We start from the raw sequence: 55,685 nt of genomic DNA on the forward strand, positions 1-55,685 counted from the left end.
TGGTCCTCGCCACCGTCGCCCGACGACGTCGGCCTGGATTCGGTGGCCTCCGTGCCGGAGATGACCGATGTCGGCGGTACCACACTGTCGACCGACGCCGACGGGCGTTGGCTCGCCGAACAGTCGTGGTTCGCCCCCGCGATCTCCCACGGCACGGGTGGCGGAGTGTCCAACTTGTTCGAGCGACCGCCATGGCAGTCGGAGCTACGCGTGGCCGCTCCACCCGGGCGGCGGCTCACCCCGGACATCGCCGCGGTCGCCGACCCGTACACCGGTGTCCGCATCGTCTTCCGACGCCAGCACGTGATGGGCGGCGGCACCTCCCTCGCCGCGCCGATCTGGGCCGGGATGACCGCGCTGATAAACGACTACCTGCGCCGCAACGGAGGCGGCCCTATCGGTGAACTGAACCCGCTGCTGTACGAGATCGCCCAGGGTGCACGGCTTCCTGCTTTTCGCGACGTCACCCTGGGCGGCAATGCCGTCGACGACGCCGGCCCCGGCTACGACCTCGTGACGGGGCTGGGAACGCCGGATCTCGACCACCTGGCACGCGACATCCTGGCGCTGCAGAAGTGCGGTGTCGGATGCGGGTGAGCATGGCATGCCCGGTGTGCGGCACCGAGGTTCCCGCCGGGGTGTTCTGCGGAACCTGTGGCGCACACCTGAATCCGCAGCCCGGGGATGGCCCGCAGTGGCTGCGCCCGCGCGCGTTCTGCGCCGCGCCCGACGAGCACGTGTTGCGGCCGGCGATTGCCAGTTCGTTGTTTCCCCACCTGAGCCAATTCTCGCGCACACCATTCAATCTGGGACTGATCCTCATCGTCGCGACGATGGCGGTCGCCGTCCAGTTGGCCCTGCCCGGCGCGCTGGTGACCGTCTCGGCTCTCGGCCTGCCGCTGCTGTTCGCGATCTACCGACACCAGTCCGGGATCTACCGCGACATTCCGCGCAGTTCGCTTGCGATCACGGGCGTCTTGGGCATTGCGATGGGCGTCGGCTGGGTCTTTCTGACCGGCGATCTGGTGATCCGGGAAACGGGCGCACCATTCGATGCCGGCATCGCCGGGCACCGAGTGCTGCGCGACGGCCTCGGGGTCGCCGAGGGCGGCGCTCTGCTGATGATGATTCCCGCCGTTGTGGTGCGGTTGTTCCGGCCGGGAGTACGAGAATCCTTGAACGGCTTCGTAATAGGCGTTCTCTCGGCTCTGAGCTTCACCGCGGCAGCCACCTTCACCCGGCTTGCACCGCAATTCGCTGCGGCCACCGTCGCCAAGAACCGGCCGGTGGAGTGGCTACTGGTGGAAGCCGGTATCCGTGGGTTGGCCATACCGCTCACCGCGGCCTGCGCCGGCGGATTGATCGGTGCCGCACTGTGGTTCAAGCGCCCGGCCGGTGCGGTCAAGCTACGGCGGTCGCTGGTGGTTGCAGCCTTGACGATCTTCGGGGCGATCGTATTGGGGGTCTACGCGATCGTCGGCATCACCGATGTGGCGGGCCTGGCGCAGGAGAAGATGCTCGCCCTGCACATCGCGATGGCGTTGGTCGCACTGCTCGCGCTGCGAGTCGGTCTGCAGCTCACCCTGCTGCACGAGCAGCCCGATCCGGTCCGCGGCGGATCGCTGCTGTGTCTGCACTGCCGGAACGTGGTGCCCGAGATGGCATTCTGTCCGCCCTGCGGCGCGGCCAACCACGCATCGTCGGCCAAGTCCCGGGCCGAACGGCGCGCGGTCATCCCGCAGACAGCAGCGCAGGAGGATGCGTCGGCCGAAGTCTGGCCGGGTTACTCGACGGAAGCACAGACATACACGTCAGCGCCGTTGTCCCGCACGTCGAGTGCCCGCGTTCTGAGCTGGTGGCTGGTGGTGATCGTGGTGATCACCACGCCGTTGATCGCTCTGTCTGCGAGCATCTCCGAGCCGGCCGTTGTCTATAACTGCCCCCCGGACTGCGGTCGGCCGCCGACCGGAACGCCGGTCGCGGCGCTGCCCCGGTTCACTTCTCCCGACGGGCGGTTCTCGGTGTCCTACCCCGCACCCGGCTCGGCCTACGATCTCTCCTTCGCCGACGACGGCGTGACGGCACGCTTCACCGGCGGGGACGGCGGCACGATGAAGCTGTGGGGCGTACCCGCCGACGGGAAGTCGGCCAGAGAGGTCGCCGAGACATTCCTGGCAGCGCGCTATCCGGACGCCCGCACCGCCTACGAGATTCCGAACGCGATGGTCGGCTACCAGTTCGGCTACGGCGAGGTCGCCGACATCTGGCCGCAGGACGGCGACGCCAGTTACCGGCATCTGCGGCTGGTCATCCTCGTCGCGGTCAAGCACGACCTGGCGCTGATCGCCGGCGCCATCGGTCCCTACCGCGAGTTCGGCCCGACGTTCGGCCCGGGCCGGCCGGCCAGCGCCAACCTGGAATTGGCGATGGACTTGGACAAGTACGTCAACAGCTTCTCCTGGCAAGGCGATCCGGTGCGGTGACGACCGGCGCCCAGGACGTCGGAGGGATCCCAGTCAACGGCCGAACGCTCCGGTGAGTAGCAGCACCGCGCCGATGACCACCAGCGCGACCGCGCTGATCTCGGCTTGGCGGCGCTGTATCCAAGCCCGCAACCGCTCCAGCGATCGGTCGAATCGCTTGGCCGCCATGGCGTGGGCCAACACCGGCAGCAGTGTTCCCGAACCCGCCACCGCCACGAAGTACCCCACCGAGACAGTCTGACCGGGCAGGCCGAGCGAGGCCGCATCGATCGCCAAACCCGCTGCGGCACAAGCGACGATGATCTTCGGATTGAGAACTCCGAACGCCAGTCCAATCGCCGCGGTGCGGGCCGGGGACCACCTGCCGATGGCGTCGAGCCAGTGCGACGATCGCACCGCTTTGTTTCGCCGCAACCACAGCCACCCTCCGGTCACGATCAGCGCGGCGCCGCCGACCAGCCGCAGTCGCAACTGCCACACCGACGACGTCTCGGCCGAGCCGCCCAGGAGCCTGGGAACATTCAGGAACAGCACCGTCAGCACCGTCAGCCCGGTCACCCATCCGGCCGCGAACGCCAGTCCCGCGGCGCGGGGCCGTGCCGAATACAGCACCAGCAGCAAGGCGGGCAGTATCGAGATCGGTGAGAGCGCCACCACCAAAGCCAGCGGAATCAGCTCGGCGGACACCGCAGCCCAGTTACCCGACACCCATCACCTCCGGTCAGCAGCGCAAGTTACGCAATCCGGGCCGCCGGCGACAGCCTTGCGCGCAGCGTAATTCGAGAGCGGTCAGTCCTCGTCGGCGGCGTCGGATCGTGGCCTCGGGTCGCCGAACAACGGGCGCCGTAGTGGCTGATGCCCGTGAACACCCTCGGCGTATGCGGTTTCGGCGTGCTGGGTGAAGTCCACCCCAGCTGTCTCGTCTTCGGGGCTGAGCCGGAAGCCGATCGTCCGATCGATGAGCTTGGCGAGGGCGAACGACATGATGAACGCGTACGCCGCCACCACGACCATCGCGACCGCTTGCTTGCCCAGTTGAGCCAGACCGCCGCCATAGAAGAGCCCTTGTGGCCCGCCGGTCATCACCGCAGTGGCCAGGAAGCCGATCAACAGCACCCCGACCACGCCGCCGACGAAGTGCACACCGACCACGTCGAGCGAGTCGTCGTAACCGAACCGGAATTTCAGGCCGATCGCGAACGAGCACACGACACCCGCCGCCACCCCGACGATCGCGGCACCGAGGGTGTTCACGGTGCCGCACGAGGGCGTGATCGCGACCAGCCCAGCAACGACGCCGGAGGCCGCACCGAACGTCGTGGGGCGGCCGTCGCGGATTTGCTCGACCGACAGCCAGCCGAGCATGCCCAGGCAGCCGGCCACCAATGTGTTGAGGAAGATGGCCGCCGCCGTCCCGTTCGCAGCGAGCGCGGATCCGGCGTTGAAGCCGAACCAGCCGAACCACAGCAGTCCGACGCCCAGCAGAACGAAGGGCAGGTTGTGCGGACGCATCGCGTCGACCTTGAACCCGATGCGCGGACCCAACACCAGAGCCAGGGCCAGCGCGGAGGACCCGGAGACGATCTCGACGACCAGGCCGCCCGCGTAGTCGAGCACCCCGAGCTTGAACAGCCAGCCGCCGGGAGCCCAAACCCAGTGCGCGACAACGGCGTACACCACGATGGACCAGACCGGCACGAAGATCATCCAGGCCGCGAACTTGGCCCGGTCGGCGATCGCACCGCTGATGAGTGCGGCGGTGATGATCGCGAAGCTGAGCTGGAATGTGGAGAAGAGCAGTTCGGGAACCTGGCCGTGGACGGTGCCGGGGCCGATTCCGGCCATCCCGACGTGCGACAGGTCGCCGATCACTCCGCCGAGGCTGGTTCCGGAGAACGCCAGCGTGTAGCCGAACAGCAACCAGGCCACGGTGACGAGCGGGATGGCGATGAAGCTCATCATGATCATGTTGAGCACACCGGTGGTGCGGACCATGCCACCGTAAAAGATGGCCAGTCCCGGGGTCATCAACAGGACGAGCGCTGTGCTGGCCAGCAGCCACGCGGTGGCGGCAGGATCGATCGCTTGCAAAGTCCGGCTCCTTCGACGGTCCCGACGAGAATGTCGGCGCGAAGTTTCGGCAGTGCGGCGATCGTGTTTCAGGGATGTTTCACGCCCCCACGCCCGCGTCACCACCCCATCGAGCCGGGGATTCCCTTGAACGGACCGACCACTCGGCTGGTGATCCAGCCGCCGTAGAAGCCGCCGGGTTGGGGCACGACCGTCTCACCGTCGACCGAGCACCGGTCGACCATGCCTGCCATCACCGCGACGGCTCCGGCAATCTCGGCGAACGGAGGCGTCGGCCGGGGATAGGTCCACGCCGCCCTGGACGCCACCGTGTCGCCGGCCACCAGGTCGTAATAGCGCGCCTGACCTTTCCATTCACACATCGACGCACCCGGCGCAGCGCGCAGCACACCGTCCTCGAACGCCTCGCGCGGCAGGTAGTAGGTCGGCGGATGACTGGTCTCGAGCACTCGCCAACTGCGGGTGGTGGACGCGATCACACGTCCGCCGAGTTCGACGGTGATCGTGCCCGCGAACGGCTCCAGGCGCGGCGGACGCGGGTAATCCCACACTGATTCCTGGCCCGGGCCTGCCCGTTCCGGTGTCGGCCACTCGTTCATGTCTCGACGATACGAAGATGGACGGCGTGATGGGCGACTGGTGGCTGATTCCGGTCTCGCTCGCCACCGCCCTCGTCGTGGCGTGGCTGGTCCTGGCGGTCACCCTGTGGGTGACCAAACCCGACCAGGTCGGCATCACCGATCTACTTCGGCTGCTTCCCGACACGATCCGGTTGCTCAAACGCCTGGCCGCCGACCGGCAGCTGCCGCGCCGCATCCGCGTCGGTCTCGCCGGCGTGCTGATATTTCTGGCCTCGCCCATCGACCTGATTCCCGACTTCATTCCGGTGCTCGGTTATGCCGACGACGTGATCATCACCGCCCTCGTGCTGCGCTGGGTCACCCGCACCGCGGGACCGGAGGCCCTGGCCAAACACTGGCCGGGGACGCCCGACGGCCTGGTCGCGCTGCGTCGGCTGTGCCGGTTGCCCGAGCCGGTTTGACCAACCCTTGATGACGACCACGACCTCCTTGGGTACGCTCTGCTGAGCGACTGCTTAGCGCTGTCGTGATCCGGCTCGCCGACGACGCATTGGAGCGAACGCCATGGCCGCACCCGCCACCCGTTACGCGGGAACCCGTGTCCCGCGGGTCGAGGACACTCGCCTGCTCACCGGACACGGCACCTATGTCGACGACGTCGTCCGGCCGGGAATGCTGCACGCCTGCTTCGTGCGCAGCCCGTTCGCGCACGCCGGGATCACCAGCATCGACGCTTCGGCGGCCCTCGCCATGCCCGGTGTCCACGCGGTCCTCACCGCGGCCGATCTGAACGACGAGGTCCACGAGGCGTGGCACGCGGTGGCGGGCAAGGACGTCGCGGACACCCCCCGCCCGCCGCTCGCCGAGGGTGAGGTGAAGTTCGTCGGAGACCCCATCGCGATCGTGATCGCCGAGAACCGCTACCTCGCCGAGGACGCCCTCGAACTGATCGACGTCGAGTACGACCCGCTGCCCGCGGTCGCCGATTTCACCAAGGCCGTCGGGCACGAAGCGGTGGTGCATCAGGCCTACCCCGACAACGTGGCGGGCGGCCTTGCCGGTGCGCCGCCGGACGAGGAGGCGTTCGCCGCTGCGGCCTACGTCGCCGACGAGCGGATCTATCAGCAGACCCACGTACCGGTGCCCATCGAGACCCGCGGCCTGGTCGTCGAATGGGTCGCCGCCACACAGGAACTCACGCTGTGGGCTTCCACCCAGACCCCGCACGAGTTGCGTGCCTTCGCCGCGCGACTGCTCGGCATCCCGGCGCAGGGTGTGCGGGTGATCGCGCGGGACACCGGCGGCGGCTTCGGCCAGAAGGTCGTCCCGATGCGCGAGGACATGTGCATCCTGCTGGCCGCGCGCAAGGTGTCCGCACCGCTGAAGTGGATCGAGGACCGGCGCGAGAACCTGATGTCCGCCGGGCAGGCCCGCCACGTCGACGGCCGCGCGCGGATGGCGTTCGACGCCGACGGCGCGATCACGGCCGTCGACATCGATTTCATTCAGGACATCGGCGCCTACCCCACCCCGTACCCGGTCCTGACGACCGCGGCGATCGGAATGTTCTTCCCCGGGCCCTACCGGGTGCCCAAGTCGAGCTTCAATTACCAGACGGTGTTCACCAATACCAGCGGCCTGGCCGCCTACCGCGGGCCCTGGCAGTACGAAACCCTCACGCGGGAAATACTTCTCGACATCGCAGCCCGCAAGATGGGTATCGATCCGGTTGAGCTGCGCCGCAAGAATCTGCTCCGCCGGGATGAGATGCCGTTCTTCAACCCGAACGGTATGCCGTATGACCATGTCGCGCCGATGGAGACCTTCGAGCAGGCCGTCAAGATCCTCGACCACGAAGGCTTCCGCAAGGAGCAGGCCGAGGCGCTGGCACAGGGGCGCTACCTCGGGCTCGGATTCTCCGCCTACATCGAGCCGACGGGCGCTGCGACGGGACACCTGGCCACCGAGGGCTGCACCATCCGGATGGAGCCGACCGGCAAGATCAACGTCTACGTCAACGGCGGCTCCAGCGGCAACAGCATCGAGACCACCGTCGTGCAGTTGACCGCCGATGCGCTCGGCGCCGACATCGCCGACGTGTCGACGATTCAGGGTGATACCGCGGTGACGCCGTACGGTGCGGGCACCCAGGGCAGCCGCAGTGGACCGATGACCGCGGGTGCGGTCAACGACGCCGGCACGATCCTGCGCGGCCAGCTGGTGGCGATGGCGGCCCACGTGCTCGGTGTCGAGGAGTCCGACATCGAGCTCGCGAACTCTCGGGCCACCTCGCGCGAAGACAGTTCCAAGAGCGTGACTTTCGCCGATCTGGCCTACCGGTCCTACTACGAGCCCCAACAGCTCGCGCCGGGGATGGCGGCCACATTGGAGGCCACCGCGCGATTCACGTCGCAGACGATGATCCACTGGGCCAACGCCACTCACGCCTGCACGTGCGAGGTGGACGTCACCACCGGGCGGGTCACCCTCACCCGCTACATCGTCAGCGAGGACGTCGGTCCGATGATCAACCCCAATATCGTCGAGGGGCAGATCGCCGGCGGCACCGTGCAGGGCATCGGCGGCGCACTGTTGGAGAATCTGGCGTACGACGACGAGGGAAACCCGTTGTCCACCACGTTCGTCGACTACCTGCTGCCCACCGCGACCGAGGTACCGCCGATCGAGTACGGGCACGTCGAGGTGCCCAGCCCCGGCGTGGGCGGCTACAAGGGATGCGGCGAGGGCGGTGCCATCGGCTCGACCCCCGCGGTGATCAACGCGATCAACGACGCCTTGGCGCCGCTGGGGGTGACGATTACGAGGCTGCCTGCCACGCCGTCACAGATCGTGGCGCTGATCGAGGCGGCCGCGACGGACTAGGTTGCGGCCGCGCCGCTTTCCGCGGCCTGGTGCACCGCGTTGACGATGCCCTGATAACCGGTGCAGCGGCAGAAGTTGCCCGACAGGCCCTCACGGATCTCCTCGTCGGTGGGATGAGGGTTGTCGCGCAGCAGCGCGGTGATCGACATGACGAATCCCGGTGTGCAGAAACCACATTGCAGACCGTGACAATCTCGTAGGGCGGCCTGTACCGGCGACAGCTCACCGTCGGCCGAGGCAACCCCTTCGACGGTGGAGACCTCGGAGTCCTCGGCCTGCACCGCGAACACCAGGCACGACCGCACCGCGGCCCCGTCGAGCAACACCGTGCAGGCGCCGCACGAGCCGTGCTCGCATCCCAGGTGTGTTCCGGTCAGTCCGCAACGCTCGCGCAGGAAGTCGGCCAGGGTCAGCCGCGGCTCGACGGTCGCCTCATACGGAGTTCCGTTGACGGACAACCGGATCGGACGTTCATGCATCGAATGCCTCCTTGACCGCAGCACGCCAGGCTTGTGCGGCCATGGCCGCCCCGACCTTTCGCCGGTAGGCGGCCGAACCCTGCAGGTCGGCCGGAATGTCGTCGAGTCCACTCATCGCGAGCTCACCGATCTCTTCGGCGGTGATGTCGCCGACCGGGCGGCCTGCGATCGCCGCCTCGGCGGCCGACGCTCGCCTCGGTGTGGCGGACAGTCCCAGCAGTCCGATGGCGCTGCGCCGAACCTTGTCGTCGTCGTCGAGTTCGACGGCGGCCACGGCACCGGCGATCGCGAAATCGCCATGCCGTCGGGCGAATTCCTCCACCGCGAAGCCGCACCGGCCGGACCAGACCGGGAAGCGCAGGCCCACCAGAACCTCGTCGGCCTCCATAGCGGTCTCCCACACCCCGGCGAAGAATTCACCTGCCGGGATCTCGCGTCGCCCGGATGCCGACACCACCTCGATCGTGGCGTCGAGCGCCAGGGCGACAGCGCCGTATTCGGCGGCCGGGTCGGCATGGGCGATCGACCCACCGATGGTCCCCCGGCTGCGAATCTGGAAGTGGCCGATCAGCGGCGTGACCCTGGTCAACAGCGGCACGCTTGTGCGCACCCGCTCGTCGGCGCCGACCGCCGCGTGGGTGGTGCCACCGCCGATCCACAGCGAGTCGCCGTCAGTTCTGATGCCCTTCATCTCGTCGAGGCGCGAGATGTCGATCAGGTTGTCGAAGAACGCCAGCCGCATCGACAGCATCGGAACCAGGCTCTGTCCACCACCGAGGAGCTTGGCGTCATCGCCGAATTCGCTCAGCAGCTGCGCCGCCGCGGCGACGCTGTCGGGCCGGTGATAGTCGAAGGGCGCCGGCTTCATCGGCGGCCGCCGCAGCTGGTCATGCTAAGCATGTGCTCAGCATAGCGGGCAGCGCAAGGCCTGCGGCGGAGAGAACAGTCCGGGTCGCCTGGGGCCGCCCGGCCTAGCTGGGGCCTCGCCAGCAATTGCCCGCATACTGTCGATCATGGATCCGTCGCCGCCCTCACGAGCGGCCGCCGCGGGCAACAACCGCCGCGGCCGTCATCGAGAGAGGTCCGACACCGGCCGACGGACACTGCGCATCCTCACCCGAACCGTGATCGGACTGGTCTCGGTGGTCGTGGTGACGCTCACCGGTCTGGCGTACTCGCAAGCACACGGACTGCTCAGCGGGATCACGGTGTCGCAGGCGCTGGGCTCCGACGAGCCGCGGTCCAGCGGTGGCGCGATGAACATCTTGCTGATCGGGCTGGACTCCCGAAAAGACCAGGATGGCAACGAACTGCCCGACGAGGTGCTCGACAAACTTCACGCAGGCGATTCCGACTCGGGCGGCTACAACACCAACACCCTGATCCTGGTGCACATCAGCGCCGACGACCACGTCGTCGCGTTCTCCATCCCGCGCGACGACTACGTCGCCGTCAGCGGGATCAAGGGCTACAGCCACATCAAGATCAAAGAGGCCTATGGGCTGACGAAGTTCCAGACCGAGCAGAAGCTGGTCGACGAGGGTATCGGCGACCGCGCCGAGCTGGAACGGGCCGGCCGGGAAGCCGGCCGCAAGGCGACCATCCGCGCGGTGCGCAACCTCACCGGCCAACCCATCGACTACTTCGCCGAGGTCAACCTTGCGAGCTTCTACCACCTCGCCGACAGCCTCGGCGGCGTGGATGTCTGCCTCAACCACGCCGTACACGACGACTACTCCGGCGCCAACTTCCCGGCAGGCCCGCAGCGACTCAACGCCGAGCAGGCGCTGGCGTTCGTGCGGCAGCGACACGGGCTGGAAAACGGAGATCTCGACCGCACCCATCGCCAGCAGGCCTTCCTCCTGTCGGTCTCGCGCGAGCTGCAGCAGTCGGGCTCGTTCACCGATCTGGACAAGTTCAAGCGCCTGATGGACGTCGCGCGCCAGGACATCGTGTTGTCGCAGGGGTGGGGTGAGGACCAGTTCCGCAGAATGGCTGCGCTGGCCGGGGGCGACGTCGAGTTCCGGACTCTGCCGGTGGTGCGCTACGACACCATCAACGGCCAGGACGTCAACATCGTCGACCCGGCGAAGATCCGCGCCGAGATCGCCCGAGCCATCGGCGGCGACTCCGCGTCGGTGACCACTACCGCTGTGTCAGAACCACTTCCCCCGCCGAATCCGCACACCGTCGTCAGCGTCGTCAACGCGAGCGACACCTCGGGGTTGGCTTCCCAGGCGGCAAGCCTGCTGGGCAAGCACGATTTCACGATCAGCGAGGTCCGGGACCGCGAGTCAGGCGAGCCGATCGACACGGTGATCACCTACGGCGCCGGGGCGCAGACCGACGCCCAGTCGGTGGCCACGCTGCTCGGTGTTGACAACGCCCCGCAATCCACCGGCTCGGTGGCCGCCGACCACATCCGGGTGGTTCTCGGTCAGGGCTACGACCTTCCGCTGGAGCAGCCGCAGTCCGAGGACACCGTTGCAACGTCGACGACGCACAGCTGGTCGGAGATGACGATCACACCCACTCCTGACCAGGGCGCTCCGATCGACGGCGGCAAGGTGCCGTGCGTCAACTAGGTTGAGCTCTATGCGCATCGGAGTCATCGGGCTGGGAAACATGGGCGCGGGCATGGCCGCGAATCTGATCAAGGCAGGTCACGACGTGACCGTCTACAACCGCTCCCGGGCGAAGGTGGACGAATTGGCTGCGGTGGGGGCCCGACCCGCCGACAGCGTGTCCGACGCCTGCGGCGGCGAGGTCGTGCTGACGATGCTGGCCAACGACGACGCGGTGACAACGGTGACGTTCGGCGACGGCGGCATCATCGGCTCGGCCGGACCGGAGACCGTCCACATCTCGTCCAGCACGATCAGCGTCGCCCTGTCGAAACGCCTCACCGAAGCGCACGGCGCCGCCGGCCAGAGGTTCGTCTCGGCACCTGTGTTCGGCCGTCCGGAGGCTGCCGCGGCGGCGGCGCTGTTCGTCGTCACCGCGGGCCCATCAGACACCGTGACCGCGGTGACGCCCGTCTTCGATGCGATCGGCCAGCGCACGTTCGTGGTGTCGGAGGATCCGTCGGCCGCCAACCTGGTGAAGCTCAGTGGCAATTTCCTGATCGGCTCGGTGATCGAGTCCCTCGGGGAGGCAATGGCACTGGTGGACCGCGGCGGGGTCGACAAGCATCAGTACCTGGACATCCTGACGTCGACGTTGTTCTCGGCGCCGGTGTACAAGACCTACGGCGGACTCATCGCCAGCGAGCAGTTCGAGCCGGCCGGATTCGCTGCACCGTTGGGGCACAAGGACATCGGACTGGTTCTGGCCGCCGCCGAGGAGCTACGGGTGCCGTTGCCGATCGCCAGCCTGCTGCGCGACCGGTTCCTGCGTCTGCTTGCCGCCGGTGGCGACCACCTGGATTGGTCGGCGGTCGGCAGCCTCGCGGCGCGGGACGCGGCGGCCTCAGACCACTCCGCGTAGTCCGTCGGCGCCGAAGGCCGGCTCGAGCATCGCCGAGTAGTCCGGCCCGCGCCGCAGGTTCTGCCCGCCGTCGACGCCGATGATCTGTCCGGTGATCCACTGGGCTGCATCGCTGAGCAGGAACAGTGTCGCGTTCGCGACGTCGGAGACCTCACCGGGGCGCGGCAGCGGCGTGCACTCGGCGTAATCCCCGCTGATCTCGGGTGAGTCGAGAACCATCTGCACCAGTTCGGTCCGGATCAGCCCGGGCCGGATGCCGTTGACGCGCACCCAGGACGCCCCGAGTTCGTCGGCGGCCAGCTGGATCAGATGGTCCAAACCCGACTTCGTGACGCCGTACGGCCCGAACCATCGATGGGTGTTACTGGAGGCGATCGACGAGATACCGACGAAGGATCCGCCGCCGCCGCGCACCATCTCCCGGGCCGAGTGCTTGAGCACGTACATCGAACCGTTGATGTTCAGGTCGACCGTGGCGCGCCACGCTTCGGAGTCCATCTGGGTGATGGGGCCGATGGTCTGCGACCCGCCGGCGCAGTGCACCGCGCCGTGCAGCCGGCCGTTCCACGCCCTGGCAGCGTCCACGACCGCGGCGATCTGGTCCTCGTTGGTGACGTCGGCGGGCTGGTATCTGACGTTGCCGTTCGGCGCGGCGGCGTTGATCTCGTCCGCGGTTGCGGCCAGCCGATCGGCTCCGCGGCCAACGATCATGACGTTGGCGCCGGCTTTGGCCAGGTCCTCCGCCACACCTTTGCCGATACCGCTGCCACCACCGGTGACCAGGTACGTCCGATCCTCGAACGAGAGCTGCACGCCGACTCCTCACGCGAAACTGAAACAGGTTCTACGTATAGAACCACGGCGGCACGTCGCGGCATAGAGGCCGTCCCACCACCGCTTCCAGCGAACTTCCCGACGCGCCATGTCCGACGTTGCGCGGGACCGGGCAAGCCGGAGGAAATCAACCTGCGATACGCCCCGGAGCACTAATTCGGACGCACTCCACGGCCTTCCGACATTCCGACGCTCGCATTTTCTCCGCCCGCAGTTATGCGCCTTGATCAGTGCCTCAACCGCGTCAGAATTCACCGCGTCCGAATATTAACCCCGGTGTAACAACCTCGGTTCCGCTATCGATAAAACCGCCGAACAACTGCGGGACCCTTACGGCAGTCATACACTGCCTCCCACGGTCACTCAGCAAACCGAACAGAAGGCACAATCATGGCTAACTTGAAGATCGCGACACGGCGCCTGGCCCTCGCGGGCGGCTTCGCGCTCGCGGTGACGGCAGCGCCCGCGCTGTCCGTCGTCGCCGTTCCGTCCATCGCACCGCTGGCCGCGTGTCCCGCCGGCCAGGCCGTCAATCCGGCGACCGGTGGATGCGAGGTCGCGCCCAACGCCGGTCCGCAGGGCGGCCTGCCCGAGGTCCAGGGCATCCCTTGCACAGGCGCAAACACCGGTCAGTGCATAGGATTGCAGCAAGAGCAGCAGGCTCCTGCGGTGCAACCCCGCTCGACCGTCAGTCCGTAAAAACGGAGGGCCGACTTCGGAACTCCGTCAACTTCTCAAGAAAGCGTGAAGTATGGCGATTTCCTCCTCAGTCGGCCGCCGCATCCTCCTCGCCGGCGGGTTCAGCATCACCATCGCGGCTGCGCCCGCGGTTGCGTTCTTCGCCGCGCCGTCGGGAGCGCCGGCGGGCCCGGTGATGGCATGCCCTGCCGGCGAGTCCGAGGATCTCTACACCGATCAGTGCATTCCGGAACTGGTGCCCAACCAGCCGGGCGGCAATTACCCCACGACGTCCAGCGGCGGCGGTAACGTCACGTACTCGACGCCGGGCGATTCCAGCAGCCTCCCCGAGGTTCAGGGGATTCCGTGCACCGGCGCCAACACCGGCCAGTGCATCGGGCTGCAGGAGAACCAGGTTCCGGCTGTGTCTCCGCACTCGAGCATTTCGTCTAGCCCCTAGTCCGGGAGCAGATCAGAGAGGGCAACGATGCCGATCCACTTGACCTGGGTGACAAAGCTGCTCACCGCGGGCATGTTCACGCTCGCGGTGGCCACAGCTCCGCTGGCGCAGGCAGAAGGCGAAGGTGGGATTCCCGAGCCGCAGCCGGTGCCGGTGCCCCAGCCGGTGGATACCCAGCCGGGCGGGTCGGCGGGTTGCCAGTCGGGTGAATCGCTGGACCCGTCGACCGGGAACTGCACACCCACCATGACCCCGGTCGCCACCACCAACGGTGATGACGCGTTCGACGATCTACAGCCGCGGACCACACAGGACGTGACGTCGACCTCCGAAACCGGCATCGGCGCCGACCTCGTCCCCAACATCAACGGCACGCCGTGCACCGGCTATTGGGAGTCGGCGGCCTGCTACGAGACCAGCCAGGACGAAGTCGCCGTCCAGCCCAGGTCGACCATTTCCTCGAGCCCGTAGCGGCTCAAATCCCCTTCGCTAAGGTTGAGCAATGCCTGCAAAAACAAATCCCACGGATATCGACGATGTCGAGCCGCTGGCCGACAGCACGGCGCGCCAGGCCCGTCGCGTCGTCGCGGCCTACGCGAATGACGCCGACGAGTGCCGGGTCTTCCTGTCGATGCTCGGCATTGGGCCCTCAAAGCTCGAGGCGTAACCGGTGTCCGGGGGCAAGGACGCCGCCCGCTCCGGAGATTCTGATTTCGTGGTGGTCGCCAACCGGCTGCCGATCGACATGGAGCGGCTGCCCGACGGCAGCGTGACGTGGAAGCGCAGCCCGGGCGGCCTGGTCACCGCACTGGAGCCGCTGCTGCGTCGTCAGCGCGGCGCGTGGATCGGTTGGCCGGGAATTGTCGACGGGCCCGAGGAGCCGATCGTCGAGGACGACATGCAGCTCGTCCCGGTTCGGCTGTCCGCCGAAGACGTCGCCGAGTACTACGAGGGTTTCTCCAACGCCACCCTGTGGCCGCTGTATCACGATGTGATCGTCAAGCCGATCTACCACCGCGAGTGGTGGGATCGCTATGTCGAGGTCAACCGGCGCTTCGCCGAAGCGACGTCGCGGGCCGCCGCCGAAGGCGCCACGGTGTGGGTTCAGGACTACCAGCTTCAACTGGTGCCCAAGATGCTGCGCACGCTGCGTCCCGATTTGACCATCGGGTTCTTCCTGCACATTCCGTTCCCGCCGGTGGAACTGTTCATGCAGATGCCGTGGCGCACCGAGATCATCGAAGGTCTGCTCGGCGCCGATCTCGTCGGTTTCCATCTGCCCGGTGGCGCCCAGAACTTCCTGTTCCTGTCGCGAAGGCTGGTCGGCGCCAACACCTCTCGCGCCTCGGTTGGTGTGCGGTCCCGATTCGGCGAAGTGCAGTTGGGCTTCCGCACGGTGAAGGTCGGCGCCTTCCCCATCTCGATCGATTCCGCCGAGTTGGACAGCAAGGCCCGTAACCGCGACGTTCGCAAGCGGGCGAAGGAACTGCGGGCCGAACTCGGCAACCCGCGCAAGATCCTGCTCGGCGTGGATCGGCTGGACTACACCAAGGGCATCGACGTTCGGCTCAGGGCGTTTTCGGAGTTGCTTGCCGAGGGACGCGCCAAGCGCGACGACACCGTCCTGGTGCAGCTCGCCACCCCCAGCCGCGAGCGGGTCGAGAGTTATCGGGTGCTGCGCAACGAGATCGAACAGCAGGTCGGCCACATCAACGGCGAATACGGTGAAGTCGGCCATCCGGTCGTGCACTACATCCACCGGCCGGTACCGCGTGAGGAATTGATCGCGTTCTTCGTGGCGTCCGACGTCATGCTGGTGACGCCGCTTCGCGACGGCATGAACCTGGTCGCCAAGGAGTACGTCGCCTGCCGCAGTGATCTCGGGGGTGCCCTGGTCTTGAGTGAATTCACCGGTGCCGCAGCGGAACTCCGCCAGGCTTACCTGACCAACCCGCACGATCTCGAGGGCGTCAAGGACACCATCGAAGCCGCGCTCAACCAGACTGCCGAGGAGGGCCGGCGGCGGATGCGGGCGCTACGGCGCCAGGTCCTGGCCCATGACGTCGACCGGTGGGCGCGGTCCTTCCTCGACGCGCTGGCCGGTAAGCCGGTCACTGGTGAGGCGGAGTAGTCCGCTCAGGCCCGTTCAGTCGCGCAGCAGGCCCATCACGCCGAAAGTGCGCTCGGGGTCGCGGTCAGCAAAGTAGGCCCCCATGGCCGCGCCCAGCGTCCCCGGATCCCAGGCCGCGCCGTCAGCGTCGAACTGATGCTCCGTGGTCGGGGCGGCCACCAACGCGACCGACGGCCCGTAGACCACGAACACCTGTCCGTTGACCTTGTCCGAGGCCGGCGAGGCCAGGAAGCGCACCAGCGTCACCACGTGTTCGGGCGACAAAGGATCGACCTCGCCGTCGGCGAGATCGGGCGCATCGCCGAACACGTCGGCGGTCATCGCGGTGCGCGCACGCGGGGCGATCGCGTTGGCCCGCACACCGTAGCGCCCGAGAGCGCGGGACGCAGTCAGAGTCAGTGCCGTGATGCCTGCCTTGGCCGCACCGTAATTGGCCTGGCCGATCGGTCCCGACAGCCCGGCTTCCGACGTGGTGTTGATGATCCGGCCGTAGACCGAGCCACCGTTTTCCTTGGCCTGATTGCGCCAGTACGTCGCCGCGTTGCGGGTCAGCAAGAAGTGTCCGCGAAGGTGCACCGCGATGACCGCGTCCCAGTCCTCGTCGGTCATGTTGAACAACATGCGGTCCCGGGTGATACCGGCGTTGTTCACGACGATGCTCAGCCCACCGAGCGAGTCGGCGCAGGACACCAGCTCATCGGCCGTCGAACGCTGGCTGATGTCGCCGGCCACCGCGACGCCTTTGGAGCCGGCAGTACTGATCTCATCGAGAACGTCGGACTCATCAAGGGCCTTGGCCATGTCATTGACGACGACCGTGGCGCCGGAGCGGGCCAGCCCGATGGCCTCGGCACGGCCGAGCCCCGAAGCAGCGCCCGTCACCACGGCGACGCGTCCGGTGAGATCGATGGCGTCGCCGGTCACTTCTGCAGTCACTTACTAATACCTCTAGTCTTTGCGGGTCAGTGCGGCGCGAGGGCATTCGGCGATGGACTGCTCGGCCAGCGCCTCCTGGTCTGCGGGGATCGGATCCTTGGTGACGATCACGTAGTCCTCGTCGTCCAGTTCGAACAGGTCCGGCGCGATTCCCACACAGACAGCGTTACCTTCACAACGATCACGGTCGACTTCGACTCGCATGACAACCTCCTTGGCTGACAGACCCCGACGGCCGGGCGTTCGCAGCACCACGATACGACCAGATCGATCCGTATCCCGGCCGAACGGGCGCTGGACCACAAGACTAGAACGTGTTACAACCAGGAGTGTCGGCGGGTCGTCGACAGCTTGCAACTTTCAGCGGAGGATCGAGTCGATGCGGATCAGTTACACCCCCGAACAAGAGGAGCTGCGCCGCGAGTTGCGCTCGTACTTCGGCAAGCTGATGACGCCGGAGCGCCTGGAAGCACTCACGTCGACCTCGGGCGGCGAGATCGGCACCGGCAACATCTACCGCGAGACCGTGTCCCAGATGGGTAAGGACGGCTGGCTCACGCTGAACTGGCCGGAGGAGTACGGCGGCCAGAACCGCGACCCGATGGATTCGCTGATCTTCACCGACGAGGCGGCCATCGCCGGCGCGCCGGTGCCCTTCCTGACGATCAACAGCGTCGCGCCGACGATCATGGCGTTCGGCACCGAGGAGCAGAAGAAGTTCTACCTGCCCAAGATCGCCTCGGGTGACCTGCACTTCGCGATCGGCTACTCCGAGCCGGGCGCAGGCACCGACCTGGCGGCGTTGCGCACGACCGCCGTGCAGGACGGCGACGACTACGTGGTCAACGGTCAGAAGATGTGGACCAGCCTGATCCAGTACGCCGACTACGTCTGGCTCGCGGTGCGCACCAACCCCGAGGCGAAGAAGCACCGCGGCATCTCGGTGCTGATCGTGCCGACCACCGCCGACGGTTTCTCCTGGACTCCGGTGCACACGATGGCCGGCGTCGGCACCAGTGCCACCTACTACCAGGATGTTCGCGTGCCCGTGAGCAGCCGGGTTGGCGAGGAGAACGGCGGCTGGAAGCTGGTCACCAATCAGCTCAATCACGAACGGGTCGCACTGGTCTCGGCCCAGCCAATCTTCCTGGCGCTCAACCAGGTTCGGGAGTGGGCGCAGAACACCAAGGACGCCCACGGCAACCGCCTCATCGACTCCGAATGGGTGCAGCTCAACCTCGCGCGCGTGCTGGCCAAGGGCGAGTACCTCAAGCTGATCAACTGGGAGCTGGCATCCGCCAAGAGCGGGACGCTGAGCCCCGCCGATGCCTCCGCGGCCAAGGTCTTCGGCACCGAACTGGCCACCGAGGCCTACCGGTTGCTGATGGAGATCCTCGGCCCCTCAGCCACTCTGCGCCAGGATTCGCCCGGCGCCCTCCTTCGCGGCCGGATCGAGCGGATGCACCGCGCGGCCCTGATCCTCACCTTCGGTGGCGGCACCAACGAGATCCAGCGCGACATCATCGGCATGGTCGCCCTGGGCCTGCCCCGAGTCAACCGCTGACACGACCCGAGACGACTTAGGACCAACATGGACTTCACCAGAACAGAAGCAGCACAGGATCTTTCGGGTCTCGTCGGCACCATCGTCGACGCCGTCTGCACCCCGCAGCATCAGCGGGAGCTGGATAGCCTCGAACAGCGCTTCGACACCGAACTGTGGCGCAAGCTGATCGACGCGGACATCCTGTCCACTGCCGCACCGGAATCGGTGGGCGGCGCCGGGTTCGGCGTCCTGGAGCAGACGGCGATCCTGGCGGCGCTGGGCCGACAGTTGGCCGCGGTGCCCTACCTGGAGTCGGTCGTCCTCGGCGCGGGAGTACTGGGCCGCGTCGGCACGCCCGAGCTGCAAGAGCAGTGGGGCGCCCCGGCGGTGGCCGGCGACAAGATCCTGACCGTGGCCCTCGACGGGGAATTCGGTCAGGGCCCGGTGCAGGCCGCCGCTTCCGGTGGCGGGTTCCGCCTGACCGGCACCCGTACCCAGGTCCCGTTCGGTCCGGTCGCGGACGCGTTCCTCGTTCCCGCCGAAACCGATTCCGGCACAAAGGTATTCCTGGTGGCCAGGGACGACGCCGGAGTATCGGTGACGCCGCTGCTGACCACCGGACTCAACAGCGCCGGCGAGCTCGACCTCGCGGGCGTCGAGATCGGCGCCGACCGGATCGTCGGTGACGCCGAGGTACTGGCGTGGTTGTCCACGCACAAGACGTTGGGCTACACCGCCTTCCAGCTCGGCGTGCTCGAGCGCGCGCTCGAGTTGACGGCCGAGTACGCCCGCACCCGCGAGCAGTTCGACCGGCCGATCGGCAGCTTCCAGGCGGTCTCCGCCCGACTTGCCGACGACTACATCGACATCAAGGGCCTTGGCCTGGCACTGGTGCAGGCGTCCTGGCGATTGTCGGAGGACCTGCCCGCCGACCCTGAAGTGGCCACCGCCGCGTTCTGGGCAGCCGAGGCGGGGCACCGAGTCGCCCACACCACCGTGCACGTCCACGGCGGTGTCGGGATCGACGTCGACCATCAGGTGCATCGGTACTTCCTCACCGCCAAGCAGATCGAGTTCGCGCTGGGCGGTGCGACCGCGCAACTGCGGCAGATCGGCCGTGAGCTGGCCGACACACCGGCTTGACCGGATCGCTGAGCCAGCCGACCGTCACCGACCTGCTGGCGCGGCTGGCTGACGTCGACGATCGCGGCATCCACGCCGACGATGGCTCGTATTCGACCTGGCGCCAACATATTCAGGACGCCGCCGACCTGGCGGCGGCGCTGACCGCACGGCTCGATCCGGACAATCCCCCGCACGTCGGCGTGCTGCTGGGTAACACGCCGTTCTTCTCGTCGCTGCTGGTGGCGGCGGCGATGGCCGGGCTGGTTCCGGTCGGGCTGAATCCCACGCGCCGCGGCGAGGCGCTGGCGCGGGACATCGAGACCGCCGACTGTCAGCTGGTTCTCGCCGACGGTGATCTCGATGGTTACGGCGCCGGGTTCGCGCCCGAGGGTATGGCCGTCATCGACGTGGGTTCACCCGCGTGGGCGGACGAGCTCGCACGATTCCGTGGCTCCCCCATCACATTCGCGCCCAGCACCCTCGACGATCTGTTCATGCTGATCTTCACCTCGGGCACCAGCGGCGACCCGAAGGCGGTGCGGTGCACCCACGAGAAGGTGGCCGTCCCGGGTGTGATGCTGGCCGAGCGGTTCGGGCTGGGGGCCGCCGACACCTGCTACCTGTCGATGCCGCTGTTCCACTCCAACGCGGTGATGGCAGGTTGGGCCGTGGCGGTGGCGGCGGGTGCATCGATTGCGTTGCGCCGTAAGTTCTCCGCCTCCCAGTTCATCCCTGACGCACGCAGGTTCAACGCCACTTACGCCAACTATGTGGGCAAGCCGATGTCGTACATCCTGGCCACCCCGGCGCGCCCCGACGACGCCGACAACCCGCTGCGGATCGTCTACGGCAACGAAGCCGCGCCGCGCGACATCGACCGATTCGCCAAGCGCTTCGGAGTGACAGTGGTCGACGGGTTCGGGTCCACCGAGGGTGGCGTCAACATCGCCCGCACCCCGGATACCCCAGAGGGTGCGCTGGGCCCACTGCCCGAGGGTCTGGAGATCGTCGACGTCGACACCGGCGAGCCGTGCCCGCCCGGGGTCATCGGCGAACTGGTGAACCTCACCGGCCCCGGCAACTTCCGCGGTTACTACAACGCCCCGGACGCCGAGTCGGAGCGCATGACCGGCGGCGTTTACCACAGCGGCGATCTGGCCTACCGCGACGACGCCGGCTATGTGCACTTCGCCGGCCGCCTCGGTGACTGGATGCGGGTCGACGGTGAGAACCTTGGCACCGCACCGATCGAACGGGTGCTGATGCGCTACCCCGACGTGACCGAGGCCGCGGTCTACGCCATCCCCGACCCCGCGGTCGGTGACCGGGTGATGGCCGCACTGGTCATGCCCGAGGACGCGACGTTCGACGTGAACGAGTTCCGGGAGTTCCTGACCGCCCAAAGTGACCTCGGAGGAAAGCAGTGGCCGGCGTTCGTGCGGGTCAGCACCTCCTTACCGCGTACCGAGACGTTCAAGATCATCAAACGCCGCCTGTCCGCCGAGGCACTGGACTGCGCCGACCCGGTGTTCGAAATCCGGCACTAGCCGGTGATCGACGGCATGACCGCCTCGATGAGGTGCGGTCCCGGTTCGTCGAAGGCCCACCGCAGCGCATCGGCAAGCTCCTCGGCAGTGCCCACCCGGCGGGCCGGAACACCCATGCCCTTGGAAATGCGAACGAAATCAAGTGTGGGACTGGTCAAATCGAGCAGTGACTCGGCTTTCGGACCGGGCCGCTCCCCCACCGCCTCGGCGCCAACGCGCTGTAGTTCGATGCGCAGGATGTCGTAGGCGCGATTGGCGTAGACAACCGTGGTGACGTCGAGTTGTTCGCGGGCTTGGGTCCAGAGCGCCGAGATCGTGTACATGGCCGAACCGTCGGACTCCAGGCACAGCACCGGGCGCTCCGGCGCGGCGATGGCGGCACCGACCGACACCGGGAGCGCATAGCCGATCGCCCCGCCGGTCAGGGTGAGCCAGTCATGCGCGGGGGCACCGGCCGTGGCCTGCGCCAGAAGGACTCCCGAGGTGTTCGACTCGTCGACGACGATGGCATGTTCGGGCAGCAGCGCACCGATGACGTCAGCGGAGGTCACCACGTTGAGCGGACCGCTCGGCAACGACGGCCGCGACAGCGCCGCAATGGCTGCGGTCTCGCCCGGCGCGATCCGATCGGCGAGCACGCTGAGTGCGGCCCTGGCGCCGACCGGCCCGGCCAACGTGTGTACCGCACAGCCGTCGGGCACCAGATCACTCGGCTTGCCGGGATAGGCGAAGAACGACACCGGGTGCGGCGCACCGGCCAGCACCAGATGTCGGGCACCGGCGAGCTGGGCGGTGGCCGCTTCGGCGAAGTAGGCGAGCCGTTCGACAGCAGGCAGACCGGCCCCGCGCTCCAGGCGCGTGGGGAACGTCTCGCACAACACCTGCGCCCCGCACGCCTGCGCGAGCCTGACGGCCGCGGACAGGCCGTCGGCCCCGGTGGCGTCACCACCGACCATGATCACCGTCGGCTCACCGGAACGCAGCGCCGACTCGATCTGTTCGGCTTCGTGAAGGACCGCGGCCGGCTGTGCCGCAACCTCTTTCACTTCGGACGCGCCCTCACCCCACGAGACATCGGCGGGCAGGATCAGTGTGGCGATGTGCCGGTGGGCACGCGCGGACGCGATGGCAGCTGCGGTATCGGCGGCTACGTCGGCGACCGCCATGGTGCGGCGCACCCAGCCCGACACGGTCTGCGCCACCGAGTCGATATCGGACTCCAGCGGCGCGTCGTATTTCTTGTGATAGGTGGCGTGGTCGCCGACGACCACGACCGCAGGCACATGCGCCCGACGTGCGTTGTGCAGGTTGGCCAGGCCGTTGCCCAGTCCGGGGCCCAGGTGCAGCAGGACCGCGGCGGGCTCGTCGGCGATGCGGGCGTAACCGTCGGCGGCCCCGGTGGCGACACCCTCGAAAAGGGTGAGCACACCGCGCATCTGCGGCACGGTGTCCAGCGCGGCGACGAAGTGCATCTCCGAGGTGCCGGGGTTGGCGAAGCACACCCGCACACCGTGGTCGACCAGGGTCGAGATCAGTGCCTGTGCGCCGTTCACCCGACCGAGCTTAGTCAGCCTGTTGGGCTAGCTGTCGCGGATCGTGTCCAGTTTCCGCGTCGCGGCCTCGAAGCCGGTGACCAGTTCGGCGATGATGTCGGCAACCGGGCGGATCTCGTTCATCCGGCCCACGATCTGGCCGACCGGCATCGCGACGGTGGTCGGGTCCTCCGAGGCGCTCATTCGCTGATGCGCCTCGGAGACCAGGATGTTCTGCAGCGGCATCGGCAGCGGCTCGGGTGCGCCCTCGGCGTCCCATGCCTCGGTCCACCGACTCTTGAGCAGGCGAGCCGGCTTGCCGGTGTAGATGCGGCGGCGGACGGTGTCACTGGAGCTGGCGGCCAGCAGCGCCTCCTGGATCACCGATGCTCCGCCTTCGGTGCGAACACCGAGGTCGTATTCAGCGGCGGTCAGGAACGCCGACCCCATCCAAACACCTTGTGCACCAAGGGCGAGCGCGGCAGCCACCTGGCGGCCGGTTCCGATACCACCCGCCGCGAGCACTGCCGCCTTACCGTCAAGTGCATCGACGACCTCCGGCACCAGCACCATCGAGGCGATCTCACCGGTATGCCCGCCGGCCTCGTGGCCCTGGGCGATCACGATGTCGACACCGTTCTCGGCGTGCCGCTGCGCGTGCTTGGCGCTTCCGGCCAGCGCGGCCACCGGAACCCCGGCCTCGTGCACCTGGTCGATGACGTCCTTGGGCGGTGAACCGAGCGCGTTCGCGATGAGCTTGATGGGGTGCCGCAGCGCCACCTCGACGTGGCTGCGGGCCACCGAGTGAAGCCACCCGAGCACGCCTTCGGATTTCGCCTCGTCCTCGGGCAGGGGCGGCACTCCGAGGTCGGCGAGCGTCTTGGCGACGAAGTCCCGATGTGTCTGCGGGATCAGCTTGTTGATGTCGAGCGACGAGCCTTCGGTGGGGATCTTGGCCGGCATCACCACGTCGACGCCGTACGGCTTACCGTCGGTGTTCTCGTCCATCCATTGCAGAACAGCTTCCAGGTCATCGGGATCGTTGAACCGAACGCATCCCAACACGCCCATGCCGCCGGCCCGGCTGACCGCGGCGGCGACCTTCTCCGACGGGGTGAAAACGAAGATCGGGTACTGGATGCCGAACCGATCGCAGAGTTCGGTGTGCATCAGCTGGCAGCCCCCGCGTGCTTGGCGTGCACCTCGTCGGCCGGACGAAGCTCGGTCTGGTCCTTGGCCCACTTGTAGTCGGGCTTACCGGCCGGGGAACGCTTCACCTCGTCGACGATCCACAGGCTGCGCGGCACCTTGTAGCCGGCGATCTCCTTGCGCACGAAGACATCCAGATCGGCCAGCGACGGGCGGGCTCCCTTGCGGGGAGCGACGACGGCGGCGACATGGTTGCCGAAGCGCGGGTCGGGCACACCGACCACCAGGGCGTCGAAAACGTCCGGATGGCCCTTGAGCGCGGCCTCGACCTCTTCGGGATAGATCTTCTCGCCGCCGCTGTTGATCGACACCGAGCCGCGGCCCAGCATGACCACGGTGCCGTCCGCCTCGACCTCGGCGTAGTCGCCAGGAATCGCATAGCGCACACCGTTGTAGGTCTTGAAGGTCTCGGCGGTCTTCTTCTCGTCCTTGTAATAGCCGACCGGGATGTTGCCCTTCTTGGCGATAACGCCGCGGACCCCGGACCCGGGCTTGACCTCGTTGCCGTCCTCGTCGAGCACGACGGTGCGATGGTCGATCGTCACCCGTGGGCCGCCCATGTGGTGCTCGCCCTTGGCGACGATGCTGGTGCCACCGAAGCCGGTCTCCGACGAACCGATCGAGTCGGTGATCACCCGGTTGGGCAGCAGTTCGAGCAGCTTCTCCTTGAGGCTGGTGGAGAACAGCGCGGCAGTGCTGGCGAGCAGGAACAACGAGGAGAGGTCGTATTCCTTGCCGCTGTCCAGTGCGGACTGCAGCGCGTCGAGCAACGGCCGCGCCATCGCGTCACCGGTGAAGAACAGCAGGTTCACCTTGTGCTCGTGGATGGTGCGCCACACCTCGTCGGCGTCGAATTCCGGTGCCAGCACGGTGGTTTGGCCCGAGAAGATGGACATCCAGGTCGCCGACTGGGTGGCGCCGTGGATCATCGGTGGGATCGCGTAGCGGACCATCGGCGGGTTCTCCGCGGCGGCCCGGGACAGGTCGTACTCGTCCTTGACGAACTCACCGGTGGCAAAGTCGGTGCCGCCGAACAGAACCCGGTAGATGTCCTCGTGACGCCACATCACGCCCTTGGGGAAGCCGGTGGTGCCGCCGGTGTACAGCAGGTAGATGTCGTCCTCGCTGCGCTCGCCGAAGTCCCGCTCGGGCGAGCTCTCGGACAGTGCCGAGTAGAACTCGACGCCGCCGTAACGCTGGTAGTCGTTGTCGCTGCCGTCCTCGATCACGAGGATCGTCTTGACGTCCGGCGTATCCGGCAGCACGTTGGCGACCCGGTCGGCGTACTGGCGTTCGTGCACCAACGCGACCATGTCGGAGTTCTCGAACAGGTACCGCAGTTCACCCTCGACATAGCGGAAGTTGACGTTGACCAGGATCGCGCCCGCCTTGATGGTGCCCAGCATCGCGATGACGATTTCGATGCGGTTGCGGCAGTACAACCCGACCTTGTCGTCCTTCTTGACGCCATGGTCGAGGAGGTAGTGCGCGAACCGGTTCGCCTTCTCCTCCAACTCGGCGAAGGTGATTTTGTCGTCACCACAAATGAAGGCGACGCGGTCTGGCACGGCGTCGATGGCGTGCTCGGCTAGATCAGCTATGTTCAGGGCCACGGACCCAAATTAGAACGTGTTACATTTCCTGACAAGTCTGTGGCAGTGACGCTGGAAGGCAGGTACCCGTGAGCGAGTCCGAAAAAAGCCCCGATGCCCTCATTGAGCAGCGCGGACACACTCTCATCGTCACGCTGAACCGGCCGGAGGCTCGCAACGCGCTTTCCACCGAGATGCTCTCGATCATGGTGGAGGCCTGGGACCGTGTCGACAACGATCCGGAGATCCGCACCTGCATCCTGACGGGAGCCGGCGGCTACTTCTGCGCGGGCATGGACCTCAAGGGTGCGACCAAGGCGCCTCCCGGCGATTCGTTCAAGAGCGGCGCCTTCGATCCGACGAAGATCGAAGGTCTGCTGAAGGGCCGCAGGCTGACCAAGCCGCTGATCGCGGCCGTCGAAGGCCCGGCCATCGCCGGCGGCACGGAGATCCTGCAGGGTACCGACATCCGAGTGGCCGGCGAGAGCGCCAAGTTCGGCATCTCCGAGGCAAAGTGGAGCCTGTATCCGATGGGCGGCTCGGCTGTGCGCCTGCCGCGGCAGATCCCGTACACCATCGCGTGCGATCTGCTGCTGACCGGCCGGCACATTAGCGCTGCGGAGGCCCTGTCCTACGGCCTGATCGGGTACGTGGTGCCGGACGGCACGGCGCTGGACAAGGCGCTTGAGATCGCCGAGGTCATCAACAACAACGGGCCGCTCGCCGTGCAGGCGATCCTCAAGACCATTCGCGAGGCCGAGGGCATGCACGAACTCGACGCATTCAAGCCCGACACCGCCAACGGCATCCCAGTGTTCCTGTCCGAGGACGCCAAGGAAGGTCCGCTGGCGTTCAAGGAGAAGCGGGCGCCTCAGTTCAAGATGCGCTAGTCGTCTTGGGGGCCGTCGCCATTCCCGCGACGATCTTGTCCGCCGCGAAAGCGGCTGCCTGCGCGGTCATTCCGTCGAAGGCGTACGCCTGGTGGGCGCCGTTGTTGCCGCCGGTAGGCGAGCAGATCGGGTCTTCGGGAATACATTGGTCGATGGTTTTGGCCGCGTAGAGACTGCCCACCGTGATGGGCGGCACGCTCCGGTCGATCGTGTTCAAGAACCCGTTGGACGGCTTACCGAACAGCGCGACGGCGGAGACGTGCTTGGCGATCTCCGGCGCCATGGGCCCGGTGATGCCGTCGGGCGGGATGTAGCCATCGGGGATCTTGTCGGCCGTGACGTAGCCGGCCACCGCCGCGCCCTGCGAGTATCCACCCAACACCATCTTGGTGTCGGGGCACCGTGTCGCCATATCGCGGACCCGATTGCTGGCATCGATCACACCATCGGCCGCGGTCGAAAACTGCAGTGAAGCAGGGTAATTCACCGCATACACATCGACGGACTTGCCTGCCAGCTGCGGCTGGGCCCGCAACTCGTCGACGAACGCCTGACCGATGCCCCCGACACCCGGCGGTTCGAAGGTGCCGCGCGCGAAGACCACCTCGACGTCAGGACACCCCTCCTCTGCCGAGGCGACCGGGCTGCCGGTCGGTGCCGTCACCAGCGTCGCGGTAGCCAGCATCGCGGCGACAAAGAGTCGCCGCAGGTAATGGGCCTGGTCAGATTCGGTAACACTCATGTCGCCCCACAGCTAGTAACGATGTCGCCCCGGTCCGGCAAGCAACACCGCTTACCCCGAGATGGGGTCGTGGTTCCCACAATCGGGAGTGATCAAACAATCACCCCGAGCGTCACCCCAGCGTCACGCTGGGCGTCGGCCGTGACTGTGGTGCGACGGTCGCGCGAGTCTAGGCGAGCACCGGGCGCGACGGAGTGAACACCACCGGCATCTCCTCGAGGCCACTGACGAAGTTGGCCGGCCGCAGCGGCAGCGCGGACTCGTCGGCCAGGCGCAGGTCCGGCAGACGTTCGAGAACCTTGCGCACCATCGTGCTCAACTCCAGCCGGGCCAGCTGGTTGCCGAGGCAGAAGTGGGTTCCGAAGCCGAAGGCCAAGTGACTGTTCGGATTCCGGTCGATACGGAAATTCTCCGGATCGCCGAACACCGACTCGTCGAAGTTGGCGGCCTCGAACATCAAGAGCATCTTCTCGCCCTGGCGCAACTGGGTGCCGTGGAAGTCCACATCGCGCATGGCGGTGCGGGCCATGTTCTTCACCGGCGAGGTCCAGCGCAGCATCTCCTCGATGGCGCCGGGAATCAGGCTCGGATCCGCGACCAGGCGCTGCCACTGATCCCGGTGGCGCACAAGCTGTTCGGTGCCGCCCGACAACGTGTGCCTGGTGGTCTCGTCGCCGCCGATGAGAATCAGCAGGGTCTCGAAGATGATCTCGTCGTCGGCCATACGCTGACCTTCGACCTCGGAGTTGACCAGGATCGAGAACAGATCGTCGGTCGGCTCCGCCCGGCGCTTGGCGATGGTCTCGGTGGCGTACGCGGAATAGCCGGCGAACGCGTCCATCACCGCCTGCAGTGTTTCGGCGTCGGCCGCCGAGTTCAAGCCGCACACCAGGTCATCGGACCACTTCAGCAGCGTCGAGCGCTCCTCGGGCAGCACACCGAGCATGTCGCCGATCACGGCCATCGGCAGCGGCGCGGCGATGTCGCGGACGAAGTCGCACTCCCCCCGCTCGCACACCGCATCGATCAATGTGTCGCACAGCGTGTCGATCCCGGCGACCTTGTCCATCACCCGCTTACGGGTGAAGCCTGCATTGACGAGCTTGCGCCGCAACAGATGTCCGGGATCGTCCATGTCGATCATGTAGGGCATGCCCGGGTTGTCGGGCCGGATCCCGCCGGTGTTGGAGAAGGTCTCGGGATCGCGCTCGGCGTCGATCACGGCCTGGTAGGTCGTCGCGGCGGCGAGACCGTTGCGGTCGCGAAACACCGGCTCGTTGGCCCGCATCCACCGATACGCGTCGCGTGCCGCACCGTCGGCGTAGAAATTGCCGTCAGTCAGATCAACATTCGGCTTCGCCGGCGCCAAAGTGCCTGTCATTCCGTTCCCTCCACTACTTTTCGTTCACGTTGGATGTCAAAGCGGTTTACAGTGGCCGCATGTCTGATTCGCAGCACACGATCGCCGGCACGGTGCTCACCATGCCGGTGCGGGTTCGCAAGGCCGACGTTCACACGGCTATGTTCTCGGTTCCGGCCGATGCCGCGCAGCGACTTGTCGATTACAGCGGACTGAAGGTCTGCGAATTCCGCCCCGGCCGCGCGGTGGTCAACCTGATGCTGGCCCGCTACATCGACGGCGACCTGGGCAAGTACAACGAGTTCGGAACTTGCGTCATGGTCAATCCGCCGGGCTCGAATGCCCGCGGGCTCAAGGCACTCGGCGACGCCGCGGCGTTCATCCATCACCTGCCGGTCGACCAGTCCTTCACGCTGGAGGCCGGCCGCACCATCTGGGGCTTCCCCAAAATCATGGCCGACTTCAATGTGCGCGAAGCCAACCCGTTCACCTTCGATGTCAGTGAGAACGGATCGCTGATCGCCGGAATCGAGTTCCACCGCGGTTTGCCGATCCCGTCGCTGCGCCCGCGCACCCAGGTCCTCAAGACCTACACGTTCGCCGACGGCACCACTCGCGAGGTGCCCTGGGAGATGAAGAATTCGGGTGTCCGCTTCCGGCCGGGCGGCGCCACGCTGCGACTCGGCGACCACCCGTACGCCAAAGAGCTGGCCACACTGGGGCTGCCGAAGCGCGCGATGGTCTCGGGCTCGGTCGCCCACGTCGACATGACGTTCGGCGACGCCCACGTGCTGAGCTGAGCCGAGCGTCATCCGGTCAATGTAGAGCCCCGACTAGACACCTCGCAAGAAGTGTCTACAACAGCGCTGCGGCCTCGCGGATCTGCTCGGGCGTGCGCGCGCCGATGACCATCATCGTCACCCCGGCGGCCTCCCAGGCGACGATCTGTTTGCGCACGTAGTCGATGTCGCCGACGATCGCCGAGTCGTCGACGAGTTCGTCCGGAACGGCCTTGGCCGCGTCGTCTTTGCGGTCGCTGCGGAACAGTCGGGTGACCTCGTCGACGACCTCGGAGTAACCCATCCGCCGATAGACGTCGGCGTGGAAGTTGGTGTCCTCAGCGCCCATTCCGCCCATGTAGAGCGCCAGGTGGGGCTTGATCAGGTCCATGATCGACGCCCGGTCGTCGGTGACGACGACCTGCGCGGTCGCGCAGATCTCGAAATCCTCCCGGCTGCGGCGTGCGCCGGGACGGGCGAAGCCTTCGTCGAGCCACTCGTTGTACATCGGCGCCAGCCGCGGCGAGTAGAAGATCGGCAGCCACCCGTCGCAGATCTCGGCAGCCAGCGCGACGTTCTTCGGACCCTCGGCGCCAAGCATGATCGGGATGTCGGCCCGCAGCGGGTGCACGATCGGCTTCAGCGGCTTGCCCAACCCGGTGGTGCCCTCACCGGACAGCGGCAGCGGGTAGTGCGGGCCGGCGCTGGTGACCGGCGCTTCACGCGCCCAGACCTGCCGGATGATGTCGATGTACTCGCGGGTGCGCGCCAACGGCTTCGGGAACTTCTGCCCGTACCAGCCCTCGACCACCTGGGGTCCGGAGACACCCAGCCCCAGGATGTGCCGGCCCCCCGAGAGGTGGTCCAGCGTCAGCGACGCCATCGCGCACGCGGTCGGGGTGCGAGCCGACAGTTGCACCACCGAGGTGCCCAACCGCATCCGGGTGGTCTCACGCCCCCACCACGCCAACGGGGTGAATGCATCCGAGCCCCACGCTTCGGCGGTGAACACGGTGTCGAACCCGGCCTCCTCGGCCACGGCCACCAGCTCCGCATGGTTTGTCGGGGGTTGTGCGCTCCAGTATCCGAGTTGCAGACCCAGCTTCATCGGTGCCGCCTTTCTGGCCGGGACACGGTCCTTGCCACGATTCTTAGAACCTGTTCTACTCGATAATGTGACCACCAGCCAAAGCAGCCCGGTGCAGATCGACGCGCATCAGAAGCCCCTTTCGGCACCGCTGAAGCTGTCATTCGACTACACCCGTTCAGTCGGACCACTCCTCGGCCAGTTCTTCACCGCATTGCGTGAGCGACGCATCCTCGGTGTCCGCGGCTCGGACGGGCGAGTGCTCGTACCACCCGCTGAGTATGACCCGGTGACTTACGCGCCGTTGACGGAGGTGGTGCCGGTCGCCGGTGTGGGGACCGTCGAGTCGTGGACCTGGCAGTCCCACCCGCTGGAGGGCCAGCCCCTGGACAAGCCGTTCGCCTGGGCGTTGATCAAGCTCGACGGCGCGGACACCACCCTGCTGCACGCGGTGGCCGCGGAATCGCCCGACGCGATCAGCACGGGTGCGCGGGTCCACGCGCACTGGATCGACGAGCCCGTCGGCGCGATCACCGATATCGCGTATTTCGCGCTCGGGGACACCGAAGAACCCGCGCAACCATCCTCTGATGACCGCGAGCCGGTGACCATCCTGGTGTCGCCCAGCAGCATCGAAATCCAGCACACCGCATCGCTTCCCGAGAGCGCTTTCCTGCGCGGGTTGGAAGACGGCAAGCTGCTGGGTGCTCGCACCGGCACCGACGGCAAGGTCTATTTCCCGCCGAAGGAAGCCGACCCGGCCACCGGCCTCGAGTTGGACAACTTCATCGAGCTGCCGGACAAGGGCACGGTGACGACGTTCGCCATCATCAACATCCCGTTCGCCGGGCAGCGCATCAAGCCGCCGTACGTCGCGGCCTATGTGTTGCTTGACGGCGCCGACATCCCGTTCCTGCACCTGATTCAGGAGATCGAGGTCGCTGACGTGCGGATGGGCATGCGGGTTCAGGCGGTGTGGAAGCCCCGCGAGGAGTGGGGTCTTGGCATCGACAACATCGAGTACTTCAAACCGACCGGCGAACCCGACGCCGACTACGACACCTACAAGCACCACCTCTAAAGGGACTCGCCACATGACTTTTCGCGATGTAGCGGTCGTCGGCTTCGCGCATGCTCCGCATGTCCGGCGCACCAACGGCACCACCAACGGCGTCGAGATGCTGATGCCGTGCTTCAAATCGCTCTACGACGAGCTCGGCCTGAAGCAGACCGACATCGGGTTCTGGTGCTCCGGTTCGTCGGATTATCTTGCCGGTCGCGCGTTTTCGTTCATCTCGGCGATCGACTCGATCGGCGCCGTTCCGCCGATCAACGAATCCCACGTCGAGATGGATGCGGCCTGGGCGCTGTACGAGGCGTACATCAAGATCCTGACCGGCGAGGTAGAGACCGCGCTGGTGTACGGCTTCGGCAAATCGTCGGCCGGCACGCTGCGCCGGGTGCTCGCACTGCAGACAGATCCGTACACCGTCGCGCCGCTCTGGCCCGATTCGGTGTCGATGGCAGGCCTGCAGGCACGGTTCGGCCTGGACTCCGGCAAGTGGACCGAAGAGCAGATGGCTCAGGTGGCGCTGGACGCGTTCGCCGCAGGCGGCCGCACCGACAAGGTGGCACCGACCGGATCCATCAGCGAGCTGCTGGATCAGCCATACTTCGCAGATCCGTTGCGGCGCCACGACATCGCTCCGATCACCGACGGCGCGTCGGCCATCGTGCTGGCGGCCGGCGACCGAGCGCGTGAGTTGCGGGAGAACCCGGCGTGGATCACCGGTTTCGAGCACCGCATCGAAACGCCGGTTCTCGGTGCACGCGATCTGACCACGTCACCGTCGACCGCGGCATCGGCCAAGGCGGCCACCGGCGGAGACACCAGTTCCATCGAGATCGCGGAGCTGTATGCGCCGTTCAGCCACCAGCAGCTCATCCTGACCGAGGCGATCGGCCTACCGGAGTCGACGAAGATCAACCCGTCGGGCGGCGCCCTGGCCGCCAACCCGATGTTCTCGGCCGGCCTCGAGCGGATCGGGTTCGCCGCCCAGCACATCTTTGACGGATCGGCTGGTCGCGTCCTGGCTCACGCCACCAGCGGCCCTGCGCTGCAACAGAATCTGGTCGCCGTGCTGGAGGGGAAGTAGTCATGGCCAAAAACCTCGCCGCAGTTCTGGGAACGGGACAAACCAAGTACGTCGCCAAGCGCAAAGACGTCTCGATGAACGGTCTGGTCCGCGAGGCGATCGACCGGGCGCTGGAGGACTCGGGGTCGACCTTCGACGACATCGACGCCGTCGTCGTCGGCAAGGCGCCCGACTTCTTCGAGGGCGTGATGATGCCCGAACTGTTCATGGCCGACGCCGTGGGCGCGACCGGCAAGCCGTTGATCCGGGTGCACACCGCGGGTTCGGTGGGCGGGTCGACGGCCATCGTCGCCGCCAGCCTGGTGCAGTCGGGCAAGTACAAGCGCGTGCTGACCATGGCGTGGGAGAAGCAGTCCGAGTCGAATGCCATGTGGGCGTTGAGCATTCCGGTGCCGTTCACCAAGCCCGTTGGCGCAGGTGCGGGTGGCTACTTCGCTCCGCACGTGCGGGCCTACATCCGCCGCTCCGGCGCACCGCTGAACATCGGCGCGATCGTCGCGGTCAAGGACCGGCACAACGGCGCCAAGAACCCACTGGCACACCTGCATCAGCCCGATATCACCGTCGAAAAGGTGATGGAGTCCCCGATGCTGTGGGATCCCATCCGCTACGACGAGACCTGCCCGTCCTCGGACGGCGCGGCGGCCATGGTGATCGGTGACGAGGAAGCTGCCGATGCCCGCGTGGCCGACGGACATCCCGTCGCGTGGGTGCACGCCACGGCGTTGCGCACCGAGCCACTCGCCTACGCCGGCCGCGACCAGGTCAACCCGCAGGCCAGCCGGGATGCGGCTGCCGCACTGTGGAAGGCGGCGGGGATCACCAGCCCGATCGACGAGATCGACGTGGCCGAGGTATACGTGCCGTTCTCCTGGTACGAGCCGATGTGGCTGGAAAGCCTGGGCTTCGCGCCGGAAGGCAGCGGCTGGAAGCTGACGGAAGCCGGCGAGACGGCGATCGGCGGCAAGATCCCGTTCAACCCCTCCGGCGGCGTGCTGAGCTCCAATCCCATTGGCGCCTCGGGCATGATCCGGTTCGCCGAGTCGGCGATCCAGGTGATGGGCAAGGCCGGCGAGCATCAGGTCGAAGGTGCACGCAAGGCGTTGGGCCACGCGTACGGCGGCGGCGCGCAGTACTACTCGATGTGGGTGGTCAGCTCGGACAAGCCTGCCGCGAAATGACGCGCATGCAGTACACGGTCAGCATCGCGTTCAGCCCGCTGGACCAACTCATCGAAATTGCCAAGGCAGCAGAGGATCTCGGCTTCGACAATATCGCGCTGCCGGACTCCATCTTCTATTTCGAGGAGCAGTCCGTCGACTATCCGTACACCGCGGACGGCAAGCGGATGTTCGACGAGCACTCGCCCTGGGTCGATCCGCTGATCCTCGCGGGCGCACTCGGCGCGGTGACCTCGAAGCTGCGGTTCTACACCAACGTGATGAAGCTCGGCTCGCGCAACCCACTGCTGTTGGCTCGCCAGGTCGGTTCCGTGGCGAACCTGACCAATAACCGGTTCGGCTTCGGCGTGGGTATCGGTTGGGCGCCTGAGGAATTCGAGTGGTGCGGGGTGCCGTATGCCAAGCGCGGCAAGCGTGTCGACGAGATGATCGACATCATCAAGCTGGTACTGGCCGGCGGTATGGTCGAGCACCACGGCGAGTTCTACGATTTCGAGCGACTTCAGATGAGCCCGGCGCCGTCGGTGCCGGTACCGTTCTACGTCGGCGGCCACACCGATGTCGCACTCAAGCGTGCGGTCCGGATCGGCGACGGCTGGACCAGCGCGATGATGACCTGCGACGAGCTGGCCGAGACGATCTCAACGCTCAAGAAACTGCTGGCCGAGGCCGGTCGCGGCGACGACCCCTTTGAGTACCAGGCGGTCTGCATCGACAAGTTCGGTGTCGACGGTCACCGGGACCTGGTCGAGGCGGGCGTCACCGACTACATCGGGATTCCGTGGGTGTTCGAGGGGCTGCCCTTCGACGCTCCGGTGGACAAGAAGATCGACTCGATGAAGCGGTTCGCCGAGACGTACATCCACTCGGGCTGGCAAGAGCAGTGAGTTCACCGGCCCACGAGGCGGGACGGCGATCCCGTGCGGCCGCCATGGCTCGCGACAAGCAGGCGTGGCTTGCGGTGTTCGCCGACGACGCGATCGTCGAAGATCCCATCGGGCCATCGCATTTCGACCCTGAAGGCAAGGGCCACCGGGCAAGGAAGCTATCGCGAAGTTCTACGACATGGCTATCGCGCCCAGCAAGCTGACGTTCAATTTCGACAAGACGTATCAGTGCGGCAACGAGGAAGCCAACGTCGGCCATATCGTGATCGAGTCCAGCGGCTACCGGGTGATCGCCGAGGGCGTCTTCACCTATCGCGTCGACGACGAGGGCAAGATCGTCGCGCTACGCGCGTATTGGGAACTGGACAAGGCGACCGCGAGCGCACAAAAGATCTAGGCGGCGGGGGCGGTCGCCTCGGCGTAGGCCAAGGGCCATTCAACCGGTGCCGGTGCGGCCAACGAGCAGGCCGCACACACCGCCGCTCCGATGGTGGGATAGCCACACGCCGGGCAGATATCGAGAGCCATCCTCAGTCCTCCACGCGCTACGCCTTGTCAGGTAGCGGGGACATACCCTGCGCCGAAATCTGCCAAACGCTCGGGAGACGGGGATCTCAGACTTCGTCGAAGCCCGTCAGATAGCGCTGCGCCAGATCTTGGTAGGCCTTCGGGTTGATGTTCACCCACACCTCGGCCCGGGTTCCGGCGATCGGACCCTTGACCTTCGCCGGTGATCCGGTGACCAGCACCTCGTCCGGAATGTGGGTGCCGCCGACCACCAGCGAGTGCGCAGCGATCATGCTGCGGGCGCCGATCACCGCACCGTCGAGAACGGTGCAGTGATTGGCGATCAGCGCCTCTGCCCCGACGTGCACACCGTGGATGGTGCACATGTGCGCGATCGTCGCCCCGGGACCGATGTCCACCGGGATGCCCGGCGGGGCGTGCAGTACCGACCCGTCCTGCACATTGGCGCCCTCTCGGATCACGATCGGCGCGTAGTCCCCCCGCAATACCGTGTTGAACCACACCGATGCGCCGGCCTCGACGGTCACGTCCCCGATGAGCACCGCGGTGGGCGCGACGAATGCGGTCGGATCCACCCGCGGTGAACGCCCTTCGAACGAATACATCGGCATCGTCCAGATATACCGCACTTCAGATGGGTAATCCGCAGGTAGTACTGCTCTCATTGCGCGATGAGTCGGAAAAACTGTAACGTGTTCTAGTTAGAACCTACGAGTTGGAGGGGCGCGAGGGTGACAAGCGGCATTCGCGAGATCGACACTGGAACCCTGCCGGACCGGTACGCCCGGGGCTGGCACTGCCTGGGCCCGGTCACTGACTACACCGACGGCAAGCCCCACCCGATCAATGCGTTCGGGACCAAATTGGTGGTTTTCGCCGACTCGAACAACGACGTGCACGTCTTGGACGCGTACTGCCGGCACCTCGGCGGCGACCTGTCGCAGGGCACCATCAAGGACGACGCCCTCGCGTGTCCGTTCCACGATTGGCGCTGGGGCGGCGACGGCCGCTGCAAGCTGGTGCCTTACGCCAAGCGCACGCCGCGGCTGGCCCGCACCCGGTCCTGGGAGACCGACGTGCGCAGCGGCCTGCTGTTCGTCTGGCATGACGCGGAGGGCAATCCCCCGCAACCCGAGGTGCGGATTCCGGAGATCCCGGAGTACACCAGCGGTGAGTGGACCGAGTGGAAGTGGAACTCGATGCTGATCGAGGGCTCCAACTGCCGCGAGATCGTCGACAACGTCACCGACATGGCGCATTTCTTCTACATCCACTTCGGCTTGCCGACGTACTTCAAGAACGTCTTCGAGGGCCACATCGCCTCGCAGTATTTGCACAACGTCGGGCGTCCCGACGTCACGCTGGGCGGATCGGCCTACACCGAGTCGCACCTGGACTCCGAGGCGTCGTACTTCGGCCCGTCCTTCATGATCAACTGGCTGCACAACAACTACGGCGGCTTCAAGGCCGAGTCGATCCTGATCAACTGCCACTACCCGGTGACGCAGGATTCGTTCATGCTGCAGTGGGGTGTGATCGTCGAAAAGCCCAAGGGCATGGACGATTCCATGAGCGACAAGCTCTCGGATGCGATGGTCACCGGTGTCAGCAAGGGCTTCCTGCAGGACGTCGAGATCTGGAAGCACAAGACCCGCATCGACAATCCGCTACTGGTGGAAGAAGACGGCGCCGTCTACCAGATGCGACGCTGGTATCAGCAGTTCTACGTCGACGTCGCCGACGTGACGCCCGATATGGTCGACCGCTTCGAACTCGAGGTCGATACCGCACCGGCCAACGAGAAGTGGCAGATCGAGGTTCAGGAGAACCTCAAGAAGCAGGCCGAAGCCGGTTCTGAAGGACAGCCGACTCAGGTGTGAATATGACCCCCGAGGATCCACCGCCCGACGTCGACGATCTGGCGCGGTCCATGCTCGAGCTTCTCGGCGTGCACGAGCACGACGAGGCGCACGAGCATAGCGACGAGGCGTCCGGATCATGGTCCAAGGCACCGAATTTCGCTGCGGATCCACAACGGCTTGCCGCCGTGCAGGAGGCGACCCGCCAGGACAAGGAGCGCTACCTGTCGGCCGGCCTGGTCGAGATCGACTGCCGGTTCTGCCACATCGCGGTGAAGGTCAAGAAGCTCGGAGCCGCCCACACCGCGGTGCAGTGGAGCAGCGAAGCACAGCAACGGTGCGCCTACTTCGCCGAGATCCGCGAGGCGGGCGGCAGCAGTGCCCGGACCCGGTCCTGCCCGAAACTGTCCGACAGCATCAGACATGCTGTGGCAGAAGGATGTCTGGAGGAATACTCCAGCGCACCCGCCCCCGGCGACGGCTGAGTTCTCCGCTTCCTCGAGTGAATGCCGCAATTCGTCGATCTCGGCAATCACATCCGCGGCTTCAGGCCGAGTAGCGTGCCGGTATGACCATCAAACTCGAGAACGTGGGCATCGCGGTTCGCGACCTCGAAGCGGCGATCTCCTTCTTCACCGACCTTGGTCTGACGGTCATCGGCCGCGACACGGTCAGCGGTGAGTGGACCGACACCGCTGTCGGACTCGACGGCAACCACGCGCACATCGCCATGCTCCAGACCCCGGACGGTCACGGCCGCCTCGAGCTCTTCGAATACCTGCACCCTGAGGCGATCGAGTCCGGCCCGACGAGCCCCAACGAGATCGGCATGCATCGCGTGGCGTTCTCCGTCGACGACATCGACGACGCCCTGGCGATCGCCGCCAGACACGGATGCCACCCGCTGCGTGGGGTGGCCACCTACGCCGACGTCTACAAGCTCAGCTACATCCGAGGTCCCAGCGGGATCATCGTGATGCTCGCCGAGGAGCTCGAGAAAGCCTGAGCGCTCCTGCGCGCTACAGCCCCTTGAAGCGCTCCTTGACCTGCTCCTCGGTCAGACCGTAGTCGGCCAGCGAGTAGGTGTGCTTGGGCGCCCGCGGGCCCTGCTTGCTTTCCTCGTCGGTGCGCTGGATCGCCGCCCGCGCGTCGTCGGTCATCTCCAGTCCGAAGGCGTCATAGATCTTCTCCACCGTGCTGATCGGTTCGCGGATCAGCTCGAAGTAGTCGACATCGTAGAACTGCGCCGGATTGTGCTTGGCGCGTTCGGTGTTGAACAGCTCCAGGCCGCGTGACCAGGTCTCCAGTGAGTCGGCGCCGATGACATCGTCTTTGAACGTGTTCGACCAGCCCTCGGTGGTGTGCTGAGCAAGCGAGCACATCGAGGCCATGATCGTCTCGGCCGGCCGGTGGCATTGCAGGATCAGCGCGTCCGGATAGACGGCGAACACCGCGTCCAGGGCGAACAGATGGCTGGGATTCTTGAGAACCCAACGCTTCTCGGGATCGTTGAGTCCGATCAGCTGCAGATTCTTGCGATGCCGTGCGTACGGCTTGGTCCAGTCCTGCCGCGAAAGCCACTGCGAGTAGGTGGGCACGTGCGCGAGCGTCTCGTAGGACACCGAGTGCACGGACTGGCGCAGCAGCTGCCAGCATTCCTCCACCTCGTCGGCGGTCATGTAGTGCAGACCCGTGTAGTCCGGGTTCTCCTCATGCGCCTTGGTGAACTGTGCGTCGATCTGCTGGAAGACCGGGTTGTCCTTCCAGGATTCGCGCGGCGGGCGGGGCTGCGGGAACTCCGCGAGCCACAGCTCGAGCCCCTGGTGTCGCGGATCCCCGCACAGAAGTCGGTGTAACGCGGTGGTACCGGTGCGCGGCAGTCCGGTGACGAAGATCGGGCGCTCGATCGGCACGTCGACGTGCTCCGGATACTGCTTGAAGGCGGCCTCGGAAACCAGCCTGGCCACCAACGCATTTCGGACGAAGAACCGGTGCATCTTGCTGCCGAGTTCGGTCAGGTCGGCATCGTTGCGGAACGACTCCAGCAGCACGCTCAGTGCTTCTTGATAGTTGTCGTCATCGACGCCGAAGTCATCCATACCGGTGGCTTTGACGGCCGAAGCCTTGAGGCTCTCGACCGTGAGGAAGTCCGAGCTCATCAGTTGTGATACTCCCCGCAGTTGACGTCCAGTGTCTGCCCGGTGATGCCGTTCGACAGATCGCTGGCCATGAACAGGATCGCCGAGGCAACCTCGTCCTCGGTCGGTAGCCGCTTGAGGTCGCTGTTGACCGCAGCAGCCTTGTAGATCTCGTCGACGGTCGTGCCGTACTTACCGGCCTGGTGCTCGAAATAACCCTGCAAGGTGCCACCCCAGATATAGCCGGGCAGAACGGAATTCACCCGGACGCCCTGGGGCCCGAGTTCACTGGCCAACGACTGGGACATCGACAGCAGCGCAGCCTTGGCCAGCTTGTAGGCACCCTGCTTGGGATCTGAGTGCCGCAGCACCATCGAGTTGACGTTGACCACCGAGCCTTTGGCCTCGACCAATGCCGGGGTGAATCCCTGGATCAGCCGCAGCGCACCGAGCACCGTGAGCTCCACGGTCTCGCGGATGTGGTCGAAAGAGGTGTTGGCGAAGGGCTTCATCGACGGCACCTTGAACGCGTTGTTGATCAACACGTCGACCTTGCCGTAGGCGGCCAGGGTCTCCTTCACCAGGTTGTCGACCTGAGCCTCGTCGGTGATATCGGTGCCCACCGACAGCGCGCGCCGGCCGAGGTCGGTGACCTGCTTGGCCACATCGTCCAGACGCCCGACCGTCCGTGCCGCCAACACCAGGTCGGCGCCTTCCTCGGCACATCGGCGCGCCAGCGTGGTGCCCAGCGCGGGACCGACGCCACTGATCACGACGACCTTGTTCTCGAGCATGCCGGCCATGTGTCTACCCCACCATCCTGTTGCCAATGAGTTTCTGACGCAGCGCGATTCGCTCACGCCAATCGTCTTCGGAGATCTTGTTCTGCTCGTAGTAGGGCAGCTTGCCCGCAACCTCGTCGAGGTCGACGATTTCCATCGTCGGGCCGTCGGCCTCGGTCAACGCGCGCGACACTCGCTGCCAACGGAACTGCAGGTAGCCCTTGCCATGCCCGAGCGTCTCGACCCAGTTGGTCACCCCGGGGCTCTTGTCGGCAACGACGATCCGGATCTTGCCGTCCGGATCAGCCTGCGCCTGAGTGCCATTGAGCGAAGTCTGGTGGTTGATGTAGTCCAGCGAGATGTACCAGAGGCTGCCGAGCTGGAAGCCGAGGTACGGAGCGTCGGTGACCGGCAACGTGATGATGATCGCCTGGTCTGCGGTGATGTCGTAATGCCCGACCGATGAGTATTGAGTGGCCAGCCCGCCCGGGGTGAGCCGCGGCGCGGTCAGCGTGTTGACGGGCAGGGTGTCATAGAACCACTTCGGGAACTGCAGCCAGGTCTTGACGCGCTGCACAAGCTGTTTGCCCGCTGTCGCCCAGCGCCTTTCGATCAGTTCCTTGGTCAGTGCCGGCGGTGCGGTCCCCGCGGTATCGGTGCGCGCGATCGCGAAGCTGCCGCGCTGCGCCGACCAGTCGTTGTACACCTCCCGGATGACCAGCTGCGCGTTGCTATCCGGGGTGAATCGCCACTCGAAGGTGCCGTCGGCGGCGATGTCGAGCTTGCGGTCGTCGAACGCGGTTTCGCTGTCCGGCACCACTGCGTCGGTGTACTCGCCGCCGAGCAACTGGAAGCTCACGTCGGTGGTGGTTCCGCGCTTACCGGTGACGACGTACTCGTTGCCGGCAACCACCCTGGTCCCGAAGTACATGGTGTCAGGATTGTCCAGGCCCATCTTGGTGAACGGTCCGGTGCCCGAGTGCAGGAAGGGATGGTCACGGTCGTAGTCGAAGGCGACGTGCGTGCAGGCCGCGACACAGCCGGCCAGGTACTGCAGCCCCTCCAGCAGATCCGCCTCGCTCTCGATGAAGTCGGCTTCTTTCACCAGACGTTCGGACTCGGCAATGGCGTCCACCAAGGGCTGTGTGTACATGACCGCCTCGCGTTTCAAAATTGGACCGCACTGGTACGTTGTTGGGACTGAGACTAGAACGTGTTCTAATCTCAGTCAACCAACGTGTGTTCCATATATGGAACACGAAGGTAGGATTTTGCAATGCCGGACGGTTCTGTTTCTGGTCGATCATCGCCCCCCACGCAGCGCGTGGTGGCGATTCTGGATTTCCTGGCCAAACACCCGCAAGAGAAGTTCGGCCTGTCGGAGCTCTCCCGGCGACTGCAACTCGCCAAGCCGACCTGCCTTGGCATTGTCACGACGCTGACCGAGTCGGGCTACCTCGTCCGGGACGCGGCGGATAAGACCTACCGGTTGGGGCCCAGCCTGATCACGCTCGGTCACCTCGCTCAGGAGTCGTTGCGGGTCAATCCGGCGGCGCGCGCTGAACTCAGCAAGCTGTCGAAGACTTTCGAGACCACAGCCGCGCTCGCCGGCGTCGTGGACGACCGGATCACGCTGCTCGAGCTGGTCGGACCACCCGGTTCCGATGTCGGGGTGCGGGTTGGGGAGAGCTACCCGTTCGCCCCGCCGGTCGGTTTGATGTTCGTGCTGTGGGACGACGAAGCGTTGCGCGGCTGGCTCGGCCGCGCGCCGACCATTCCGCTGCGGACCGAGACGGAACGGTTGGATCGCGTCATCGCCGAATGCCGGACCGCGGGATACCTCGTCGAGCGACTCACCCCCGGCGGTCGGCGGCTGTATGCACTGATGGCCGGCATGTCCACCTCGATGCCCGACGAACTGCGGGCCCTGTTGGGCGAGTTGATCTCCGACATCGGTGAGCGGGTGTACCTGCGAAGCGAAGCGGAGGGGCCGGGGTCACGCCAGCGGCACGACGTCAGCGTCATCTCCGCACCGGTCTACGACCACCACCATCGGCAGGCGATGGTGGTGTCGCTCCAGATCGGGCGGGCGCTGACCGATTCCGAGATCGCGAAGCACGCAAAGGGTTTGGTGGCGACCGCCACTGCGCTCACCACACAGCTCGGCGGCAGCAAGCCCCAGTGGTGATCTCGCGGGGCCCAGCCCCGACGGCGGTGACTACAGCTCGCCGATGACGACGAGCGCCTCGGCGGGCTCCACCTGCAGGCCGCAGCGGTTCTGGAAATCAACCAGCGGCGCCTTGATGGCCCGGATGTCGTTGGCCTGGTCCGGGTGATCGTTGAAGTAGGTGTTGAATGCGCCGATCGCACTGAAGGCCGACTGCCTGGTGGCGTCGAGCAGCGCCTCGTTCGCGTCGGGGTGCACGGCGAAATAGTCGGAAAGGTTCTTGGTCACCGAGCTGATGGTGGACGACAGACCCGCCGCCGAGCACTCGGTTGCCGCGGCGGGGGCAGGCGCGGGCGTGGGATCGGCGACCGCGAACGGCATCGACACAACCGCGCCGGCCGCGATTACAACCAGCGCGGGCACAACGGCACGACGAATGAACATTGGGTTCTCCCTTCACGGCGCATACCAGTCCGGCCGCGCAGCCACTGAAAGGAACGTCGCGCCGGTGCCGCATCGTGTTACCGCCTGCGTTGCGTAGTCCGATCCCGGCGACCGCAAAATGCAGTAGCGCGCTACTGCACTCGCCCAGCGCTGCGCGACCGACGATTCCCCTGCACAGCAAGCCTGGGGGGGCAGTCGTATGGGGTCGCACGGATACGCGCAATATGTCGGTCGGTTGGGGACGCTGGCCGTGGCCCTGGGAATCGGCGTGGGATTGGGCTACGGTTCGCCCACCGCCTGGGCCGACGACTCGACATCGAGTGCGCCATCGCGAGCTGACAGCGGAACAGGCCACAGCGCGGGCAGCGCACGCCCTCACAGCACCGGCCCGGCCCGGCGCGGCCAGGGACACGCCGTCACGTCCACCGGAGCGGTCCCGCCTCGCCTGCGCACCGGCCAAACCGACTCGGCAGCAACGACTTCGCGGCGGGCATCGGTCAGCGCGACGCCGGCGGCCGGCCAGAGCGCAGCACCTGGCGCCGCCTCGTTGGTGTTCGGACCCGACTTGGACGACACCGGGCACAGCGGAAAGCCGACACCGACGACACCCTCACCGGGCAACCCGTTGACCAAGCTGCTCCAGCCGGTGAAGGTTTGCGCCTGCAAGCTTGTCATGCGAGTGATCGAGACCATCGGCAAAGCCGTCGGGGGTGAGCAGAGTGGCGGCGGTCCCGCACTGCCGCCGATGGACAATCCGGTGCTGGCGGCCGTCGCCGAGTTTGCGCGCCGTGGCATCAACCAGATTCTGGCGATCCCGCCGATCGCCCATGCTGTTGCTGTTGTCAACCAACAGCTCGAACTCGCGCTCGACCGGCTCACCTTCGCCTCACAGGACCTGATTCGGTGCGCCAATCCCGTTCAATCGCAGCCGCTTCCAGCCGACCTCGACCGCACGACCATCACCGCCGGGCTGGATCAGCCGACTGATTTCCAGTTCCTCCCGGACGGCCGCATCCTGATCCTGCAGCGGGACGGCTCACTCAAGATCGCCCCCAACACCGAGGGCGCGACCGCGGTCAAGGTCGGTGAGATCCAACCGTCGGACGCGTTCGAACTGGACCCGGATTTCGCGCACAACGGTTACTTCTACACCGCCTACAACTCGACCGACTCTCATGCCCGACTGTCACGATTCACCATGGTCAACGACACCGTCGATCCGAAATCCGAAAAGGTGCTGATCGATTCGGTACAAACCGGATCGATGCATCAGGGCAATACCATGGCGTTCGGCCCCGACGGCAAGATCTATTTCGCGATGGGCGATGACAGCCTGAACACCAACGGCCAGGACCTGACGAACATCTTCGGCAAGATTCTTCGAATCAATCCCGATGGCACCATCCCGCAGGACAATCCGTTCTACAACACCCCCGGTGCGCGCCAGGAGATTTACGCACTGGGCATGCGCAACCCGTTCAGGATGACGTTCACCCCCACCGGTCAGCTGTTGGTGGGCGACGTGGGTGACGAATCCTGGGAAGAGCTCAACAACGTTGTTGCGGGAGGCAACTACGGCTGGCCGGTCCAGGAAGGGCCCTGTGCGAGTTGCGCCTACGACAACCCGGTCTACGCCTACCCGCACACTCCCCCGCCGGGTCGCGCGGGCTCGATCACCTCCGTGATCGTGTACACCGGCACCGCGTTACCGGCCGAGTACCAGAACAAGGTATTCGTCGCCGACTACACGCTGCACTGGCTCAAGGCGCTGACCTTCGACTCCACCTACACCAATGTGATCGGCGAGCAGGTTCTGGACACCGACGCGGGCACGACCGTGCAGATGCGGCAGGGTCCGGATGGCAATCTGTATCAGCTCAACATCTATCCCGGCGAGCTGTACCGGATCGCGGCGTCCGGCGGAAACCGCGCTCCGACAGCCGTTCTGACCGCGACCCCGACCGACGGGTACTCGCCGTTGAGCGTGCAGTTCTCCTCCGCAGGCTCCAGCGATCCGGACCCGGGCACGACACTGAGCTACAGTTGGGACTTCGGCGACGGTGGCACGTCGGTGGCCGCGAACCCGCTGCGCACCTACACCACTGACGGCAGCTACACCGTCACACTCACAGTCAGTGACGGGCAGCGGACCAACACCGCAAGCCAAAAGGTCGTCGTCGGCAGCGCACCGCCGGATGTGCAGATCCTGACCCCGATCAACGACTCCCACTACAACGCCGGCGATGTCATCAGTTTCAGCGCCACGGCCACCGACGCCGAGGACGGCACCCTGCCTGACAGTGCCTACAACTGGCGGGTGATCTTCCACCACGCCGACCACATCCACCCCTACGTGGACAGCGTCGTCGGGCCAAGCGGCACCGTCTCACTCGCCACCAACGAGCACAACGTGGCCACCACGTGGTACGAGATCAGTCTCACCGTCACCGACAGCAGTGGATTGTCGACGACCAAGACGGTGAACATCAAGCCCAACCTCGTCACGCTGACGTTCAACAGCAACGACCCGAACGCGGTGTACACCGTCGACGGCATTCCGCACACCGGTACGTTCAGCCAGCAGGCGGTCGTCGGTGTGGTGCGACACCTGGATGCGGGCTCGCCGCAGGCCGTCGCCGACGGACAACTGGTCTTCAACCGGTGGTCGGATGGCCTGAATCAGCAGCACGAGATATCTACGCCGGGAAGCGATTCCACCTACACGGTGTACTTCGACAAGACACCCAGCCGTGTCTAGCTGACGCCCGCGAGCGCGAACGGTAGTACCGCCGAGACGCCGGCATGACGCAGGCAGCGCGCCGCGGTGGTGAGCGTCCAGCCGGTGTCGGTGACGTCGTCGACCAAGAGCACTGTCTGCGGAACCTGCTGCAGCGCAGTGAAGTCGGGCTCCTGCCAGGCGTCGTGCAGTGCCGCGACGCGATAGGCCGAGTTCATGGCCGTGACCGGCCGCCGCGTCGGGCGGTAGTGAAGCGTTCCCAGGTTCGTCAGGCGGCCCGCCTGTCCGAGCCGGTCGACGAGGGAACGAATCAGGATCGGATGCGTCGATGAGTCGAGTCCCATGACTGCCTCGGGTCGCGTGTCCCATGGCCAGTCCGCCAGCACCGCGATCGCGGCGCGGACGAACTCGTCGGGGACCGGACCGTCCGGTGCGTCCAGCAGCCGACGCAGCCGGGTCCCCCAGCCCAGATCCGTCAGCCGCCCGATCGCGCGACCCTCCAGCGGGCCGTCGTCGATGCGTCCGCTCACGTCGACCCCGAGCTTGGCCATGCCCGTCGGCCATATCCGCCGTGGCGCCAGCTCGACACCGCATTGCTGCAGCCGGTCGTTGGCCGCGTCGAGCGCACGCTCGTCGACCTCGGCGGTGTAGCGGGATCCGGCACAGTTGTCACACCTGCCGCAGCGATCCTGCGCTGACAGTTCCGGATCGTCCAATTGCGCACGGAGGAAAGCCATCCGGCAGCTCGTCGAATTCTGATAGTCGAGCATGGCCTGCTGTTCGCGGCTGCGGGCCGCGTCCAGCGTGCGATAGCGCTCCTCGTCATAGGTCCACTGCTGGCCGGTGCCGATCCAGCCACCCTTCACCCGCTGCACCGCACCATCGACATCGAGCACCTTGAGCACCATCTCCAGACGATTGCGCCCCAGGTCGACGAGCGGCTCCAACGCGGGTGTCGACAGCGGACGGTCCGGCTCCAGCACGCTGATCACCTTGCGCACCAATGCTTCCGGCGGGAATGCGACCGAGGCGAAGTAGCTCCATATCTCGGCGTCCTCACGCCCCGGAAGCAGGATCACCTCGGCGCGGGCGGTGGCTCGGCCGGCGCGCCCCACCTGTTGGTAGTACGCGATCGGTGACTGCGGCGCCCCCAGGTGGATGACGAAGCCCAGATCGGGCTTGTCGAAACCCATCCCGAGCGCGGAGGTGGCCACCAGGGCCTTGACCCGATTGCTGAGCAGATCGACCTCCATCTGCTCACGCTCGGCGGGGTCGGAGGCCCCGGTGTAGGCGGCAACCTGATGGCCGTGCTCCCGCAGGACCGCCGCCAGATCACGGGCGGCGGCGACGGTCAGCGTGTAGATGATGCCAGACCCCTCCAATGAATTGAGGTGTGCCGCAATCCAGGCCGCGCGACCGGCAGCGGTGGGTACCTTCACGACCGACAGATGAAGCGACTCGCGGTCCAAGCCGCCACGCAGGACCAGAGTGTCGCCACCACCGACGCCGAGTTGAGCCGCCACATCGCCGACCACTCGGTCGTTGGCCGTCGCTGTGGTGGCCAACACCGGCACGCCGGAACCCAATTCGGCAATCAATGTTCGGATGCGCCGGTAGTCCGGCCGGAAATCATGTCCCCAATCGGAGACGCAGTGCGCCTCGTCCACCACCACCAGCCCGGCGTCGGCAGCCAACGATGGCAGCACCTGGACGCGAAACTCCGGATTGTTCAACCGCTCCGGGCTCACCAGCAGCACGTCGAGATCACCGTCGGCGACCTGGCGATGGATGTCATCCCACTCGGTGACGTTGCCGGAGTTGATGGTCGCCGCACGCACCCCCGCGCGCTGCGCGGCACTCACCTGGTTGCGCATGAGAGCCAGCAACGGTGACACGATCACCGTCGGCCCGCGGCCCTGCTCACGCAGCAGCTTGGCGGCGACGAAGTAGACGGCCGACTTGCCCCAGCCGGTGCGTTGCACGACCAGCGCCCGCCGCCGCTGCACCACCAAAGCCTCGATGGCCGTCCACTGGTCATCACGCAGCACCGCCTGCGGACCCGCCAACTGCTCGAGGATCTTCTGCGCGTCAGCTCGGGTCGCGGTCATGGACCCATCGTGCCCGCAGACGACGACAACTTACGAAGCGGAGGCAGCTTCCTGCTCGCGCTTGATCTCCAGCGCGATGTCGATCAGCTGATCCTCCTGGCCGCCGATGAGCTTGCGCTGCCCGGCCCGGTGCAGCAGCTGATGCGCCGGTACGCCGTAACGCTCCGACTGCCGGATGGCGTGCTTGAGGAAGCTCGAGTACACCCCGGAATAGCCCATGATCAGCGCGTTGCGGTCCAACAGGCACTCGGCCGGCATCGCCGGGGCGACGACCTCCTCAGCGGCGTCGGCGATGTCGAAGAAGTCGATGCCGGTCTTGACGCCGATCTTGTCGAACACCCCGATCAGCGCCTCGACCGGAGCGTTGCCCGCACCGGCGCCGAAGCGGCGGCACGAGCCGTCGATCTGCTTGGCTCCCGCGCGGACGGCTTCGATCGAGTTGGCCACGCCCAGGCCCAGGTTCTCGTGGCCGTGGAAGCCCACCTGCGCGTCGTCGCCCAGTTCGGCGACCAACGCGCTCACCCGGTCGGCCACGCCTTCGAGTACCAGCGCACCGGCCGAGTCGACGACGTAGACGCACTGGCAGCCGGCGTCGGCCATGATCCGGGCTTGCTTGGCGAGCTTCTCCGGGCTGATCGTGTGACTCATCATCAGGAAGCCGACGGTCTCCAGCCCGAGTTCGCGAGCCAGCCCGAAGTGCTGGATCGAGACGTCGGCCTCGGTGCAGTGGGTGGCGATCCGGCAGATCGAGCCGCCGTTGTTCTGCGCCTCCTTGATGTCCTCCTTGGTGCCGACGCCCGGCAACATCAGGAAGGCGATCTTGGATTCCTTGGCCGTCTCGGCGGCCAGCTTGATCAGCTCCTGCTCGGGGGTTTTGGAGAACCCGTAGTTGAAGCTCGAACCGCCCAGCCCGTCACCGTGGGTCACCTCGATCACCGGGACACCAGCGGTGTCCAGCGCGGCGACGATCGCACCGACCTCTTCTTTGGTGAACTGGTGGCGCTTGTGGTGGCTGCCGTCGCGAAGCGACGTGTCCGTCATACGGACGTCCCACATGGGGTTGAAGTAGATGTCGCTCATGCTTGAGCTCCCGTTCCTGCAGAGGCGCGTTCCTTGGCGATCTCCTCGCCCACTTTGGTGGCCGCGGCGGTCATGATGTCCAGATTTCCCGCATAGGGCGGCAGATAGTCGCCCGCACCCTCGACCTCCACGAACGTGGTGACGAGGTGATGGCCGCCGTTGTACACCGTCGGCTCGTCGAACTGCGGCTCGTTGAGCAGACGGTAGCCCGGCACGTAGGTCTGCACCTCGGCGACGACGTCCTTGATGGACTGCGTGATCGCGTCGTGGTCGGCATCCTCGGGGATCGCGCAGAAGATGGTGTCGCGCATGATCATTGGCGGATCAGCCGGATTCAGGATGATGATCGCCTTGCCTCGCTTCGCGCCGCCGATCACCTCCACGCCGGCACTGGTGGTCTTGGTGAACTCGTCGATGTTGGCCCGGGTGCCGGGGCCTGCCGACGCCGACGACACCGACGCGACGATCTCGGCGTACGGCACGTCGACGACGCGGCTCACCGCATAGACCATCGGGATCGTGGCCTGACCACCGCAGGTGACCATGTTGACGTTCGGCGCGTCCAGGTGCGCACGAAGGTTGGCCGGCGGGATCACGCCGGGGCCGACGGCGGCCGGCGTCAGATCGATCGCGCGGATACCAGCCTCTTCGTAACGGGGCGCGGCGGCCCGGTGGACGTAGGCGCTGGTGGCTTCGAACACCAGGTCCGGCTTCTCCGACTGGGCCAGCAGCCAGTCCACACCCTCGTGGCTGGTCTCCAGTCCGAGCTTGCGCGCCCGGGCCAGACCCTCACTCTCGGGATCGATGCCGATCATCCAGCGCGGCTCGAGCCACTCCGAACGAAGGAGCTTGTACAGCAGGTCGGTGCTGATGTTGCCCGACCCGACGATGGCGACAGAACTCTTTTGGGGCATGTGAAGCCTCCTCTTATTCGAATGACAGCCGGACTGAACCCAGACCGGCGAAGTCCGCGACGAACTCGTCGCCTGGGCGGCAGTCGATGGCCCTGGTGCACGACCCCGGCAGGACGATGTCGCCCGCCTTCAGCCGCACACCGAAGCTCTCGACCTTGCGGGCCAGCCACGCCACTGCAGTGACCGGATTGCCGAGGACGGCGTCGCTGCGGCCCTCGGCCACCACCTCGCCGTTGCGGGTGAGCACCGCGTCGATGCCCCTGATGTCAACATCTTTGGGCGATACCCGCTCCTTGCCGAGCACGTAGCCCGCCGACGACGCGTTGTCGGCGATGGTGTCGCACAGCGCGATCTTCCAGTCCTTGATCCGGGTGTCGATGAGTTCGATCGCCGGGGCGAACGCCGCGGTGGCCGCCAGCACGTCGTCCTCGGTGCACCCGGCGCCGGGCAGGTCGTCGGCGAGGATGAAACCGACCTCGACCTCGACGCGCGGAAACAGAAAGCGCCCCGCGGGAACCGGCTGGTCCTCGAACACCTCCATGTCGGCCAGCAGATGGCCGTAGTCGGGCTCGTCGACGCCCATCATTTTCTGCATGGCCTCCGATGACAGGCCGACCTTGTGACCGACCACCCGGGCGCCTTCGGCGATGCGCTGCCGAATGTTGATCAGCTGGATTTCGTAGGCGTCGACCACGTCGATGTCGGGGTGATTGGCTGTCAGCGGCGTCATCGGGACGCGGCTGCGCTCCGCCTCGGCAAGGTCGGCGGCGAGCTCTTCGCGCGTCGAAACGCTCAGCATTCCGGGGAGTCCCATCGTCGGTGTGACCGGGGCGAACGGCGCCCGGTGCGGGCAATTCTAGTGCCGTCCGCAGCGCCGTGGGGTAAGCGTTCCGCTGATCGGAAAGGAGGGGTCAGTAGCGCCCGGACGGGGCAATTCTATAACGTGTTCTAGTATGACAGCTCAGGAGTTCGACGTCGTCGTCGTCGGAAGCGGTGCTGCCGGCATGGTCGCCGCACTTACCGCCGCTCACCAGGGACTATCGACAGTCGTCGTCGAGAAGGCCGCGCACTTCGGCGGCTCGACCGCCCGCTCGGGTGGCGGCGTGTGGATCCCCAACAACGAGATCCTCAAGCGTGACGGGGTCACCGACACCAAAGAAGCCGCGCGTACTTATCTGCACTCGATCATCGGCGACGTGGTGGAACCCGAGCGCATCGACACCTACCTCGAACGCGGGCCGGAAATGCTGTCGTTCGTCCTCAAGCACACGCCGTTGAAGTTGTGCTGGGTGCCCGGGTACTCGGACTACTACCCGGAGGCGCCGGGCGGCCGCCCCGGCGGACGCTCGGTCGAGCCCAAGCCCTTCGACGCCAAGAAACTCGGCCCCGACGAGAAGTTCCTGGAGCCGGCGTACGGCAAGGTTCCGCTCAATGTCGTTGTGATGCAGCAGGATTACATGCGTCTCAATCAGCTCAAGCGCCACCCCCGCGGCGTGTTGAGGAGCTTGAAGGTCGGCGCTCGCACCGTGTGGGCCAACGCACGCGGCAAGAACCTGGTCGGAATGGGCCGGGCGCTGATCGCCCCGATGCGGATCGGCCTGCGCGAGGCCGGTGTTCCCGTGCTGCTCAACACCGCGCTGACCGATCTGTACGTCGAGGACGGCGTGGTCCGCGGCATCTATGTCCGGGACACCACCGGACCGGAAGCGGCTGACCCGCAACTGATCCGCGCACGCCGGGGCGTCATCCTCGGCAGCGGTGGGTTCGAGCACAACGAGCAGATGCGGGTCAAGTATCAGCGCGCGCCGATCACCACCGAGTGGACGGTGGGGGCCGCGGCCAACACCGGCGACGGCATCGTCGCCGCCGAAAAGCTCGGTGCGGCACTGGAATTGATGGAGGACGCCTGGTGGGGTCCGACCGTCCCGCTGGTCGGCTCGCCGTGGTTCGCGCTGTCGGAGCGCAACTCCCCCGGCTCGATCATCGTCAACCTGTCCGGCAAGCGCTTCATGAACGAGTCGATGCCCTACGTCGAGGCCTGCCACCACATGTACGGCGGCCAGTACGGTCAGGGCGCCGGTCCCGGCGAGAACGTCCCGGCATGGCTGGTATTCGACCAGCAGTACCGTGACCGCTACATCTTTGCCGGACTGCAACCGGGACAGCGCATTCCGAAGAAGTGGATGGAATCCGGCGTCATCGTCAAGGCCGACACCCTCGAGGAGCTGGCCAAGGTCACCGGACTGCCCGCGGACGCGTTCCTGGCGACCGTCGAGCGGTTCAACGGGTTCGCCCGCTCCGGTAAGGACGAAGACTTCCGCCGCGGTGAGAGCGCTTACGACCGCTATTACGGCGATCCGACCAACAAGCCCAACCCCAACCTCGGCGAGATCAAGCACGGGCCGTTCTACGCCGCCAAGATGGTGCCCGGCGACCTCGGCACCAAGGGTGGCGTCCGCACCGATGTGAACGGACGGGCTCTGCGCGACGACGGTTCGGTGATCGAAGGCCTGTACGCGGCCGGTAATGTCAGCTCGCCGGTGATGGGGCACACCTATCCCGGCCCGGGCGGCACCATCGGACCCGCGATGGCGTTCGGGTACCTGGCGGCGTTGCACATTGCAGGGAAGGGCTGACATGCCGATCGATCTGTCCGTCGCGCTCGGCGCCGAACTTGAGCCCGTCGAGTTCTCGTGGACGAGCAGCGATGTGCAGCTCTATCAGCTCGGCCTCGGCGCGGGCGCCGATCCGATGGATCCCAAGGAGTTGCGCTACCTGGTGGATCGCACCCCGCAGGTGTTGCCCACCTTCGGCAATGTGGCGGCCAGCTTCCACATGACCGAGCCGCCCGAGGTGAAGTTCCCCGGCATCGAGATCGAGCTGAGCAAGGTGTTGCATGCCAGCGAGGCGGTGACGGTGCCGGCTCCGCTGCCGCCGAGTGGCACCGCGCGTTCGGTGCAGCGGTTCACCGAGATCTGGGACAAGGGTAAGGCGGCGGTCATCGTCAGCGAGACGACGGTGACCGATCCCGACGGCACACTGTTGTGGACCACCAAGCGGTCGATCTTCGCCCGCGGTGAAGGTGGTTTCGGTGGCGAGCGCGGCCCGTCGACGTCGGTGGCCGCGCCCGATCGCGCGCCGGACTACGAGATCTCGGTTCCGGTGCTGCCGCAGCAGGCGCTGCTGTACCGGCTCTGCGGTGACCGCAACCCACTGCATTCCGATCCCGAATTCGCTGCGGCGGCCGGCTTTCCGAAGCCGATCCTGCACGGACTGTGCACCTACGGCATGACGTGCAAGGCGCTGGTGGACACACTGCTCGATGCCGACGTCTCGGCCGTGCAGACCTACGGTGCCCGGTTCGCCGGGGTCGTCTACCCGGGCGAGACCATCAAGGTCAACGTGTGGAAGGACGACGGCCGCTACATCGGTGTGGTCACCGCTCCGGGCCGCGAGGACGCCGTCGTGCTCTCCGACGTCGAGCTCATTCCGGTCTGAGTTTTCCCGCCCGGTCCCGTACCGATCGCACGCGGTCGGCGGTCCAGATTACGAAGTGGTGTGATTTGGACGTCAAATTTACGCATAGGTCAGACTTTCAGCTGGCTCCAAGGTAGGAACTTAGGCAAAGCAAACTTTGGTGCTTCCGCGAAAGGACTTTCCTATGAAGATTGCCCCCACCAAGACCGTCGGCCTCGTCGGCGCAGCCCTGCTCGTGGGCGTCGCCGCAGTCGGCTGTGGTAGCGACGACAAGGGGTCCGAATCGTCGTCGTCATCGTCGTCCGCCGCGTCGAGCTCCGCCACCTCGTCGGCCGCCGCATCGGAGACCACCAGCGCCGCCGCCGCCCCGGCCGGTGACTACAGCAAACTGCTGCTGAAGGCCTCTGACATCGATCCGAGCTTCGTGGCCAGCGATCCGCAGATCAATCCCAATGGTCTGAACGGCGTCGTCCAGTCGATGACGAACCCCGGCAAGAACGAAACCATCGTCTTCGCGATCGTGGTGAGCGAGGATGCCGCCGGCGCTCTCAAGGCCTTGGACTCCGCGAAGGCCGAGCTGCCCAAGGAAGTTGACGGCGCACCGAAGCCCGCCGATGTCGGCGACGGGGGCAACGGCATCATCGCCACCGGCAAGTCACCGGACGGCACGAAGGCGATCACCGAGGTGTACTTCACCCAGGGCAAGTCGCTGGTGAACATCGAATTCTCCAGTGAGCCCAACGATCCCGTGCTGGACGAGACCGCGCTGGCCATCGCCAAGATGCAGGACACCCAGGTCAAGAACAACCTGACCTAAAGCTCGAAGCTCGACAGTAACGCCACGGCGGGAGATCCACGGATGCTCCGCCGTGGCGTTACTGTCGGCGCGCCAAAGCCGCTGCCACTCGGCGCCTGACGGTGCCCGCAGTGTCCTCAGACGTGAAACGTACGACGAGCCAACCCAATTCGGCGAGGTCTTCAAAGCGACGAATGTCCCTGTCGCGCTGGCGACGATCAACGCGGTGGTGGGCGCCTTCGTATTCGAACGCGATCTTGAGGTCTTCATAACCCATATCGAGCTCGGCGATCAAAACGCCGTACTCGTTGCGCACCGGAATCTGGGTTTGCGGTCTGGGGAAACCGGCCCGAACTATCACCAGCCGCAGCCATGTCTCCCTGGGTGATTCCGCGCCCGGGTCGACCAGGTCGAGAGCGGCACGGGCTCGGACGATTCCTCGCCGGCCTTGATGGCGCTCTGCCAAGAGCTCGATGTCGGCAACCTTCAGGCGCGTCGCACGTGCCAACGCGTCGACAGCCGCAATCGCCATGTCCGTCGGATACCAGCACAACAGGTCCAGGGCGGTCCGGGTCGGGACCGTGACGACCATGCCTTCGCGCCGGCAGATCTCGTCGGCCTCGATACTGCAGCCGCGCGCACGCACACCTTGGGTCGCCCGGTGGTTGGTGTCGGCGATCTCCGCGGGTCGTCTCTTGTCGATCCATCTGGCGCCGTGGACAGCAGACGCCGAGAACCCGACGAGCACGCCCCGTCTGCGCGATCGCAACCAGCAGGCCTTGGCCCGCAGCACCGGACTGAGCTCGGTGCCCACCGGGATGTAGATGTCCTGATGGATCGCGCGGAACTTGGTTCGCAGTTCGTGGCGCGTCAGGCGGCAGCCTGCGAGCGCTTCACTCCCGACGAACGGCTCATCCTCCATGCCCGGAGTGTGCCGCCGCCCACCGACAAGACCACGACAGTAACGCCACGGCGGCAGATCAACCGATTGCTCGCCCTGGCGTTACTGTCGGCGCGAAACCCTAGCCCAGGATGATGCCCGACGTCGGGACGCCGGTGCCTGCGGTGACGAGCACGTGCTCGACGTTGTCCACCTGGTTCACCGACGTGCCGCGCAGCTGGCGCACACCTTCGGCGATGCCGTTCATGCCGTGGATGTAGGCCTCGCCGAGCTGACCGCCGTGGGTGTTGATCGGCAGCCGTCCGCCGATCTCCAGCGCACCGTCCTTGACGAAGTCCTTGGCGTCACCCGGCTCGCAGAAACCCAACTCCTCCAACTGAATCAACGTGAAGGGGGTGAAGTGGTCGTAGAGGATCGCGGTCTGGATGTCGGCCGGCGTCAGCCCCGACTGCGCCCACATCTGCTTGCCAACCAGACCCATCTCGGGCAGCCCGAGTTCGGGCCGGTAGTAGCTCGTCATGGAGTACTGATTCGGGCTCGACCCCTGCGCGGCCGCCTCGATGATGGCCGGCCGGTGCTTGAGATCCTTGGCACGCTCGGCCGAGACGATCACCAGGGCGACACCACCATCGGTCTCCTGGCAGCAGTCCAGCAGCCGCAGCGGCTCGGCGATCCACCGCGAATTCTGGTGATCCTCGATGGTGATCGGCTTTTCGTAGAAGTACGCCTTCGGATTATTGGCCGCATGCTTACGGTCCGCGACCGACACGGCGCCGAAATCACGGCTGGTCGCACCGGAGTAGTGCATGTAACGCTGGGCGATCATCGCGACCTGCGCGGCCGGCGTCGAGAGCCCGTGCGGGTATGAGAACGAGTTGTCCACGCCGGTGGAGTCCGCGTTCTCGACCAGCCGCATCTGCACCTGACCGAACCGCATGCCGGAGCGTTCATTGAAAGCCCGATATGCCACAACGCAATCCGCGACACCGGTGGCCACCGCGATCGCCGCCTGCTGGACGGTGGCACATGCCGCACCGCCGCCGTGGTGGATCTTGGAGAAGAACTTCAGATCGCCGATA

55 protein-coding genes and 1 pseudogene (2 of these 56 only partly in view) are annotated in these 55,685 nt (G+C 66.3%); 29 read left to right on the forward strand and 27 right to left on the reverse strand.

What is annotated here, in order from left to right:
* Together BST42_RS11480 and BST42_RS11485 are read left to right on the forward strand one after the other, a co-directional pair.
* On the forward strand, window positions 1–597 hold the 3' end of the coding sequence (locus tag BST42_RS11480) for a S53 family peptidase (protein ID WP_083118692.1). Its footprint begins 1,029 nt before the window's first position; the window shows 597 of its 1,626 coding nt (coding positions 1,030–1,626); its start codon lies off the left edge, out of view; the stop codon is at window positions 595–597.
* Window positions 588–2,483, forward strand: coding sequence for a zinc ribbon domain-containing protein (locus BST42_RS11485; RefSeq protein ID WP_083118693.1), 1,896 nt, complete (start codon window positions 588–590; stop codon window positions 2,481–2,483). The genes BST42_RS11480 and BST42_RS11485 overlap by 10 nt, the downstream gene beginning before the upstream one ends.
* A gap of 33 nt (window positions 2,484–2,516) precedes the next feature.
* Here the strand turns inward: BST42_RS11485 and BST42_RS11490 are convergent, their stop codons facing one another.
* From BST42_RS11490 to BST42_RS11500, 3 genes are all read right to left on the reverse strand, one after another.
* Window positions 2,517–3,191, reverse strand: a complete 675-nt coding sequence (locus BST42_RS11490; RefSeq protein ID WP_083118694.1) for a GAP family protein — start codon at window positions 3,189–3,191, stop codon at window positions 2,517–2,519.
* Window positions 3,192–3,272: 81 nt separating this feature from the next.
* Complete coding sequence (locus BST42_RS11495; RefSeq protein WP_083118695.1) at window positions 3,273–4,574, reverse strand: ammonium transporter; 1,302 nt, start codon at window positions 4,572–4,574, stop codon at window positions 3,273–3,275.
* Between the two features lie 98 nt (window positions 4,575–4,672).
* Window positions 4,673–5,173 carry a DUF427 domain-containing protein gene (locus tag BST42_RS11500; RefSeq protein WP_083118696.1) on the reverse strand — a complete coding sequence of 167 codons (501 nt, stop codon included), beginning with the start codon at window positions 5,171–5,173 and terminating at the stop codon, window positions 4,673–4,675.
* A 17-nt stretch (window positions 5,174–5,190) separates the two neighbouring features.
* On the opposite strand from BST42_RS11500, the gene BST42_RS11505 reads away from it, so the two are divergent.
* Together BST42_RS11505 and BST42_RS11510 are read left to right on the forward strand one after the other, a co-directional pair.
* Entirely contained in the window at window positions 5,191–5,616 is a 426-nt protein-coding gene (locus BST42_RS11505; RefSeq protein WP_083118697.1) for a YkvA family protein, read from the forward strand.
* A 103-nt stretch (window positions 5,617–5,719) separates the two neighbouring features.
* A complete protein-coding gene (locus BST42_RS11510; protein WP_083118698.1) occupies window positions 5,720–8,038 on the forward strand; it encodes a xanthine dehydrogenase family protein molybdopterin-binding subunit in 2,319 nt (772 codons plus the stop codon).
* On the opposite strand, the gene BST42_RS11515 is transcribed toward BST42_RS11510, so the two are convergent.
* On the reverse strand, window positions 8,035–8,517 hold the full coding sequence (locus BST42_RS11515) for a (2Fe-2S)-binding protein (protein ID WP_083118699.1): 483 nt from the start codon (window positions 8,515–8,517) through the stop codon (window positions 8,035–8,037). The two genes, BST42_RS11510 and BST42_RS11515, sit on opposite strands and share 4 nt — an antisense overlap.
* Window positions 8,510–9,385, reverse strand: coding sequence for an FAD binding domain-containing protein (locus BST42_RS11520; RefSeq protein WP_083118700.1), 876 nt, complete (start codon window positions 9,383–9,385; stop codon window positions 8,510–8,512). Before BST42_RS11520 ends, BST42_RS11515 begins: the two co-directional genes overlap by 8 nt.
* A 145-nt stretch (window positions 9,386–9,530) precedes the next feature.
* On the opposite strand from BST42_RS11520, the gene BST42_RS11525 reads away from it, so the two are divergent.
* Window positions 9,531–11,102 (forward strand): LCP family protein, encoded by a 1,572-nt coding sequence (locus BST42_RS11525; protein ID WP_083118701.1) that lies wholly within the window; start codon window positions 9,531–9,533, stop codon window positions 11,100–11,102.
* 10 nt (window positions 11,103–11,112) lie between these two features.
* Window positions 11,113–12,003 carry an NAD(P)-dependent oxidoreductase gene (locus BST42_RS11530; protein WP_083118702.1) on the forward strand — a complete coding sequence of 297 codons (891 nt, stop codon included), beginning with the start codon at window positions 11,113–11,115 and terminating at the stop codon, window positions 12,001–12,003.
* Here BST42_RS11530 and BST42_RS11535 read toward each other — a convergent pair.
* Window positions 11,986–12,816, reverse strand: a complete 831-nt coding sequence (locus BST42_RS11535) for an SDR family oxidoreductase (protein ID WP_083118703.1) — start codon at window positions 12,814–12,816, stop codon at window positions 11,986–11,988. The two genes, BST42_RS11530 and BST42_RS11535, sit on opposite strands and share 18 nt — an antisense overlap.
* Before the next feature lie 411 nt (window positions 12,817–13,227).
* Here BST42_RS11535 and BST42_RS11540 point away from each other — a divergent pair, with 411 nt between their 5' ends.
* The 5 genes from BST42_RS11540 to BST42_RS11560 are packed head-to-tail and all read left to right on the forward strand — an operon-like array spanning window position 13,228 to window position 16,106.
* Complete coding sequence (locus tag BST42_RS11540; protein ID WP_083118704.1) at window positions 13,228–13,536, forward strand: hypothetical protein; 309 nt, start codon at window positions 13,228–13,230, stop codon at window positions 13,534–13,536.
* 52 nt (window positions 13,537–13,588) lie between these two features.
* Complete coding sequence (locus BST42_RS11545) at window positions 13,589–13,975, forward strand: intersectin-EH binding protein Ibp1 (protein WP_083118705.1); 387 nt, start codon at window positions 13,589–13,591, stop codon at window positions 13,973–13,975.
* 27 nt (window positions 13,976–14,002) lie between these two features.
* Complete coding sequence (locus tag BST42_RS29350) at window positions 14,003–14,446, forward strand: hypothetical protein (protein ID WP_133057447.1); 444 nt, start codon at window positions 14,003–14,005, stop codon at window positions 14,444–14,446.
* A gap of 31 nt (window positions 14,447–14,477) precedes the next feature.
* The gene (locus BST42_RS29025) at window positions 14,478–14,642 is read left to right on the forward strand and encodes a hypothetical protein (protein ID WP_109751046.1); all 165 of its coding nucleotides are present in this window, start codon (window positions 14,478–14,480) and stop codon (window positions 14,640–14,642) included.
* Between the two features lie 3 nt (window positions 14,643–14,645).
* Complete coding sequence (locus BST42_RS11560) at window positions 14,646–16,106, forward strand: alpha,alpha-trehalose-phosphate synthase (UDP-forming) (RefSeq protein ID WP_083118708.1); 1,461 nt, start codon at window positions 14,646–14,648, stop codon at window positions 16,104–16,106.
* Window positions 16,107–16,121: 15 nt separating this feature from the next.
* Here the strand turns inward: BST42_RS11560 and BST42_RS11565 are convergent, their stop codons facing one another.
* Window positions 16,122–17,042 (reverse strand): 3-oxoacyl-ACP reductase, encoded by a 921-nt coding sequence (locus BST42_RS11565; protein ID WP_435406026.1) that lies wholly within the window; start codon window positions 17,040–17,042, stop codon window positions 16,122–16,124.
* Window positions 17,043–17,054: 12 nt separating this feature from the next.
* A complete protein-coding gene (locus tag BST42_RS11570; protein WP_036346341.1) occupies window positions 17,055–17,246 on the reverse strand; it encodes a ferredoxin in 192 nt (63 codons plus the stop codon).
* 175 nt (window positions 17,247–17,421) lie between these two features.
* Between BST42_RS11570 and BST42_RS11575 the strand changes: the two genes are divergently transcribed.
* The 3 genes from BST42_RS11575 to fadD17 are packed head-to-tail and all read left to right on the forward strand — an operon-like array spanning window position 17,422 to window position 21,260.
* Window positions 17,422–18,606, forward strand: coding sequence for an acyl-CoA dehydrogenase (locus BST42_RS11575; protein WP_036341701.1), 1,185 nt, complete (start codon window positions 17,422–17,424; stop codon window positions 18,604–18,606).
* Between the two features lie 27 nt (window positions 18,607–18,633).
* Window positions 18,634–19,731, forward strand: a complete 1,098-nt coding sequence (locus BST42_RS11580; RefSeq protein WP_083118709.1) for an acyl-CoA dehydrogenase family protein — start codon at window positions 18,634–18,636, stop codon at window positions 19,729–19,731.
* On the forward strand, window positions 19,728–21,260 hold the full coding sequence (gene fadD17, locus BST42_RS11585; RefSeq protein WP_237159364.1) for a long-chain-fatty-acid--CoA ligase FadD17: 1,533 nt from the start codon (window positions 19,728–19,730) through the stop codon (window positions 21,258–21,260). Before BST42_RS11580 ends, fadD17 begins: the two co-directional genes overlap by 4 nt.
* On the opposite strand, the gene BST42_RS11590 is transcribed toward fadD17, so the two are convergent.
* From BST42_RS11590 to BST42_RS11600, 3 genes are read right to left on the reverse strand one after another with little or no spacing between them, the layout of a single operon-like run.
* A complete protein-coding gene (locus BST42_RS11590; protein WP_083118710.1) occupies window positions 21,257–22,813 on the reverse strand; it encodes an acetolactate synthase large subunit in 1,557 nt (518 codons plus the stop codon). The genes fadD17 and BST42_RS11590 overlap by 4 nt on opposite strands.
* Before the next feature lie 27 nt (window positions 22,814–22,840).
* On the reverse strand, window positions 22,841–23,962 hold the full coding sequence (locus BST42_RS11595) for an NAD(P)H-dependent flavin oxidoreductase (protein WP_083118711.1): 1,122 nt from the start codon (window positions 23,960–23,962) through the stop codon (window positions 22,841–22,843).
* Window positions 23,962–25,614 carry a medium/long-chain-fatty-acid--CoA/3-oxocholest-4-en-26-oate--CoA ligase gene (locus BST42_RS11600; protein WP_083118712.1) on the reverse strand — a complete coding sequence of 551 codons (1,653 nt, stop codon included), beginning with the start codon at window positions 25,612–25,614 and terminating at the stop codon, window positions 23,962–23,964. The genes BST42_RS11595 and BST42_RS11600 overlap by 1 nt, the downstream gene beginning before the upstream one ends.
* A 68-nt stretch (window positions 25,615–25,682) precedes the next feature.
* Between BST42_RS11600 and BST42_RS11605 the strand changes: the two genes are divergently transcribed.
* Window positions 25,683–26,483, forward strand: a complete 801-nt coding sequence (locus tag BST42_RS11605; RefSeq protein WP_083118713.1) for a crotonase/enoyl-CoA hydratase family protein — start codon at window positions 25,683–25,685, stop codon at window positions 26,481–26,483.
* On the opposite strand, the gene BST42_RS11610 is transcribed toward BST42_RS11605, so the two are convergent.
* Both BST42_RS11610 and BST42_RS11615 read right to left on the reverse strand, forming a co-directional pair.
* Window positions 26,470–27,168 (reverse strand): cutinase family protein, encoded by a 699-nt coding sequence (locus BST42_RS11610; RefSeq protein WP_165760842.1) that lies wholly within the window; start codon window positions 27,166–27,168, stop codon window positions 26,470–26,472. The genes BST42_RS11605 and BST42_RS11610 overlap by 14 nt on opposite strands.
* A gap of 226 nt (window positions 27,169–27,394) precedes the next feature.
* The gene (locus BST42_RS11615; RefSeq protein WP_083118715.1) at window positions 27,395–28,606 is read right to left on the reverse strand and encodes a cytochrome P450; all 1,212 of its coding nucleotides are present in this window, start codon (window positions 28,604–28,606) and stop codon (window positions 27,395–27,397) included.
* Window positions 28,607–28,665: 59 nt separating this feature from the next.
* Between BST42_RS11615 and BST42_RS11620 the strand changes: the two genes are divergently transcribed.
* The gene (locus BST42_RS11620; RefSeq protein ID WP_083118716.1) at window positions 28,666–29,385 is read left to right on the forward strand and encodes an acetoacetate decarboxylase family protein; all 720 of its coding nucleotides are present in this window, start codon (window positions 28,666–28,668) and stop codon (window positions 29,383–29,385) included.
* A gap of 55 nt (window positions 29,386–29,440) precedes the next feature.
* Here BST42_RS11620 and BST42_RS11625 read toward each other — a convergent pair whose 3' ends face one another.
* Window positions 29,441–30,472: an LLM class F420-dependent oxidoreductase gene (locus BST42_RS11625; RefSeq protein WP_083118717.1), complete on the reverse strand. Its 1,032-nt coding sequence runs from the start codon at window positions 30,470–30,472 to the stop codon at window positions 29,441–29,443.
* A gap of 67 nt (window positions 30,473–30,539) precedes the next feature.
* Here BST42_RS11625 and BST42_RS11630 point away from each other — a divergent pair, with 67 nt between their 5' ends.
* The 5 genes and pseudogenes from BST42_RS11630 to BST42_RS11650 all read left to right on the forward strand — a co-directional run bounded on the left by BST42_RS11630 (window position 30,540) and on the right by BST42_RS11650 (window position 35,072).
* Entirely contained in the window at window positions 30,540–31,532 is a 993-nt protein-coding gene (locus tag BST42_RS11630; RefSeq protein ID WP_207569480.1) for a Zn-ribbon domain-containing OB-fold protein, read from the forward strand.
* Between the two features lie 13 nt (window positions 31,533–31,545).
* The gene (locus BST42_RS11635; RefSeq protein ID WP_083118718.1) at window positions 31,546–32,607 is read left to right on the forward strand and encodes a thiolase family protein; all 1,062 of its coding nucleotides are present in this window, start codon (window positions 31,546–31,548) and stop codon (window positions 32,605–32,607) included.
* Between the two features lie 2 nt (window positions 32,608–32,609).
* On the forward strand, window positions 32,610–33,788 hold the full coding sequence (locus BST42_RS11640; protein ID WP_083118719.1) for a thiolase family protein: 1,179 nt from the start codon (window positions 32,610–32,612) through the stop codon (window positions 33,786–33,788).
* Between the two features lie 5 nt (window positions 33,789–33,793).
* A complete protein-coding gene (locus tag BST42_RS11645; protein ID WP_083118891.1) occupies window positions 33,794–34,675 on the forward strand; it encodes a TIGR03619 family F420-dependent LLM class oxidoreductase in 882 nt (293 codons plus the stop codon).
* A gap of 44 nt (window positions 34,676–34,719) precedes the next feature.
* Window positions 34,720–35,072: pseudogene (locus tag BST42_RS11650) on the forward strand (nuclear transport factor 2 family protein).
* Here BST42_RS11650 and BST42_RS30310 read toward each other — a convergent pair.
* Window positions 35,069–35,203 carry a hypothetical protein gene (locus tag BST42_RS30310; protein WP_264048275.1) on the reverse strand — a complete coding sequence of 45 codons (135 nt, stop codon included), beginning with the start codon at window positions 35,201–35,203 and terminating at the stop codon, window positions 35,069–35,071. The pseudogene BST42_RS11650 and the gene BST42_RS30310 overlap by 4 nt on opposite strands.
* An 86-nt stretch (window positions 35,204–35,289) precedes the next feature.
* Window positions 35,290–35,814, reverse strand: coding sequence for a gamma carbonic anhydrase family protein (locus BST42_RS11655; protein WP_083118720.1), 525 nt, complete (start codon window positions 35,812–35,814; stop codon window positions 35,290–35,292).
* Window positions 35,815–35,934: 120 nt separating this feature from the next.
* Here BST42_RS11655 and BST42_RS11660 point away from each other — a divergent pair, with 120 nt between their 5' ends.
* From BST42_RS11660 to BST42_RS11670, 3 genes are all read left to right on the forward strand, one after another.
* Window positions 35,935–37,083 (forward strand): 3-ketosteroid-9-alpha-monooxygenase, oxygenase component, encoded by a 1,149-nt coding sequence (locus tag BST42_RS11660; protein WP_083118721.1) that lies wholly within the window; start codon window positions 35,935–35,937, stop codon window positions 37,081–37,083.
* Between the two features lie 2 nt (window positions 37,084–37,085).
* Window positions 37,086–37,547 (forward strand): hypothetical protein, encoded by a 462-nt coding sequence (locus tag BST42_RS11665; protein WP_083118722.1) that lies wholly within the window; start codon window positions 37,086–37,088, stop codon window positions 37,545–37,547.
* 83 nt (window positions 37,548–37,630) lie between these two features.
* Window positions 37,631–38,068 (forward strand): VOC family protein, encoded by a 438-nt coding sequence (locus BST42_RS11670; RefSeq protein WP_083118723.1) that lies wholly within the window; start codon window positions 37,631–37,633, stop codon window positions 38,066–38,068.
* 13 nt (window positions 38,069–38,081) lie between these two features.
* On the opposite strand, the gene BST42_RS11675 is transcribed toward BST42_RS11670, so the two are convergent.
* The 3 genes from BST42_RS11675 to BST42_RS11685 are packed head-to-tail and all read right to left on the reverse strand — an operon-like array spanning window position 38,082 to window position 41,135.
* Complete coding sequence (locus BST42_RS11675; RefSeq protein WP_083118724.1) at window positions 38,082–39,221, reverse strand: sulfotransferase family protein; 1,140 nt, start codon at window positions 39,219–39,221, stop codon at window positions 38,082–38,084.
* Window positions 39,221–40,003, reverse strand: coding sequence for an SDR family oxidoreductase (locus tag BST42_RS11680; RefSeq protein ID WP_083118725.1), 783 nt, complete (start codon window positions 40,001–40,003; stop codon window positions 39,221–39,223). Before BST42_RS11680 ends, BST42_RS11675 begins: the two co-directional genes overlap by 1 nt.
* 4 nt (window positions 40,004–40,007) lie before the next feature.
* Window positions 40,008–41,135, reverse strand: coding sequence for a hypothetical protein (locus tag BST42_RS11685; RefSeq protein ID WP_083118726.1), 1,128 nt, complete (start codon window positions 41,133–41,135; stop codon window positions 40,008–40,010).
* 123 nt (window positions 41,136–41,258) lie between these two features.
* On the opposite strand from BST42_RS11685, the gene BST42_RS11690 reads away from it, so the two are divergent.
* Window positions 41,259–42,170, forward strand: a complete 912-nt coding sequence (locus tag BST42_RS11690; protein WP_083118727.1) for an IclR family transcriptional regulator — start codon at window positions 41,259–41,261, stop codon at window positions 42,168–42,170.
* Between the two features lie 30 nt (window positions 42,171–42,200).
* Here the strand turns inward: BST42_RS11690 and BST42_RS11695 are convergent, their stop codons facing one another.
* Window positions 42,201–42,593, reverse strand: coding sequence for a hemophore-related protein (locus BST42_RS11695; protein WP_083118728.1), 393 nt, complete (start codon window positions 42,591–42,593; stop codon window positions 42,201–42,203).
* A 375-nt stretch (window positions 42,594–42,968) separates the two neighbouring features.
* Window positions 42,969–43,268 (reverse strand): hypothetical protein, encoded by a 300-nt coding sequence (locus tag BST42_RS29615; protein ID WP_165760836.1) that lies wholly within the window; start codon window positions 43,266–43,268, stop codon window positions 42,969–42,971.
* 4 nt (window positions 43,269–43,272) lie between these two features.
* On the opposite strand from BST42_RS29615, the gene BST42_RS11700 reads away from it, so the two are divergent.
* The gene (locus BST42_RS11700) at window positions 43,273–45,351 is read left to right on the forward strand and encodes a PQQ-dependent sugar dehydrogenase (protein WP_165760837.1); all 2,079 of its coding nucleotides are present in this window, start codon (window positions 43,273–43,275) and stop codon (window positions 45,349–45,351) included.
* Here BST42_RS11700 and BST42_RS11705 read toward each other — a convergent pair.
* From BST42_RS11705 to BST42_RS11720, 4 genes are read right to left on the reverse strand one after another with little or no spacing between them, the layout of a single operon-like run.
* On the reverse strand, window positions 45,348–47,438 hold the full coding sequence (locus tag BST42_RS11705; protein ID WP_083118730.1) for a RecQ family ATP-dependent DNA helicase: 2,091 nt from the start codon (window positions 47,436–47,438) through the stop codon (window positions 45,348–45,350). The two genes, BST42_RS11700 and BST42_RS11705, sit on opposite strands and share 4 nt — an antisense overlap.
* 30 nt (window positions 47,439–47,468) lie before the next feature.
* Entirely contained in the window at window positions 47,469–48,518 is a 1,050-nt protein-coding gene (gene dmpG / locus BST42_RS11710) for a 4-hydroxy-2-oxovalerate aldolase (protein ID WP_083118731.1), read from the reverse strand.
* Window positions 48,515–49,432 (reverse strand): acetaldehyde dehydrogenase (acetylating), encoded by a 918-nt coding sequence (locus BST42_RS11715; RefSeq protein WP_083118732.1) that lies wholly within the window; start codon window positions 49,430–49,432, stop codon window positions 48,515–48,517. Before BST42_RS11715 ends, dmpG begins: the two co-directional genes overlap by 4 nt.
* 13 nt (window positions 49,433–49,445) lie before the next feature.
* On the reverse strand, window positions 49,446–50,231 hold the full coding sequence (locus BST42_RS11720; protein ID WP_083118733.1) for a 2-keto-4-pentenoate hydratase: 786 nt from the start codon (window positions 50,229–50,231) through the stop codon (window positions 49,446–49,448).
* 154 nt (window positions 50,232–50,385) lie between these two features.
* Here BST42_RS11720 and kstD point away from each other — a divergent pair, with 154 nt between their 5' ends.
* The 3 genes from kstD to BST42_RS11735 all read left to right on the forward strand — a co-directional run bounded on the left by kstD (window position 50,386) and on the right by BST42_RS11735 (window position 53,726).
* The gene (gene kstD / locus BST42_RS11725) at window positions 50,386–52,068 is read left to right on the forward strand and encodes a 3-oxosteroid 1-dehydrogenase (protein ID WP_083118734.1); all 1,683 of its coding nucleotides are present in this window, start codon (window positions 50,386–50,388) and stop codon (window positions 52,066–52,068) included.
* A gap of 1 nt (window position 52,069) precedes the next feature.
* Entirely contained in the window at window positions 52,070–52,930 is an 861-nt protein-coding gene (locus BST42_RS11730) for an enoyl-CoA hydratase ChsH3 (RefSeq protein WP_083118735.1), read from the forward strand.
* Window positions 52,931–53,093: 163 nt separating this feature from the next.
* Window positions 53,094–53,726, forward strand: a complete 633-nt coding sequence (locus tag BST42_RS11735) for a hypothetical protein (RefSeq protein WP_083118736.1) — start codon at window positions 53,094–53,096, stop codon at window positions 53,724–53,726.
* 58 nt (window positions 53,727–53,784) lie between these two features.
* Here the strand turns inward: BST42_RS11735 and BST42_RS11740 are convergent, their stop codons facing one another.
* Complete coding sequence (locus BST42_RS11740; protein WP_083118737.1) at window positions 53,785–54,627, reverse strand: putative endonuclease domain-containing protein; 843 nt, start codon at window positions 54,625–54,627, stop codon at window positions 53,785–53,787.
* Window positions 54,628–54,727: 100 nt separating this feature from the next.
* Window positions 54,728–55,685, reverse strand: partial view of a 17-hydroxy-3-oxo-4-pregnene-20-carboxyl-CoA lyase gene (gene ltp2, locus BST42_RS11745; RefSeq protein WP_083118738.1) — the 3' portion only. 209 nt of this gene lie beyond the right edge of the window; only the last 958 of its 1,167 coding nucleotides appear in the window; the start codon falls outside the window, past its right edge; its stop codon occupies window positions 54,728–54,730.

Origin of the sequence: Mycolicibacterium rhodesiae, assembly GCF_002086695.1 — a bacterium.
Classification (GTDB): domain Bacteria; phylum Actinomycetota; class Actinomycetes; order Mycobacteriales; family Mycobacteriaceae; genus Mycobacterium; species Mycobacterium rhodesiae.

Bases quoted from the DNA above. Each gene is read 5' to 3' on its own strand.
- BST42_RS11485 (WP_083118693.1), top strand. From the start codon at position 588: ATGCGGGTGAGCATGGCATGCCCGGTGTGCGGCACCGAGGTTCCCGCC.
- BST42_RS11500 (WP_083118696.1), bottom strand. From the start codon at position 5,173: ATGAACGAGTGGCCGACACCGGAACGGGCAGGCCCGGGCCAGGAATCA.
- BST42_RS11505 (WP_083118697.1), top strand. From the start codon at position 5,191: ATGGACGGCGTGATGGGCGACTGGTGGCTGATTCCGGTCTCGCTCGCC.
- BST42_RS11510 (WP_083118698.1), top strand. From the start codon at position 5,720: ATGGCCGCACCCGCCACCCGTTACGCGGGAACCCGTGTCCCGCGGGTC.
- BST42_RS11515 (WP_083118699.1), bottom strand. From the start codon at position 8,517: ATGCATGAACGTCCGATCCGGTTGTCCGTCAACGGAACTCCGTATGAG.
- BST42_RS11520 (WP_083118700.1), bottom strand. From the start codon at position 9,385: ATGAAGCCGGCGCCCTTCGACTATCACCGGCCCGACAGCGTCGCCGCG.
- BST42_RS11525 (WP_083118701.1), top strand. From the start codon at position 9,531: ATGGATCCGTCGCCGCCCTCACGAGCGGCCGCCGCGGGCAACAACCGC.
- BST42_RS11530 (WP_083118702.1), top strand. From the start codon at position 11,113: ATGCGCATCGGAGTCATCGGGCTGGGAAACATGGGCGCGGGCATGGCC.
- BST42_RS11540 (WP_083118704.1), top strand. From the start codon at position 13,228: ATGGCTAACTTGAAGATCGCGACACGGCGCCTGGCCCTCGCGGGCGGC.
- BST42_RS11545 (WP_083118705.1), top strand. From the start codon at position 13,589: ATGGCGATTTCCTCCTCAGTCGGCCGCCGCATCCTCCTCGCCGGCGGG.
- BST42_RS29350 (WP_133057447.1), top strand. From the start codon at position 14,003: ATGCCGATCCACTTGACCTGGGTGACAAAGCTGCTCACCGCGGGCATG.
- BST42_RS29025 (WP_109751046.1), top strand. From the start codon at position 14,478: ATGCCTGCAAAAACAAATCCCACGGATATCGACGATGTCGAGCCGCTG.
- BST42_RS11570 (WP_036346341.1), bottom strand. From the start codon at position 17,246: ATGCGAGTCGAAGTCGACCGTGATCGTTGTGAAGGTAACGCTGTCTGT.
- BST42_RS11575 (WP_036341701.1), top strand. From the start codon at position 17,422: ATGCGGATCAGTTACACCCCCGAACAAGAGGAGCTGCGCCGCGAGTTG.
- BST42_RS11580 (WP_083118709.1), top strand. From the start codon at position 18,634: ATGGACTTCACCAGAACAGAAGCAGCACAGGATCTTTCGGGTCTCGTC.
- BST42_RS11595 (WP_083118711.1), bottom strand. From the start codon at position 23,962: ATGCACACCGAACTCTGCGATCGGTTCGGCATCCAGTACCCGATCTTC.
- BST42_RS11610 (WP_165760842.1), bottom strand. From the start codon at position 27,168: ATGCTGGCTACCGCGACGCTGGTGACGGCACCGACCGGCAGCCCGGTC.
- BST42_RS11615 (WP_083118715.1), bottom strand. From the start codon at position 28,606: ATGACAGGCACTTTGGCGCCGGCGAAGCCGAATGTTGATCTGACTGAC.
- BST42_RS11620 (WP_083118716.1), top strand. From the start codon at position 28,666: ATGTCTGATTCGCAGCACACGATCGCCGGCACGGTGCTCACCATGCCG.
- BST42_RS11625 (WP_083118717.1), bottom strand. From the start codon at position 30,472: ATGAAGCTGGGTCTGCAACTCGGATACTGGAGCGCACAACCCCCGACA.
- BST42_RS11635 (WP_083118718.1), top strand. From the start codon at position 31,546: ATGACTTTTCGCGATGTAGCGGTCGTCGGCTTCGCGCATGCTCCGCAT.
- BST42_RS11640 (WP_083118719.1), top strand. From the start codon at position 32,610: ATGGCCAAAAACCTCGCCGCAGTTCTGGGAACGGGACAAACCAAGTAC.
- BST42_RS11645 (WP_083118891.1), top strand. From the start codon at position 33,794: ATGCAGTACACGGTCAGCATCGCGTTCAGCCCGCTGGACCAACTCATC.
- BST42_RS30310 (WP_264048275.1), bottom strand. From the start codon at position 35,203: ATGGCTCTCGATATCTGCCCGGCGTGTGGCTATCCCACCATCGGAGCG.
- BST42_RS11655 (WP_083118720.1), bottom strand. From the start codon at position 35,814: ATGCCGATGTATTCGTTCGAAGGGCGTTCACCGCGGGTGGATCCGACC.
- BST42_RS11665 (WP_083118722.1), top strand. From the start codon at position 37,086: ATGACCCCCGAGGATCCACCGCCCGACGTCGACGATCTGGCGCGGTCC.
- BST42_RS11670 (WP_083118723.1), top strand. From the start codon at position 37,631: ATGACCATCAAACTCGAGAACGTGGGCATCGCGGTTCGCGACCTCGAA.
- BST42_RS11675 (WP_083118724.1), bottom strand. From the start codon at position 39,221: ATGAGCTCGGACTTCCTCACGGTCGAGAGCCTCAAGGCTTCGGCCGTC.
- BST42_RS11680 (WP_083118725.1), bottom strand. From the start codon at position 40,003: ATGGCCGGCATGCTCGAGAACAAGGTCGTCGTGATCAGTGGCGTCGGT.
- BST42_RS11685 (WP_083118726.1), bottom strand. From the start codon at position 41,135: ATGTACACACAGCCCTTGGTGGACGCCATTGCCGAGTCCGAACGTCTG.
- BST42_RS11690 (WP_083118727.1), top strand. From the start codon at position 41,259: ATGCCGGACGGTTCTGTTTCTGGTCGATCATCGCCCCCCACGCAGCGC.
- BST42_RS11695 (WP_083118728.1), bottom strand. From the start codon at position 42,593: ATGTTCATTCGTCGTGCCGTTGTGCCCGCGCTGGTTGTAATCGCGGCC.
- BST42_RS29615 (WP_165760836.1), bottom strand. From the start codon at position 43,268: ATGACAAGCTTGCAGGCGCAAACCTTCACCGGCTGGAGCAGCTTGGTC.
- BST42_RS11705 (WP_083118730.1), bottom strand. From the start codon at position 47,438: ATGACCGCGACCCGAGCTGACGCGCAGAAGATCCTCGAGCAGTTGGCG.
- dmpG (WP_083118731.1), bottom strand. From the start codon at position 48,518: ATGAGCGACATCTACTTCAACCCCATGTGGGACGTCCGTATGACGGAC.
- BST42_RS11715 (WP_083118732.1), bottom strand. From the start codon at position 49,432: ATGCCCCAAAAGAGTTCTGTCGCCATCGTCGGGTCGGGCAACATCAGC.
- BST42_RS11720 (WP_083118733.1), bottom strand. From the start codon at position 50,231: ATGCTGAGCGTTTCGACGCGCGAAGAGCTCGCCGCCGACCTTGCCGAG.
- kstD (WP_083118734.1), top strand. From the start codon at position 50,386: ATGACAGCTCAGGAGTTCGACGTCGTCGTCGTCGGAAGCGGTGCTGCC.
- BST42_RS11730 (WP_083118735.1), top strand. From the start codon at position 52,070: ATGCCGATCGATCTGTCCGTCGCGCTCGGCGCCGAACTTGAGCCCGTC.
- BST42_RS11735 (WP_083118736.1), top strand. From the start codon at position 53,094: ATGAAGATTGCCCCCACCAAGACCGTCGGCCTCGTCGGCGCAGCCCTG.
- BST42_RS11740 (WP_083118737.1), bottom strand. From the start codon at position 54,627: ATGGAGGATGAGCCGTTCGTCGGGAGTGAAGCGCTCGCAGGCTGCCGC.